Genomic DNA, 57,671 nt, shown 5'->3' with positions numbered 1-57,671 from the left:
CGTATAAGGATTATGGCAGTTTAAACAACGAAAATTACATCCTTGTAAAAATATAACTAGTCGATTACCAGGTCCATCTACACAAGAAAAGGGTAAAAGCTTATTAACGATTGCCCATGTCTTGCTCATGACTAATTACTCGTGGTTTTCGACATAAATAACTATTGTTTTTAACGTCATTAGCAGCTTCTGCTCCTAAAAACGTTGTATTAATTCGTGATCCTTCTTGTTTATACTTTTTGATGTCCGATAATCTAACCATATAACCAGTTACTCGAACAAGATCATTACCACTGATATTAGCAGTAAATTCGCGGAAACCAAATTTAAAAGCTGCTTTACAAATTTGTAGTAAGGCTAGAGGATTATTTTTGATTGTTTCATCAATTGTTAAAATATCGCTGATACCTGATGTGTAGTAATGATGGTGTTTAAATAGCGCCATAATATGGGTAACAGGATCAGGTTCATGACCATAAGGAATGCGTAAACCAGGGGTTGTGCCTCTATCTGAACTAATACCAGATTGCGAGTGCAACATAGCCTTTCCTTTCCAAGCATTTTTTATTGTGTGTGTATCAATAAATTTGGCAACGAGTTGGGTAATGGTTAATGCTAGCTCATTGGCTTGTTGGTCAAAACCATAACGCCCTGCTAAATTTGCTTTTTCTTGCAGGATATTGACCGCTTCAGCCATACTAAAGATACCAAACATGGGGGCAAATCGATTGGGATCGATTAATCCTTCTTGGACTAAAAAACTGCTATTAAAAAAGTTGGATTGATTATAAAGAAAGTTAGATCTTGCTTGAATAAGATTAAGCTGTAACTGACAATAGTAAGGTAAGGTATTTGTCAAAAAATCCTCACTATTTTTACTTCGTAATGCTACCTCTTTTAAATTAATTCGCGAAAGCGTGCTTCCTCCACCTGCAACTGGTAGTGAATTATAGCAACTTACAACACCATAACCTTTGTCATCAAAATCTTTTTCGATCATATTATTATTTGCAATATGAGGTTTGCTTGTTTCACAAATATTTTCAATTGCCTCTAATAATAATGATTCTGTTGTAATGCCTTCATCATAGATAAAGGTTAAATTAGGTGCAACTTGTTTAAGCTCTCTATCTACACGTAAAATTACACGGCAAATAATATTATCAGTTGGACCAATGTTTGCATGCATAAATGCGTCAGGTAAATTACGATCAAGCATGATCCAAAAGTTTTTTATGCGACGATACAACTGATCTTCAGTAAGTTCACCAACATATGGAAGAAGTACTTGATCTAAACATCCTAAATAAACAGGCATTCCAGTTACCGAAGGAACATGATGATAAGCAATAGTAAGCATATTTAGCGCATCATCAAAAGTTTTGGCAGGCTCAAGTTCAAGCCATTTTGAACCTTGTTGTAAGAATTTAGCATAATCAGGAAGCACATAGCGTGGTTTATATGGAGCGTGCCCCTCATACATGTCACAAATGACGCGTTCATCTAAAGCTTTTTTGGTTTCGCTATCAATATCAACATAAGGCAAATTGTTTTCTGCTGCTAATGCAAGTAAATTGGCTTTTTGTTTTGGTGACAAATTCGGGTCTGTCACAATATTATAACAACTTTGTTGAAATTCAGTCATACTCATAATTATCTCAATATTTATTTCTCAATAATAAATTGTTTTGGTTCATAATCAGACGCAGTAATTGGCGAATGAGTCTCAAAATATTGTTTTACTACATTGGCATCGCGATAGCCTGTATCAACATAAGTCGATGACGTATTGGTTATTGGATAGCCGTCTCCACCTGCGGCTAAAAAGTCGAGTGTGGCAATGCGATAATTTTTTTGTAAATTGATCGGTTGATCATTAATTTTTACATCTTCAATATTGTTCCCATTTCTTGTTAGGTCTATATTTTTCAAATGTGCATACCCACCCGAACCTTGTTTTTTACTTAATGCAACTTTTAGATAATCAATTAATTCACTGCCAGTTAATTCAAAATAAACTACACTATTACCAAAAGGTTCTACTTTTAAAATATCACGATAAGTAATATTACCTTCAATTAATGAATCACGAATCATCCCCCCAGACATAATGCCAACGTCTGCATTGGTTTTTTCAACAAAAGCACTGAGTAACAGTTGTCCCATATTGCTTTGTTGGTATCTAACAACATCTCGATTACCTTCTAATCGTCCTTTTAACTCGCCACTTTTCACTAACAACTGCTGTTTACCTAATTCTTGATAAGGTCTCAAATTTTCAAGTAAGGATTTATCTTGAGGAATTTCTTGCGTGTAATATTCAAGGCGTTTGGTACTGTTACCAGTATCAACCTCTTTTTTAAGGTTAATAGGAATTAATTGATAATTTTTTAACGTGATTTTACCATTTAAAAAGACAAAATCTGCACGTCCAACATATTTCCCCCATTCGTGGGCCTGCACAATCCATGTGCCATTTTGTTGATCTGGCGCGCAAGGTGTACCTGGTACATATTCGGTAATACGTTTATTAGGACTAGCCATACACACAGGGTTTTGTGAGTGTCCTCCCACTATCATATCTAAATCGCCGGTCTGTAAATTTCTGGCTAATTCAACATCACCCAGTGCCATTGAGCCATGTTCACCATTTTCATAATGCCCCATATGAGTGACAGCAATAATCATATCAGGGTGTTCATTATCTTTTAACTGTTTAATTATTTTTTGTGCTTCGGGTAAGGTTTGTCGAAATTCGACGCCTTCCGTATTTTTGGGTGAAGCAAGAAAAATGGTATCGTCAGTGGTTAAACCAAACACAGCAACTTTAATACCATTCAAATAAAACATTTTATAGGCATCAAATACACGTTTATCTGTGCCTTTAAAGTAAGTGTTTGCCGATAAAAAAGGAAATTTTGCCCATTTCTGTTGCTCACGAATAATAGTCAAAGGATGATCAAACTCATGATTACCAACAGCCATAGCATCGTAACCAACCGCATTCATGCCAATAAAATCAGGTTTGGCTTGCTGTACATCAGATTCAGGGACACCAGTATTAATATCACCACCTGATAGCAGCAGTAATTTCCCTCCTTTTGCCGTAACTTCTTTTCGAATTTCATCTACTACGGTTTTTTGAGCAGCAAGCCCATACTCACCAATATCATTTTGCCAAAAACGGCCGTGGTGGTCATTGGTATGCAAAATAGTAAATTGATAAGACTTGTCTTTTTCTAAAGTTGGAACTGATGAGCTTTTTGTGGAAACAGCGGCCATGCAAGAGGCTGAAAATAGCCCCATACAAACAAGTAATGATAGCTTTTTATTTAATTGATAATGCATGGTATCTCCTAAATCATTATATAACAGCTATTATCCTGTAATCACCTTGTAAATAAGTTGAGGCTCAGTTGCGTTATCGCTAATGGTAATATTGTCATATAATTTTTGCTTGATAGTATCAAGCTTATCAGTATTGGCGTGTATCGTTAATAAAGCTTCACCTTCAGTAACTTTGTCGCCTACTTTTTTATGTAACACGATTCCAACAGCTGGATCAATAATATCTTCTTTGGTTGCACGACCAGCACCTAATTGCATTGCAGCGATCCCGATTTGATCTGCGATAATTTTTGATACATAACCTGACTTAAGGGCTGGTAGGGCAATTTGGTAAGGTGCACTAGCCAATTTTTCAGGATGATCAACGACCGAACTATCACCACCTTGTGCTTCAATTAGGGTTTTAAACTTCTCGATAGCTTTACCATTTTTAATGACTTCTTGAAGTTTTATTCTGGCTTCTTCTAATGTTTTTGCTTTATCGGCAAGTACAACCATTTGACTACCTAATGTTAAAACCAGTTTGGTTAAATCAGCTGGACCATTCCCTTTCAACGTATCAATTGCTTCTTTTACTTCAAGAGCATTACCAATTGCAAAACCAAGAGGTTGAGACATATCCGAAATAATTGCCATGGTTCTACGGCCAATTTGATTACCAATATTTACCATTTCATGGGCTAATTTTTCTGAATCGGCCATATCTTTCATTAGCGCACCATCACCTGTTTTAACATCAAGAACGATGGCATCAGCACCCGCTGCCAATTTTTTACTCATAATTGAACTTGCAATAAGAGGAATAGAGTTAACAGTACCTGTTACATCACGTAACGAATAAAGTTTCTTGTCTGCTGGGGTTAAATTTCCTGATTGGCCAATAACGGCAAGGCCTTCACTATTAACTTGATTAATAAAATCTTGTTTACTTAACTCAATTTTAAAATCAGGAATCGATTCAAATTTATCTGTGGTGCCACCCGTGTGACCAAGCCCTCGTCCAGACATTTTAGCTACTGGAACATCTAAAGCTGCTACTAAAGGAGCTAGAACTAATGTTGTAGTGTCACCTACACCGCCAGTTGAATGTTTATCAACTTTAATGCCTTTGATTGAAGACAGATCAACAGTATCGCCAGAATACATCATCGCCGAGGTTAAATCTGCGCACTCTTTGGAAGTCATACCTTGATAATAAATTGCCATTAATAAAGCACTAACTTGATAATCGGGGATAGTTCCATTGGTATAATTAGTGATAAAAAATTGGATTTCATCAGTGGTTAATACATTGCCGTCACGTTTTTTTTCTATAATATCTACAAATCTCATTACTATTCTCTCTTACTATCAATAAATTAAATTAGTGTATTGCTTTGTTTATACAAAATAAATTTTGAGTCCTGATTATTATTTTTTATTGTTAAAAAATAATGCTAATCAAGATCACTTGGTGAAAAAGACCAAGGTAATAATTCTCCCACTGTTGTTTCCTGAATTTTACCGTTCATATTGGTCAAAATAACAGGCATATCTTTAGCACAAAACTCACTAATAACTTGACGGCAAGCTCCACATGGTGAAATAGGCCCATCAGTATCTCCAATTACCACCAATTTTTTAAATTTTGTTTTACCTTCAGAAACCGCTTTAAAAATTGCCGTTCTTTCGGCACAATTTGCTAGTCCATAAGATGCGTTTTCAATATTACAACCTAAAAATGCTTCATCATCTTCAGTAACTAGCACGGCACCAACCTGAAATTTAGAATAAGGTACATAAGCTTTGGAACGGGCAGTTTTAGCAAGTTCAATCAGTTTTTCAATTTTCATATGAATAATCCTTTGAGTCGTAATAATTTTAATTAATTTTTAGGTTGAGTATTAATTGGCGACTGCAAATCTATCCGATAAACACCCAAACCAGATGTATCTGTATCGATAAAATGGATAGGGTAAAGTGAATATTTTTCGATATAAGATTTAGCTTCATCTGATGGTGATGATTCAAAGCGAATATCTAATTTTGTATTGCTAGTAATTGGGGAAATTTGCCAATTATTATCGACGGTAACATTGGTTATACCATACTTTTGGGTTGTATTGGTAATGTAAGCGGAAAGGATGACTCTTAAATCATCGGGAGAATTAAATTTAATATTTTTTTCACCTGTGCCTGGGAATATACCACTATAAGCACGATAATTATTAGTGGCAATCAAGAATCCTTGATTAGGATCAATTGGTTTTTGTTGATAAGTAAGATTAATAATTCTTTCAGATGTAGAATTAATTAACTGACAATTTGCATCATAACGGGGTGGTTTGGTAACATCTATTTGATAATTCACTCCATCAATGATATCAAAATTATAGGTTCTGAATTTATCCCAATTAATTAAATATTGTGATTGTGATGAATTTATGTCAATTTGGTTATATATACCTGCTGAACATTCCAGCCACTCTTTAATTTCCTTACCAGTAATTTTTACAGCCGATAAAATATTAGGATAAAGGTAGATATCTGCTGCATTTCTAAACTTTAAATCCCCTTTTTTGACATCAACAAAAGCACTTGGATCGTTTTTTCTACCTCCAGCTTTGAATGGTGCAATAGCGGATAAAATGGGCAAACCATCAAGATCAGGATCTCCTTGAATAAACTGCTTAACGTAATCAATTTGCGCATCGCTAATGAGCTGTAAGGCAGAAGTATCTCCAACCAGTGCTAAATAGCTAGTAATATCTGTTGATACTTTACCTATTGGTATACTAACAAACTCACGTGTTCCTTGGTGATCTTTAGCCAGTATCTTGGTAATCTTTTTATCTTCTTTAACTAGTGCTTTTTTATTTATTACATCATAGATTGGTCTAGCTTCTGATTTACCTGAAATCACTTGCCATTTGGATTTATCATCATCAAGAACTAAGTCTACTACCCCCAAATGGCTACCCCATTGACCAGGCATCACAGCAGGAACATGATTAATATTGCCAGTATTAATATCTGTATTTGGTAATGATTTGAAATCTTCACTCGGAAATATGCCGTGAGAATGGCCAAACATAATTGCATTAATACCCTCTACTTGGCTCAAGTAGTACACTGAATTTTCAGCTAATGCTTTATAAGGTTCAGCTGAAACACCAGAATGAGGAATAGCAATAATAACATCAGCACCTTCTTTTTTCATTTTAGGTACTAATAATTTGGCCGTTTCTGTAATATCTTTAACGACAACTTTACCATCAAGATTAAGTTTATCCCATTGCATAATCTGTGGCGGTACAAAACCAATATAGCCAATTTTAATAGTATGTTTATTGCCGTTTCTATCAATAACAGGAGTATCTAAAATAATATATTGTGTAAAGAATGGCTTTTGGGTTTGGGCATCATAAACATTAGCGTTAATGTAAGGAAATTTTGCTCCGGAAAGGCTTTTTTGCAGAAATTCCAATCCAAAATTAAATTCGTGGTTACCAATATTACCCACAGTATAATTAAGTGTATTGAGTGCTTTATAAACAGGATGAATATCGCCATCATTAAAACCCTTCTTTACGGCATAATCAGCCATTGGGCTGCCTTGAATTAGATCACCATTATCAACAAGAACACTATTTTTTACTTCATTTCTTGCTTGATGAATTAAATTAGCAGTTTTTACTAATCCAAAAGAATCAACAGATTGATCTTTAAAATAATCATAATTCATCATGTTCCCATGCAAGTCGGTTGTTTCAATTATCCTTAAATCAATCGTTGCAGCATTAACAACGCCAGATATAAATAGGGTTAAAAGAAACAGGGTTAACTTATTTTTTTTCATGCAAATCTCCTATTATTCTGACAAATAAATTAGTTAACAGGTATGGTTAGTAACAGTTTTTGATACCCTAAAAATCGTTCAATGATTGCTGGATTGTATTCTTTTTCATTAATATTTTTTTTCAGTAATAGCTTATCATTAGAAGTAAAAAATGAAAGAACATGCTCAGTCAAACGGCTTTTAACCGAATCTTCGACAAATGCAGCTTGAACGCCACACAACGTTATATCAAGTAATTCTAATCTTGAAAAGCCAAATACTGTATGAGCAATGTGATACTCTTTTTCAATATCTGTACCAAAAATACCAGCATCATCTGTATTTAAGGTAATGCGAACGCCTTGGTCATAAAGTTGCCTTATTGGATGTTGATAAATATCGCCATGCAGTTCATTCACTAAAATTCGATTACTAGTTAAAGCAATTTCTAGAGTGATTTTTTTTTCGACCAGTTCACAAATAAGCGCTTTGTTTTCAATGGCACGAATACCATGACCAATTCTATTTGCACCGTGTTTAATAGCTTGAATAATGCTCTCATTTGAATCAATTTCGCCAGCATGATACGATTTTTTTAAATTCAGCTTTGCCGCCAACTCATGGGAATCTTTAAAATCATCAAAATGCCCAATCATTTCGTTACCAGCAATATTAAATCCCGTAATAAAGGGATGATAATTATTTTGAATAAAACGCAACGTATCATAAACAACATTAGCGCCTAAGTGCCTAACACCAATAACATGATATCTAACTATAATATCATAGTCGTTTTGTACCTTAATAATCGCTTTGTCCATGTAAGAAAGAGTTTGATTAAATCTTTCTTTATCCCAAATCAACTCTCCATTAACTTCGGTTGTACAAATATGATAGGGGGACAAAAATAGCTCGCAATAAATTAACCCTTGTTTAGCATTCCTATTAAGAAAATCGTAAGTAATAGAATAATAATCTTCAGGATCTTTTAGAAAGCTAGAAACGGTATCATATGTATTAATAAATTCTTCAAATTTGGATTCGTCATACAAATATCTACCATTTTTATATTCTTTGGCATTGTATTGACCTGATTTGTAACATAGTGTACTAGGAAAAGGAATATTATTTTTTTGTGCTAACTGATGAGCCATGACAGGGGTAATGCTGCCTTCAACATGTTCGTGCAATATAACTTTAGGTATCATTTGATCGTTCATTAGGTATTTAATCTATTTTTAAATGAGCTAAATTGGCTTTAGTAACATTGGTTTTACTAACAATGACATTAAACGCTTATTAAAAAATTTTTAATAACATGTATATCATTGTTAATTGGGTTATTTTAACTTGATAAGATACTTATCTGCTATATCTTTTGCATCACTTATTTATATTTTTGTGCGGTAAATCAAATTTTTACGATAATTAATTGTTAGTAAAAAGGCAACAAAATGTATTGTTGCCTACGTATTGATTGAGTGGGAAAAAGCTCCACCACACAAAGAATAATTAATTAATGATTTAAATAGTTTTTGGATTAGGCTTTTCGTTTTTAAAGATCAACATAAATACAATTGCTAGAACCAAAGCATAACCTGCAAAAATAAGCCAAACTGTTTGCCATTCTGTAACGTTTCCAACTGTATAATAATCGACTACATAACCACTGCCTACCGAACCTAAATAAGCACCGAACCCATTAGTCATGGTCATAAATAATCCTTGAGCACTATTACGAATGGTTGGCGATACCGATTTTTCAACATACATTGAGCCAGATATGTTGTAAAAGTCGAAAGCACAACCATAAACAATCATTGAAAGGAGAAGTAAAACAGAACCGAAAAGAGATGGATCGCCATAAGCAAATAAACCAAAACGAGCAACCCAAGCAAGCATACTAATTAGCATAACGTATTTAATACCTAAACGTTTCATGAAGAAAGGTACAAATAAGATAAATGCGACTTCTGACATTTGAGAAATAGACAACAGTATAGAAGGGTATTTAACCACTAAACTATCAGCATATTCAGGGAATCTTTCAAAATCATGTAAAAATGGATTACCAAAAGTATTGGTTATTTGTAAAATACCGCCTAATAAAACTGCAAATAGAAAAAATATAACCATTCGTGGCTGTTTGAATAAAACAACAGCATCTAACCCTAATGAGCTAATGATGTTTTTTTCTTCAATTTTATTTTGTGCTGTTGGAATCAATGGTAGCAAGAATGAATAAAGGCTGAGTAATAAAGCAGATGCAGCTGCAATATAAAGTTGCATGCTACTCAGTTCTAATTTTAGAAGACTCACAAGCCACATAGCAACAATAAATCCAATGGTGCCAAAAATTCTGATACAAGGGAACTCGGTAATAACATCAAGTCCACGTGATTCTAAGCAAGAATAAGCGATTGAATTTGAAATGGCGATGGTTGGCATGAAAGCTAAGCAATGGATCAATATCACAATCATCATCATGAAAGGGGATGTTACTGAAGCCGCAATAAATAGCGCTAAAGCACCGATTAAATGACAAAGCATATACAAACGGTTAGCAGGTATCCATCTATCTGCTACAATCCCAAGTAAGCCTGGCATAAACAAAGAAGCGATACCCATTGTTCCGTATATCGATCCTACTTCAAGACCAGTAAATTGTAATTTACGTATCATATAAGAACCGAGAGTTATTAACCAACTTCCCCAGATAAAATATTGTAAGAAAAATATAACCCTAAGTTTAAAATGAATATTCATTTATAATTCCTTAATAAACGAGATTTACTATAATCTAAATATCAATAAAATAATTATTTGATCAAAATAAAAAATGGCAGATTAACCTGCCATTTTTTTAGTTTTGATTTAATAAAACAGACTCCAGTGCAACAGTGATCATTTCTTTGAACCCTAATTGTCTTTGTTCTGCTGACATTGCTTCGCCTTTTCGGATATGATCCGAAACTGTACAAATAGCCAGTGCTTTTGCACCATATTCTGCCGCAACGCCATAAATGCCAGCTGCTTCCATTTCGACGCCTAAAATATTGTATTTTTCCATAACATCAAACATATCAGGTTCAACACTATAAAAAAGGTCAGCAGAAAAAAGGTTACCAACTTTAACATTCACACCCAATTTTTTAGCTGCATTAACGGCATTACAAGTTAAATCAAAGTCGGCGATAGCAGCAAAATCATGATCTTTAAAACGTAAACGGTTGACTTTTGAATCGGTACAAGCACCTAACCCAACAATAACATCCCCCAAGTTGACATTAGGGCTAATTGCACCACATGAACCAATACGAATGATGTTTTCAACACCATAAAATTTAACTAGCTCGGTTGCATAAATAGAGCAAGATGGAATACCCATTCCATGCCCCATAATTGAAACCTTTTTATCTTTGTAATAACCAGTGAAACCCAACATGGACCTTACATTAGTAACTTCTGTTGCATTTTCTAAAAAGGTTTCTGCAATAAATTTTGCTCGTAGCGGATCGCCGGGCATTAAAACGGTTTTTGCAAAGGCATTATCAACAGCATTAATATGCGGGGTAGACATTAACTTCTCCTGATATTTGTTTCGAAATCGATATTACTTAAACTTAAATTATTTATTTTTTATAAAAGATTTACCGTAATCCATTGGCGATAAATCAAAATAATCGGCAACACTCTGTCCTATATCGGCAAATGTTTCACGATGACCTAAAGAGCCAACAGGCACACTATCTCCGTAGACAATGACAGGTATATGTTCGCGAGTATGATCGGTACCTGACCAAGTTGGATCACAACCATGATCGGCGCTAATAATAAGCAGATCGCCAGGTTGGATAAGCGCTAACATCTCAGGAAGACGACTATCAAAATATTCTAAAGCAGCAGCATAACCTGAGACATCGCGACGATGCCCATAAGAAGAGTCAAAATCGACAAAATTGGTAAATACAATCGTATTATTTTTAGCCTGCTTAATTTCTTCTAGTGACGCATTAAATAAAGCTTCAAGACCGGTTGCTTTTACTTTTTTGGTAATTCCAACTTGTGCATAAATATCGGCAATTTTACCAATTGACACTACGGTACCTTGTTTTTCATCAACTAGTTTTTTAATCATTGTTGGTGCTGGTGGTTCAACAGCAAGATCGTGGCGGTTACCCGTACGCACAAATTCGCCCGCTTTTTTGCCAACAAAAGGTCTAGCAATAACGCGGCCAATGTTGTAATTACCTTTATTTAGCTCATCACGTGCAATTTCGCAGACTTCATAAAGTTTATCTAAACCGAAAGTCTCTTCATGACAGGCAATTTGGAATACAGAATCAGCAGAAGTATAAAAAATAGGCTTGCCAGATGCCATATGTTCTTCACCAAGTTCATCAAGAATAACTGTACCAGATGAGTGACAATTACCGAGGTAACCAGGAAGTTTTGCACGAGAGACAATTTTATCTAAAAGATCTTGAGGGAAGCTATTAGTGGTATTAGTAAAATAACCCCAGTCAAAAAGAACTGGCACGCCAGCTAATTCCCAATGTCCTGATGGAGTATCTTTACCTGAGGAAATCTCGCTAGCATAGCCATATGAACCAATAATTTCGCCTTCAGTTTGCATGCCTTTAGGGTAGTGACCAGTTGATTCATACGCCGCTTCGATTAAGCCTAGTTTGCCTAAATTAGGTAAATTTAATGCGCCACTACGACCATGCTCAGCTTTACCTAAAGCACAAGCTTCAGCAATATGCCCTAAAGTATCAGCGCCTTCATCGCCATATTTATTTGCATCTTCAGCGCCACCGATTCCAAACGAATCTAGGATCATAATAAAAACTCTTTTCATAATTTCCTCTATCTAATAAGCAAAACTTAACTTATGTACAATTAATAAAATCAATAGCAATCAATCTAATAAAAATGCCTGCTTTTTGTATTAAAATTCTAACTATAATTCATAAAACGCTACTTAGTTAGCTATAATACACGATAACAAAAAACAAAAAAGATTTAAGCGCTGCTTTAACTGAATATTTGTTTAAATAATGTGATGAATTTGATCTTAGTCATACTTTTGTAGCCCAAAATATATAAAACGTTTTTTGATGACCAGCTAATAGCAAAATTATAGAAAAACTTAAAATCACACACGACTAAATATTTAATCAAATAATGTTAACCAATGTGGTAATATAAACTCTAAATACGATAGATTGCAAACTATAGAAATAACCTAAAAAATTGATTGATTTTTGGATGTCTATTTTCACAAAAAAATAAAGGTAGTTATCAATGAAACAAAAAATTCCTAATACATTTGGTTTAACTGTTTTTGCGCAAAAAGTTGTTACTGTAACCAGTCCCGAACAATTACAACAAGTTTGGCAAGATAACTCCCAAAATTTACCAATTATGATTATTGGCGAAGGCAGTAACACACTTTTTACCTGTGATTTTGATGGTATGATTATTGTTAATCGCATCAAAGGTATTACCATTAGTGAAACAGAACAAGCATGGCATTTGAAAGTGGGTGCTGGCGAAACTTGGCATGATCTAGTATCAACAACCATCAAGGAAAATATACCTGGGCTTGAAAATCTAGCATTAATTCCTGGATGTGTAGGTTCGGCACCGATTCAAAACATTGGTGCTTATGGAGTTGAGTTTCAAAAAGTTGCTGATTATGTGGAGCTGCTTGAACTAGCTACAGGTAAAATCACCACTGTAACTGATGGCCAATATGGATATCGTGAAAGTATCTTCAAAAAAGCGTATTTGCAAGGTTATGCTGTTATCAATGTTGGTATAAAATTACCAAAACAGTGGCAGCCAGTTTTAACTTATGGGGAATTGCGAAACTTTGATCCCAAAATTGTTACTGCAAAAATGATATTTGATAAAGTGTGCGAAATTCGTTGTAGTAAATTGCCAGATCCAAAGGTTTTAGGCAATGGTGGAAGTTTTTTTAAAAACCCAGTGATCGATAAAATTGTGGCGGACAAGCTACTTGAAATTTATCCAAACATGCCAATATATCCACAAGCTAATCATCAAACAAAATTAGCTGCAGGTTGGCTTATTGATCAGTGTGGTCTTAAAGGCTATCAAATAGGCGGAGCGGCAGTGCATCAACAACAAGCATTGGTTTTAGTTAATAAAGACCAAGCAACAGCACAAGATGTGGTTGAATTAGCTCGACATATAAAAAAATGTGTATTACAAAAATTTTCGGTGAATTTATCACCAGAAATCCGATTTATCGGCAACTCGGGTGAAATTGATGCAGACAATTATTTATAATTAGCACCAAATTATAATTGCCCGCAAATTTTAACCCATAATTATACGCGATAACATTATGAAACATTCGTATTCATTCCCTATTTTATTAACGAGTTTGCTCTTTGTAACAATCTCTTTGTCAGCATTAAACACACAGGTACCATTGTGGTTAGTGCGTAGTGAGTTTTCGCTTGGGCAAATTGGTCTTGTCGGATCAAGTTATTTTACTGGCAACTTGCTAGGTACCATTTTCGCCAATTGGTTTATTAATAAATTCAATGCTCGGCACACATACACCTATAGTTGCATTATTTTTGCCATTGCAACCATTGGATTAAGTTTTTCAATGAATTTTTATAGCTGGATAATGTGGCGATTTTTTATAGGCATTGCTTGTGCGGTCACTTGGGTGGTTATAGAAAGTTGTATATTACTCACTGGTCCTGTAAGTACGCGAGGAAAAATGCTGGCAGTTTATTTAACCACTTATTACCTAGGTACGGTTTTAGGGCAAGCTTTGTTGCAGTATTTTCCGCAAAACATATTATATTTTGGATTAGTTATTATGTTACTGATGGGATTAGCAATTTTATTTATTTTGCTGACCCATTATAAATTACCGAAAAGAAAAAAAAGCAGCTTTAACATCATGCCAATGATATTAAATAAACCCTCTCGAATTGGGTTAACCGGTTGTGTGATTGCAGGGATGCTCATTGGATCGTTATATTCACTCTTACCAGCCTATTACTCACACTTAGGATATAGTGATATTCAAGTGGCTAATTGGATGATTTTAATGATTTTATCAGGAGTGATTGCACAAATGCCCGCCAATTGGTGTGCAGATAAATTTGGACGGCAACTTGTATTATTAATTGAATCGTTACTAATGTTAATTGCATGTATTATGCTGATATTCAATTGGTTTAATGCGTTGGCGATTATCTTATTAGGTGCAACCATTTACACCATTTATCCCATATCCATGGCTTGGGCTTGCTCGTGTGTTAGAAAGCAAGATATTGTGGCGATGAATCAAGCAATGCTATTAACCAACACATTAGGGAGTTTAGTTGCTCCTGCGGTGATAGCATTTATTATGGATAAAACAAGTAATACCTATTTATTTGTTAGTTTTGCTATAATTTCGTTATACTTCATTATATTATTAGCCCAAAAAAGAGGAACGGATGCGCAGCTACAAAAATCCGCTTAAATTAATTGAAATACTAGCCGATGGTCAATTCCATTCAGGGGAAGAATTGGCAACAATTTTTGGCATAACCCGTGCTGGTATTAATAAATACATCAAACAACTGCGTGAGTGGGGGATTGGGCTAAACTCAGTACATGGTAAAGGCTATTGCTTGGCAGCGCCTCTTAATTTGCTTAATAAAACCAAAATTAACCAGCATTACCAATCGAATAGTCGATGTGAAATATTACCGATTATTGATTCAACTAACCAATATCTACTGGATCGAATTGATCAACTAACATCGGGCGATTGCTGTGTGGCCGAATTTCAATCCAAAGCACGGGGAAGGCGAGGGCGAAAATGGTTTTCACCTTTTGGCACTAATCTATACTTTTCAATGTATTGGCGACTAGAACAAGGTGTAGCTGCGGCAATGGGATTGAGTTTAGTTGTTGGTATTGTTATTGCTGACACCTTACGTGCATTATCTGGCCAAGACATCAAAGTTAAATGGCCAAATGATCTATATATTAACGATCAAAAACTAGCTGGTATTTTAGTTGAGCTTGCAGGTAAGACTGGTGACTGTGCCCATGTTGTGATTGGTGTTGGCGTCAATTTAACCATGACAAACCCGGATACCAACATAGTTAACCAAAAATGGGCTAATTTAGGCAATGTTGATCGTAACTTATTAGTTGCGCAGGTTGCCAAAACCTTAAAAAGTCAATTAATAGAATTTGAAAAACATGGTTTAGTGCCATTTATTAATGATTGGAATAGACTAGATAACTTTGTTAACCGTCCTGTAAAACTATTAATTGGCGATAACATTATTCGCGGAATAGCAAAAGGTATAAATGACCAAGGAGCCTTATTGTTAGAACAAAATGGTAAAATTGAAGCTCATATTGGTGGCGAAATCTCATTAAGAAGTGATGAATAATAGCCTAATAATCATTTAAGAAACCTATTCCACTTGCTACAAGCGAAATAGGTTAATTAAACCAATTTTAACTTTTATTCTTAAATTTCAAAACTCGAAGCGCATTAGCTGTCACAATCGCAGTCGTACCTGAATCAGCTAACACAGCCAGCCACAGTCCAGTAAAGCCAAATAAGCTGGTAATTAAAAATACTAACTTAATTCCCAACGCAATTGTAACATTTTGTTTAATATTACGAGAGGCAAAACGAGTTAAACCAATTAGCTTAGGCAAACTTAACAAGCTATTTTTAGTTAATGCGGCATCAGCGGCTTCTAGCGCAACATCAGTACCACTACCCATAGCAATACTTGCGGTTGCCGCTTTCATGGCTGGAGAATCGTTAATTCCATCGCCCACCATAGCAATCGACGTTGAGATACGCATCTTTTCAATTTCTGCTAATTTATCGGCAGGTAACAACTCTGCACGGTAATCCATACCTAATTGCGAGGCAATGGCTTTGGCCGCTCGCGCATTATCGCCTGTCAGCATCAAAGTCTTAACGCCAAGCTTATTAAGCTCATTCATTGTAGTAATTGCATCAGCCCGCAACACATCTTGCAATGCAATAATGCCCATCAATTGTTGACTTGTTACTGCAACTACTACAGTTTTACCAGCGTTTTCAAGCTCCTCAATAATTTTGGTATGTTCATCTTTCAATGGTGATGAAACTGTCACAACCTTACTTGGTGACACAATATAAAAAGTCTGATTATCAATCTCGCCTTGAACGCCAACCCCTGCAATCGCTTTACGATTATCGGCCTCATTGATATTTAATTGATTCTGCAATGCATAATCAACAATAGCCTTAGCAATGGGGTGATGCGAACCACTTTCAATAGCGGCAACTAATGTCAATAATTGCTCTTTTGCAATATCTTGACTAATCACATCGGTGACTTGCGGTTTACCTTCGGTTAACGTACCAGTCTTATCAAATGCAACCAGTTTAACTGAACCAATATGCTCTAGCGAGGCACCACCTTTAATTAGCACGCCTTGTTTTGCCGCATTAGATAAGGCCGACGTTATTACAGCAGGCGTTGAAATAACCAATGCACAAGGGCAACCAATTAACAATAGAGTTAAACCTCGATAAAACCAAGTATACCAATCAGCATTGAACAACAAAGGTGGCGCAATAATTACTAACAGAGCAAATAAAGCAATTGCTGGCGTATAATAACGACTAAATTTATCAATAAATCGTTCAATAGGAGCTTTACGCTCCTCAGCATCTTCAATCAACTGTAAAATACGATCTACCGCATTTTGCCCAACTTCTGATACCACTTTTAATTGGATTGTATTATCAACCACGAGCGAACCAGCCAAAACCTTATCGCCTGAAAGATAATTAACTGGAATGGATTCACCGGTTAATGCGCTTTCATCAATATTGGCTTGCTCGCTTATTAAAATCACATCAGCAGGCAACCTTCCTCCAGATGAAATTTCAATAATATCATCGGGTTTCAATCTATGACTGGCAACGGTTTTTCGTACACCGTCAATGATAATAACGGTCTCTTCTGGCATAAGCTGAGCGAGCGAGGAGATGCCTTTTTTGGCTTTACTTGTTGCAACACCTTCTAACATCTCACCAATCATAAATAAAAATATAACCATAGTGGCTTCTTCGGCAGCTCTAATAAACAAAGCCCCAATAGCTGACACGCTCATTAACGACTCGATCGCAAATGGTGTACCACTGCGCGTTAAAACTACCGCTTCTTTCAAAATAGGTATTAACCCAACAATTGCTGTGACCATAAAGGCATATTCGCCAACGGTTTGATTAAATAACAACAGGATATAGCTCACCACAATTAAACCGCTTAATACCCCTAAAGGAATTAATGCTTTTTTATCAAAACTATGGGAATGATCATGATGATGAGAATGTTCTGGAGATGATTCAAAAATAGGCTTATAGCCTAGCTCGATAACTTTGTTTTCTATTAATTTAATGGTTTTTTCATTATATTGGGGAACAAATACCACTAACTTTTCGGTAGAAAAAACAATCTTAATTTGGTTAATATTGGGTAACGCTTTTAGGCTGTTTTCAATTTGTTGTGCACAGTGCGCACAATCCATGCCTTTTATTTTCCAAGTTAATTTAATTTTCTCGCTTAGCCTGTCGGGATCATCAGGGGGATCGTCAAACTCATTTTTAGAAGTAGTATGAGTATCGCCCCCACAGCTATGTATTGATTCTTGATGACAAGTTATATCGTGAGATAAATGAACATGATTATGTGCCATATTTAAACAATCATCATGACAACACTCATGGTGATGATGTTGATGATGCATGTATTTGTTATTATATAACATAACTTTACCTCTATTTATGGATGATTTTGATTGTACGCCAAAAAATAAAAAAGAAAATCATTTTTACCTTTAGTAATAAAAAAAGAACTAACGTTATACAACAATGAATATGATATTAAACGTTTGGTTAAGGACGAAGAGTTCATTGAAGATAAATTAAAATGACGAGTTAAATGCTATAATAAAACCTATTTTGGCGAATTGCTTCAATCCATCTTATTAAGCAAATTTTTACGAATCCCGTATACTCATAAACAAATGGGCAAAGTCAAAAAGTGTAATACGTACTTTAATACAGTTGTAGCATAATCAGCAAATATTTAACGATTCAAAAGATAGAAAATAAAAATTTAAGCAATTTATTAACTTTTTATAAATTTATTAATTTTTATAATACGATTAAAGTGCAAATAACACGTTGTTTTATTATAGGTTAATGGTTATTGGTTAGTTTTGGAAACGGTAATGTTTCAGACGTCTTGACCTTTAGGGGGGAAAGAAATAACATTAACTAACTACCTCTTATCCCATACCAGTAAGTAACAAAATAAAGCTAAAACTTAACGAAATTCAGTCTTAACAAAAATTTACAAAAATAATGGACCGAAAACTAGTCATGATTTTTTTTTACAGCTATACTTTTGAAGTTTAAAAAACGATCTTTTTTAAACTTCAAAAGTATAAAAAATAAAACAAATAACTTGACAGGTGAAATATAATGAATCATCAGCTTAACCACTATTATTGGCGGTTTTATTCGTTTGATTTATCAAGAAAACAAGCTGTACGAGTTTTCTCAGAAGCCTCTTTTTTATGTTTGAAGTTATCCTTCAAATTATCATTAAAATTATTTTCTAATGTTCCAATGGCATTAGCGCCGTTGTTATTATTGCCATATTCGTTGGATTCACAGGCATTATCAGCTCATACAAGCAATGTTATTTATGGTACTGGACCTTATTTAACATTTGATAATGGTGTAACTAAAGCTCGCTCAATAGAAAATTTACTAAGTATCAAATTATCAAATGGTCAAGAAATAACACCGCAGAACAATCTCTCAACTCCAACAAATCCAATTGAACTACCTAATGTTGGTGAGCGTTTTACTGATATAGGTATAATGATACCTTCATCAACCAATTCAGTGAGTTTAATTGATTTAGTGACAACGTATGGCTATTGGGGAGATGATGATGGTGATGATGAATTAACTGCAAGTGGAACTTTAACTGTCAGTATCACCGATAGAAATGGTAAAGTCATTAATAATCGAAGTGATGAGCTAGATGTTTGCAGTGCACCTTATAAGGTAGTCTTAACTAGTAATGGAGGAAGATTAACAACTCGATACGGAGAGCCTAAAGATAGTTATTTTGGCAGTGACGCAGCAACATATTACATCACCCCAAAATCTTCACCTGTAATCTGCTTTGTAAAGCCAAGTTTGAAATATGGTAAAGATTATTCATATATAGGGGGCTCAAACTATAAAGGTCCTGATAATATCTGGAATCCGGCTAATGGATTTATCCCGCAATCATCATACAAGAGTAATTTCCCTACTACAGGTGCTGATGGATTATATTTTGATTTAGAAGTAAGAGGAGGAGATGGTAAACTGGCATGGGCGCCAGTCACTCATGAAGGTATAACAGCTTCTATTTCTATACCGCCAACCCGTAGTAGTATTAATACCTACAGTGTAAGAGTCACTTTAACAGGTCCAGAGGCAAGATCTCAAATACACAATGTTAATCCTAGTCAAATTAGCCAGCCAGATTTACCTCAAACATTTGAGTTAATAGGTAGAGATAATAGTGGTAATGAGGTGAAATATGGATTTGTCCTGAATAATTGGTTCGTCAACCGAGGAAGAGTGACCGATAATCCTTCAAATCAAGCTGCTTGGTGTGATAATATTGGATATCGAATAATAGAAGTTAAAGATGTCACCAATGCAATTTGTCCAAGTTCTTCGTCAGGAAGTTGTCAAGGTATTGTTAGCGCAATGCCATCCTCAATTGGTAATTATTACCAGCGTCGAATAGGGGCAGGGTTATTTACTGAATGGGGTTACATGAAAAATTACAAGAATTCAAACTTCTTTGCTGATTATTATTGGACGGGAGACGCTACCGGACACAAACAGTTCAAAGTGCACTCGAACTCTGGTTACATATCCTACAGTTACACGAGTCCCAATAGACACGGACTTTGTGTCTATCCTTAGTTTTTTAGTTGTAGTTTAGATTATGGAGCTAAATAAGATTAAGCAACCAAGAAAAGATGCATTTTAGCAAAGAAGTCTACTGAGGTGACAAAGTTTGTGCTTTTGTCGCTGAAATTAAGATGTTTCCCTAAAATAAAAAAACAAAATCTTCCATAAAGTAAATAGAAAACACCTTAATGAGTATTTAATTTTAATTAAATACTCATTAAGGTAATAAATAAAAATTCAGATAAAATTTTAAACTTCACTAATCCTTTGTTGTTGAGTGTTATCGAAATAGCTATTTTCTGCTATGTTTTTGAAAGGACAAATGGGACATAAAATCAATCAGCAGAATAATGCTATTGAGATTGCTAAAATTGCACAAGCTAATTTGTATATTTTAAAGGCTATTCAATGGCGAGCATCACCGATTTATTTATCCTAACCGAGGTTTCGAAAGAAATCTTAAATTGCTACAATATCAAAACTTATTAAAAAGCGTTTAGTTAGTACAACTAAGCATGATTATTTGCATGCTATTTAATGTTTGTGTGAGTGGTAATGAGTGTTTAAAATAAAATATTATAGTTTGCAGTCCGCTTTTTAATCGTTTTAATGTGTGGTGTATACTAAGTTTTTGTATGCCTTTTTGACTGTGATGTGGCCTGCTATGCAAGATTATTTTTCAATAATTTGATTTTATTTATAATAATTAATATGACTTACACTTGAATTAATCTATTTAATCAAATTGTGTTTAATTATTAGGAATCTTCTTGAATAAATCTTTAAAATTTGATAGTTTACAGTAAATATTTCAACATTAAAAACACTAAAAGAAGGTAATTGCTATGACAATCAAAGTAGGTATTAATGGGTTTGGTCGTATTGGTCGTATTGTTTTCCGTGCTGCTCAAAAACGTTCAGACATTGAAATCGTTGCTATCAATGATTTATTAGATGTTGAATATATGGCTTATATGCTTAAATATGATTCGACTCATGGTCGTTTTGATGGCACGGTTGAAGTTAAAGATGGTAAATTAATCGTTAATGGTAAAGCAATTCGTGTTACTGCTGAACGTGATCCTGCAAACTTAAAATGGAACGAAGTTGGGGTAGATGTTGTTGCTGAAGCAACTGGTTTATTCTTAACTGATGAAACAGCTCGTAAACACATCCAAGCTGGTGCCAAAAAAGTTGTTTTAACTGGTCCTTCTAAAGACAGCACTCCAATGTTTGTTATTGGTGTTAATGATAAAGATTATGCTGGTCAAGATATCGTTTCTAACGCTTCTTGTACAACTAACTGTTTAGCACCTTTAGCTAAAGTTATTAATGACAACTTTGGCATTGTTGAAGCATTGATGACAACTGTTCATGCAACAACTGCAACTCAAAAAACTGTTGATGGTCCATCTCATAAAGATTGGCGTGGTGGTCGTGGTGCTGCTCAAAACATTATTCCTTCATCAACTGGAGCTGCTAAGGCGGTAGGTAAAGTCATTCCTGAATTAAATGGTAAATTAACTGGTATGGCTTTCCGTGTTCCTACTCCAGATGTTTCTGTTGTTGACTTAACTGCTCGTTTAGCAAAACCTGCTAAATATGAGGATATTTGTAAAGCAATTAAAGCAGCAGCTGAAGGTCCAATGAAAGGTGTTCTTGGTTATACAGAAGATGATGTTGTTTCTACGGATTTCTTAGGTGAAGTTTGCACATCAGTATTTGATGCTAAAGCAGGGATTCAATTAAGCGATAATTTTGTTAAACTTGTTTCTTGGTATGACAACGAAGTAGGTTATTCGAACAAAGTTCTAGATTTAATTGCTGTTATTTCTAAAAATAATTAATTTTTAACTTTATTCTAAAGGCGACCCTTGGGTCGTTTTTTATGCTTTGGATTTTTTTGCGTGATCTATTTCTAAATATAAAAAACGCTCACTTTGTGTGTGAGCGTTTATTCAAGTATGAAATTTTAAAAGGTCAACTAAATTACAACAACTTCGGCTGCTGCTGGTCCGCGAGGGCTATCTTGGATTGCAAATTCAACTTGTTGTCCTTCAGCTAAAGTTTTAAAACCATCACCTGAAATAGCAGAAAAATGAACAAATACATCTTTACTTCCATCCGCAGGGGTAATAAAACCAAAACCTTTACTTTCATTAAACCATTTTACTTGGCCTGTTTTCTTATTCATTTACTAGACATCCTAACAATAATTAATAATTAGCCTTTACGGCCGTAAGGGTTTTAACATTGTATTAATTATGTTACTCAACTCTGATAATGTGTTTAACATACATTATTAGAATTGATCGTTTTCATAATTTTTACTTTGTTGTTTAACCAGTGATATTACCGCATAAATTATAATCAAAAGCAAGCTGTTAATAACAATTTTTTTAACTTAGGATGAAGTTTTTCCTTGAATTTTTAGAAATTTAATCTTTAATTGATAAAAAGCAAATTATTTCATCTTTAAAATTTAAATTAACTTTCAAAGTTACTAAATTATGTAATTAAAAAAGCCATAAAACATTATTTATGGCTTTTGTATAGGTTTATTTTTTTGTCATTCAATTTTATTTATTTTTTGCTCGTTCAAAAGACTCAATAATTTCTTTACGAGCTGCATCAGCATTATCCCATCCGTCAACTTTAACCCATTTACCTTTTTCTAAAGCTTTATATTGTTCAAAGAAATGTTTAATTTGCGATTTTAGTAATTCTGGTAAATCATCAATATCTTTAATGTGATCATATTCTTTAGATAGTTTGCTATGAGGTACTGCAACTAGTTTTGCATCTTGACCTGCTTCGTCTGTCATTTTTAATACACCAACTGGGCGGCAGCGGATAACCGAGCCTGGCTGTAATGGGTATGGTGTTGGGACTAATACATCTACTGGATCGCCATCTAATGATAATGTGTGATTAATATAACCATAGTTACATGGATAAAACATTGCTGTTGCCATAAAACGATCAACAAATACAGCGCCAGTGTCTTTATCTACTTCATATTTAATTGGATCTGCATTAGCTGGAATTTCAATCACAACGTAAATATCATCTGGTAATTCTTTACCTGCTGGTACATTTAAAAGTCCCATTTTTGTATCCTCTATCTAAGTTTATATAGTGTTTGTGAATAATAATAAGCGCACATTATAATGATTATTCAGCGTCGCTCAATTCTTTTAAATACTGAAAAATTTGCCTTGCCGTTTTGGCTGGTTTGTTCGCTTCTTGCTCTTTTTTTGCTAAACGGGCTAAGGTTCGTAGTTGCTGGCGATCGGCTGTTGGGTACAAACCGATAATGGTTTCGGCATCGCTATTTGCAATTAATTCATCACGAAGTTTTTCAAGTTTGTGAAATAGGGCAATTTGCTGATTATGACGATTTTTAAGCTTATCAAGCGCCTGACTAATTGGGTCAATATCTCGATTACGCAGCAGTTTACCAATGTATTGGATTTGGCGGCGATATCCTTCTTTTTTTATTTTTTGTGCAAGTTCAATTGCATAAATAAGATCTTCATCAAGAGGAATTTTTTCAAGTTCATTTTTGCTTAGCTTGACAAGTTCAATCCCTAATTTTTTTAAAGCTTCGGCATCGCGTTTAATTTCACTTTTACTAACGTAGATGATTTCTTTATCTTCGGTGTCAATAGCAAAGTTGGGTTCTAAATTTGTTTCTTGATTGTAATTCATGTTATTTCTTTTATTAACTAATATCTAATTCTAGCTTATTATAACGTATCACTAGCAGAATTGTAGAAAATAATAAAATGGGTATTGAACAGATTAAAAAAGAAGCATTAAATCAAAAAGAAACTTTATCGACAATTGTTGCTGATGCTATTGAGCAAGCAAGATCACGTGTTGACGAAGTTGAGGTGTCGGTTAATAAGTCAACAGGTATTAATGTTAGCACTCGGATGGGGAAAGCCGATAATGTTGAATTTAATTGTGATGGTGCGCTATCCATCACTGTTTATCAAAATCAACGTAAAGGTAGTGCTTCAACTAATGACTTGTCCTCTCAGGCTATTTTGCAAACGGTAAATATGGCAATTGATATTATGCAATATACTTCGCCAGATCCTTGTTCAGGTCTGGGGGATGTGAGTCAAATGGCATTTAATCCCCCCGATTTAGATTTATTTTATCCTAGTGATTTAAACGTTGATAATGCCATTGAGCAGGCCAAACAAGCCGAATTAACTGCCTTAAATCATTCCAAATTGATTAATACTGATGGCGGTTATTTTAGTAGTCGCTATGGCGTTTATGTTTATGGTAATAGTTTGGGGATGTTGCAAGGTTATTGCGCAAGTTCACATTCACTTTCATGCTCAGTTATTGCTGAACAAGTAGGGCAGATGGAAAGTAATTATGCTTATACTTTATCACGTGATTTTAGTCAGCTCAAGTCAGCTGATTGGGTTGGTTTGCAGGCGGCTGATAGGGCGATCTCACATTTAGGTGCTAAACAGATTGCAACAATGCAAACTCCTGTGCTATTTAGTGCAGAAGTTGCCGTTGGACTCATTAGACATTTAGTGGGTGCCATAAGTGGGGGGGCCATTTATCGTAAATCTTCTTTTCTTTTAGATAGTATAGGGAAGGCGATTTTTCCTAATTGGTTAACTATTTATGAGGATCCTTTTATTTTAAAAGGCGTTGGATCATCGCCTTTTGATAGTGAAGGGACAAAAACAGTTAAGCGCAATATTGTTGAGCAAGGTGTATTGCAAACTTATTTGTTAGGCAATTATTCAGCACGTAAATTAGGCTTAACATCGACTGGACATGCTGGTGGGATTCATAATTGGTTTGTATCACCAAGTCAAGCAAATGCTAGTTTTAATGAGATGCTAAAAAAAATGGATAAAGGCGTGGTAGTAACTTCGTTAATGGGGCAAGGTGTTAATAGTGTGACTGGAGATTATTCGCGTGGAGCTACAGGATTTTGGGTTGAAAATGGAAAAATTCAATATCCAGTTAGTGAAATAACCATTGCAGGTAACCTTAAAGATATGTATAAAAACATTGTGGAAATTGGAAATGATATCGAAATAAGAACGAGTATTCAATGTGGCTCAATTTTGGTTGATAATATGAGTATAGCAGGAAAATAAGGATTAGCATGGGCGGTTTGTTACACGGTACTTTTTTTCAAAAACTAATTTCATTGATGCCGGGATTAGGTAGTTTATTGGAGTATAAACGAGAATATCTTAATTTTGATATTAAGGCTGGTTTATCAGTTGCTGCTGTTTCGTTACCTGTTTCAATTGCTTATGCTGAATTGACTGGTGTTGGCGCTATAGCTGGACTGTATTCGACTATTTTGCCTTTAATTGTGTATGCGCTTTTTGGTTCTTCTAAACAATTGATTGTAGGACCTGATACTGCAACTTGTGCTGTGGTTGCCGCAGTGGTGTTGCCTTTAGCAGCTAATGATCCAATATTGCGTTGGCAATTAGTTATTATATTAACAATAATGATTGGCATTTGGTGTATCATCGCTGGAAAGTTGCATCTTGGCGCCTTAGCCGATTTACTTAGTCAACCGATTCTAATTGGTTTACTTAATGGCATTTCAATTACCATTATGGTCGATCAGTTAGCCAAAACGTTAGGCTTTAGCTACGATTATTCTTATTTGATTGAACGAATTGTCTATTTCCCTTTTAAATTGTCGGAAATCCATATAGGCACAGCAATAGTTTCATTTCTTACTTTATCTATTTTAATTGCTTTAAAGCGATTAAGGCCCCTGTATCCGGCTCCTTTATTAGCAGTTATTGTGATGACGTTTTTTTCGTGGGCGTTTAATTTTGACCATTACAACATTTATATTATTGGTAATGTTAGCAATGATTTAATTCCTCTAGAATCATGGCTTGATTTTGATAAAGGATTAATGCGTGATTTAGTTGTTCCTTCACTTAATATTGCTATCATCTGTTTTGTTAGTATGATGATAACTGTGCGCAGTTTTGCATCGAAAAATAACTATGAAACCAACTCTGATGTTGAATTTAAAGCATTAGGTTTAGCCAATATTGTAGCAGGATTATCACAAGGCTTTGTTGTTAGTGGTACATCATCAAGAACTGCTGTAAATGATTCTAATGGAGGTAAAACACAACTAGTTTCGATTATTGCAGCAATACTAATTGGTATTGTGGTAGTTTTTTTTCTTTTACCTTTACAATATATTCCAACTTGCGTGTTAGGAGTGATTTTAATATATTCTTCAATTTCACTCATTAATTTCCAAACCATCGTTCGCTTTTTTAGATTTGATCGAGATGCTTTTTATTTAAGTTTGATAACACTTGTTTCTGTACTTGTTATAGGTATTATTCCTGGTATGGCATTAGCGGTATTACTTGGGTTATTTTTATTTTTAAGACGGGTATTTAGACCTAAAGATCAGTTATTAGGTGTTGATAAAAGTGGTCGAATTCATTCAATAAGCCAGAATGTGCAACCGATTAGTAATACAATGATTTATCGATTTAATTCTCCGCTAACTTATTTTAATATCGCTTATTTTAAACGAAGAATTATCAGTTATATTGATGAATCTAAAGAGCCAATAAACTATGTTATTGTCGATGCAATCCCGTGTTTTACTTATAAAGATGTGAGTGTGTTGTCAGGGATTGATGAATTAGTGAGGTCTTTAAAAGTAAGAAATACCATTCTAATTTTATCAGGTCGACGTAAAACACTTAAAAACTGGTTTAAACAAATGAATATAAAGCTTGATGATGAGTATATTGAGTTTGCTTATGATCTATATTTTGCCGTTAAGTTAATCCAAAGTAAGGAGCATATGGATAATTAGAATGATGATGAATTTGAATATTTATCATGACTGATCATCAAATTTGTGTGGGGGGGGGATATTTTTTATTTATTTTAGATCCCTTAATTCTGGTAGATAAAGTAATATTAATATAGACAATTACCTAGAAATTTAAGTACAATACTAGATCATTTCAAATGAAGCATTTTAAAAAAATTTAGAGGTAAAAATGGCACGTGTAACTGTTCAAGATGCAGTAGAAAAAATTGGTAATCGCTTTGATCTCGTTCTTGTAGCAGCGAGACGCGCTCGCCAACTACAAGTAGAAAATAAATCACCACATGTACCGGTAGAAAACGACAAAGAAACCGTTATTGCTCTACGTGAAATTGAAGATGGTCTTGTCAATAAACAGATTCTTGATATTGCTGATTTTCAAGCCCGTCAGAATGAAGAGGCAGAAACTCGCACAACACTTCATGAGTCGATTCTTCTCGAAAATACACCGTCGTACGAATAAGCTTTATAGGAATTGCCTATGCAATATTTTAATGGCTTAAAAGAGGTTGTAGCATCATATCTTCCGTCTAGACAAGTCGAATTGATACAAGTTGCTTATCTCTTTGCTAAAAATGCACATGAAGGGCAATTCCGATGTAGTGGTGAACCTTATATTACTCACCCAGTTGCGGTCGCAGCAAATTTAGCTGAAATGCGGCTTGATTATCAAACAATTATTGCCGCACTTTTACATGATACTATTGAAGATACTCCTGTCACCTTTCAAGATATTACAAACAAATTTGGTAAACATGTTGCCATTTTAGTCGAAGGTGTTTCTAAACTTGATAAATTAAAATTTCGTAACAGGCAAGAAGCACAAGCTGAAAATTTTCGGAAAATGGTTTTAGCAATGACTGAAGATGTGCGTGTGATTTTAATTAAACTTGCCGATCGTACTCACAACATGCGTACACTAGGCGCTTTAAGACCAGACAAACGCCGTCGCATTGCTAAAGAAACTCTGGAAATTTATGCGCCTCTAGCTCATCGTTTAGGAATTAATCATATTAAAACTGAGCTTGAGATTTTGAGTTTTACAGCAATGCATCCAAATCGAGCTAAAGTAATTAACAAAGTGGTTAAAATAGCGCGAAATACACGAAAAGAGCTTATTCAACAAATTTTGTCTGAAATACGTAGTCGATTACTAGAAGCTTATATTTATGCAGAAGTTACCGGTATCGAAAAGAATATCTATGCTATTTATCAGAAGATGAAACTACGTGAACAACATTTTCATTCTATCATGGATATTTATACTTTTAGGATTGTGGTAAAAGATGTAGATGCTTGTTATCGTACACTTGGATTGGTGCATAATTTGTATAAACCACGGCTTAATCGTTTTAAAGACTATATTGCTATTCCTAAAGCAAATGGCTATCAGTCGCTACATTCATCGTTAATTGGACCTCACGGTACGCCGGTTGAAGTTCAAATCCGTACCGAGGATATGGATCAAATGGCAGAAATGGGGGTTGCAGCCCATTGGGTATATAATGTAGCTGATGAACTGAACAATACTACCGCACAAATAAAAGCTCAGCGCTGGATGCAAAGTCTATTAGAATTACAACAAAGCGTGGGGAATTCTTTTGAATTTATCGAAAACGTTAAATCTGACTTATTTCCTAAGGAAATTTACGTTTTTACTCCCAAAGGACGTATTGTGGAGTTACCTGAAGGAGCAACTGCAGTTGATCTTGCTTATGCAGTCCATTCTGATATTGGTTATCAATGCATTGGCGCACTAGTTGATCGTAAACCTTATCCACTATCACAACCATTAAGTAGTGGGCAAACTGTCGAAATTATTACTTCACCAGAAGGGCATCCTAATGCTAGTTGGTTAAACTTTGTGGTTAGTGCTAGGGCAAAGTCTAGGATTCGTCAGGCGCTTAAAGCACTTAAACGTGAAGATGCAATTGAATTAGGTCGACGTTTACTTAATCTTTCGTTAATTAAATCTGGCGGTATTAGTGCGCTGTCAGAAAATCAAAAAGCTAGAGTGATTGAGCTAACCAAGTTGTCATGTTTTGATGATGTCTTGGTTGAAATTGGGCTAGGTAATATTATGAGTCATTTTATTGCCAAAGGTTTAGAACATAAAGCACTGTTACAAAATAACTCAGACTCAAATAAAACCCTTGTTATTACCGGTAGTGAAGGCGTTTCTGTGACGTTTTCAAAATGTTGTCATCCCATTCCTAATGATCCTATTGTTGGACATGTTAGTCCTGAGAAGGGGCTAATAGTGCATCATGAATCTTGTCGGAATATTTCTGGTTATCAAAACAATCCAGAAAAATATATTTCACTAAAATGGGCTGCAGATATTTCTCAATGTTTTGTTGCTGAAATTTGGATCGATATTTTAAATACTCAAGGTTCCTTGGCGCATATACTTTCAATTATTAATGATGAAAATACTCGCTTACAATGGTTAAATACCGAAGAAAAAGATAGGCAGATTTATACAGTTATTCTACAGATAGAAGTAAAGAATACTCAGCAACTTAATGAATTAATTCGTAAAATTTCACTACAACCAGATGTTGTAAGTGTTAAACGAAATATAAATTAGTCATTATGATAAATCGTCTTTTTGACCATTTACCGTTAATAAAACTAACGGGAATTGGTGATAGTCTAGAAAAAAAGTTCAATACACTAGGTATCTATACCACCAAAGATCTGTTATTGCACTTTCCTTTACGCTATGAAGATCGTACTTCATCTTGCGCTATTGCTGATGCCAATATTGGCGAATTTACGACCATTGAAGGTATTATTATTAAAAGCGAAATTGCTTTTGGTCGTAAACAAATGCTAGTTTGTTATGTTCAAGATGATTCTGGTATTGCAATATTACGATTTATGCATTTTACTGCCAGCATGAAGGCTTCGCTGATTAAAGGTAAGTGGATCAGTGCTTATGGTGAAATAAAACGTGGTAAAAATTATCTTGAAATAATTCATCCGCAATTTAAATTAAAAATAAGTCGAGACGAAAAATCTATCACATTAGGTGATGTTCAAGAAAGATACACACCCATTTATTCAACTACCCATGGGTTATCTCAGGCGGTGATTCGACGATCAATTATGACTGCGCTTCTCTTGCTGAAAAATAATCCTTCAGAGGAAGTTTTCTCCCCTCAGCTGGCTTGTCGGTTTTTGTCGGTTTTTGATTCTTTAAATATTATTCACAATCCACCAATTGATACTGAGATTGAACAGTTGGAGTCGGGTGATCACCCAGCTATTAAGCGGTTTATTTTTGAAGAATTGATTGCTTATCATTTAAGTATGTTAATGATAAAAAAGCATAATCAAAAACAGCAAGCGCACTTGTTTTCCCCAACTCAACACTTGATTAAACCGTTTTTATTATCATTACCTTTTACGCCAACCCATGCTCAAAAGCGAGTTGTACAAGAGATTTATCTCGATATGGCAAAATCAGTACCTATGATGCGATTAATTCAAGGTGATGTTGGTTCTGGTAAAACATTAGTAGCTGCTTTAGCAGCCTTGAATGCAATTGAAAATGGTTGCCAAGTGGTTTTAATGGCACCGACAGAAATATTAGCAGAGCAACACTATAACAATTTTAGTGCTTGGTTTGAGCCGTTGGGAATTAGTGTTGATTGGTTGTCAGGGAGATTAACTGCCAAAAATAAGCGACAGCGTTATGAGCGCATTAAAAAGGGTGAAATTACTATGTTAATTGGTACCCATGCAGTATTTGTTGATAAAGTAAAATTCACCTCGTTAGGTCTTGTAATCATTGATGAACAGCATCGATTTGGTGTTAATCAACGGCTAAGTCTTTGGGAAAAAGGAATTAAAGATCATTTTTATCCACATCAATTAATTATGACGGCAACTCCTATTCCAAGAACATTAGCCATGACTGTCTATGCTGATTTAGATGTTTCTGTTATTGATGAATTACCTCCAGGAAGAACACCAATTAACACAGTTGTAATACCTAATAATCGTCGAGATGAAATTATTGAACGTGTAAATCAAGCTTGCTTAGCAAACCGCCAAGTTTATTGGGTGTGTACTTTGGTTGAAGAGTCCGAAATACTTGACGCCCAAGCGGCTGAAATGTTGGTTGCAGAATTGCAAATGCGTTTGCCGCATTTAAATATTGCGTTGGTGCATGGTAAAATTAAATCTGATTTAAAACAATCAGTTATGCAAGAATTTAAAGCAGGGAAAATTCAACTTCTGGTCGCTACAACAGTTATTGAAGTTGGTGTTGACGTTCCTAATGCTAGTTTGATGATTATCGAAAATGCAGAACGTTTAGGTTTAGCTCAGTTACATCAGTTACGTGGACGAGTCGGACGTGGCACAGCTGTATCTCATTGTGTATTGATGTATCAAGCTCCTCTAAGTAAAGTTGCCCAAGCACGCATGAAGGTAATGCGTGAAAGTACTGACGGATTTGTTATTGCCCAAAAAGATCTTGAACTTCGTGGCGGTGGCGAAATCTTAGGAACTCGGCAAATGGGTATGGCTAATTTTAAAGTTGTTGATTTGATTCGCGATCAGCATTTGATTAGTGAAATTCAAAACATATCTTATGACATCCAAAAAAACCATCCCAAAAGTGCTGAACAATTAGTCGATTGTTGGTTGCCAAATCGTGAGAAATATATTAATGCTTAATTAAAAAGCTAGCGTCGACGTGTGGACGGTAGTGCTTGTTTTTTAAATCAGTCCACACGTTGAATTCAACTACGTTGACCGATTATAAGAATGAGCGATACGGCAATTCTGGCTCGTCGGTAAAGATATCTCTAAAGCCACGATAATGTTGATAATGCATTTTATGTTTATCTGTTGGATAAGTGTATCTACCTCCAACTTGCCAGAAAAAAGGTGTAAATTGATAGTTAAGACGATCTTTCTTCATTTGCCATAAAACTTCGATTTCACGAGGATCGCTTTGGAAGTTTGCCCAAATATCATGGTGGAAAGGGATCACTACATTAGTATTAAGAGATTCAGCTGCGCGCAAAATATCGGCTGATGTCATTTTGTCGGTCACGCCTCGAGGATTTTCACCATAAGAAAGCAGCGCTACATTAATTTCGTAGTTATTACCATGTTTTGCATAATAGTTAGAATAGTGGGAATCACCAGAATGGTATAGGGAACCGCCTGATGTTTCAAATAGGTAGTTGACCGCTCTATCATTCATACCATCTAAAATAGATTTATCGGTTGATGATACGCCTTGTGGCAGAGTTACCAACGATGTTCTATCAAAGGAGTCTAACACGCGAATTGTGATATCACCCACCTGAATAGTTTCGCCTACCTTGGCTACAATACAACGATCTTCTGGTACGCCCCAGCTTTTCCATAATTCTACACAAGCTTTCGGACCGATAAATTTTACTTTTGGTGAACAGTTTTGAATAACTGCAGCAGCAACATTCACATCAATATGATCAGCGTGATCGTGCGTTGCCATCACTGCATCAATTTCTTTTATTGCAAAAGGATCAAGAACAAATGGGCTAGTTCTTAAGTTAGGCTGTAATTCACGAACTCCTCCCATTCGCATCATCTGATGTTGTTTATTCATTAATGGGTTTGTATGGGTTTTTTTACCAGTGCCACACCAAAAATCAACGGAAATATTGGTATTACCAGCTGATTTTAACCAAATACCTGTACAAGCAAGCCACCACATAGTAAATGTATTGGGTTTAACCTCTGTAGTTTCGATCTCCTCATTAAGCCAAGTTCCCCACTCAGGAAATGTATTTAATATCCACGATTCACGGGTAATTTCATTTACTTTACTCATACTCTGTTCCTTTTACAATTTAATAGTTAAACTAAGATAACTTCAACGCCTTGATCCTTAATGCATCCAATTACTTCTTTATTGGCTTGTTTTCCAGTAATCAAAATATCAATTTTATTTACCGGGCAAAAAAGCATTCCTGAGTTGGCCTTGGTATCAATTTTTGAACTGTCTACTACCACAACTAATTTTTCGACTTGTTCAAGTATTTGCTGTTCTGCAACAGCGCCTAAAATTTCGTTTTTATATAAGCCTGTTGGTGTTAAAGTTTTGCCACTGGTAAACATCCATTTACCTGCATAAGAATTGGTAATATTTGCAACGGGGTTAAGAATAATATTTTGTGTTTTGTTGTATAATCCTCCCATAATGATGACATTTTCATGATCATGTTCAATTAAGTAACAAGCGAGGGGAAAATAGTTAGTAATAATTGAAACATTTTTACCACACAATTCGCGTCCAAGTAAAAATGCCGTTGAACCACAGTTGATTACAATATTTTCGTCACTCCTACACAGTTTTGCTGAACGAATCGCAATACGTGCTTTTTCATGGTAATGATCGGTATTATTACTGTCGATTGGAACCCAAATCGGTTTGATTCCCTCTAATCGTACAATACCATTGCGGACCTTTATAACGCGTCCTTCCTGATTTAGTTTAGTAATATCACGCCTTGCTGTTGCTGGTGATATAGAAAAGTTTGCGATTAACTCGGTCACTTTAACCATACCTTTTTCATTTACTAATGCCACAATTTCGTTATGTCGTGTGATTTCGTTCATTACCACCTCTTATTATGATTATTTTTTATTAAATATGATTATTTGTGATGATAATTTTCATTTGTACTATTGTCAATTGTTATAAGTTAATTACTATTAGTAATAAATTATTTAATATATTGATAATAATAATTTTAATTTTGTTTTTTGCTTGCGTTTTTTTATTAAATTGTGATGTTGGTCACATATGTCATGATGATTAAATAAGAAAAGTGATCTTGATCAAAATAATCATAAATAATCATTGAGTGATTTGTTTTGATTGTGGAATATAGCAAGTGTTATTAATAAGCGATGATGACTAACGCAAATTAAATGGAGTTTCCATTCATTCGCTTTACAGACTTTGAAAAACTTGATGAAAGACATTTAAATGAAACTTGTTTATTAGGGATATGTGTTGTTAGATCAAGGTAAATATTAATAACTGATGAGAGGAACATATGGAAGTAATCTACAACGTATTTTATATTTTTTATAGTCAAGTAATGACAAAAGCTCCTTTGTTACTTGGTCTAGTGACAATGCTTGGGTATTGTCTGTTACATAAAGATCTAACTACCGTGTTAAAAGGTACAATTAAGACTATTGTTGGTTTTATGCTATTGCAAGTTGGATCTGGTGTTTTGGTTTCAACGTTCAAACCTGTTATAGCCAAACTGGCAGAATACCATGGTATTAAAGGCTCAATTATTGATACTTATGCCTCTATGGTTGCTGTTGAAAATGGTATGGGTGAGCAATACTCATGGGTAGGTTATGCGGTTTTGCTCGCTTTAGCTATCAATATTGTATTAGTTATTTTTCGACGCCTAACAGGTATTCGAACTATTATGTTAACTGGCCATATTATGTTTCAACAGGTTGGTTTAATAGCACTATTTTACTTCCTTTTTGGCTACAGTATGTGGGAAACCATTATCTATTCGGCTATTATCACTGCTCTTTATTGGGGTATATTTTCTAATATGATGTACAAGCCAACAGAAGCGGTAACCGGTGGTGCAGGATTTTCAATTGGCCATCAACAACAACTCGGTTCATGGATTGCGGTGAAATTGGCGCCAAAATTGGGTGATAAAAACGATACAGTTGATAATCTAAAATTACCAAAATGGCTACATATTTTTCACGATAGTATTGCAGCAACCACGATTGTGATGACAATTTTCTTCGGTATTATTTTGCTTTCATTTGGGTTAGATAATTTACAAACAATGGCAGGAACCACTCATTGGACCATCTACATATTTGAAACAGGATTAAAATTTGCAGTTGCAATTCAGGTTATTGTTGGTGGTGTACGTATGTTTGTTGCCGAATTGTCTGAAGCTTTCAAAGGTATTTCAGAAAAACTGATTCCTAACGCAGTATTAGCCATTGACTGTGCGGCAATTTACGCTTTTTCTCCAAATGCAATGGTATTTGGTTTTATCTGGGGAGCATTAGGGCAATTCTTAGCGATTGGCTTGCTCCTTATCTTTAAATCGCCAATTATGATTATTCCGGGATTTATACCGATGTTCTTCTCGAATGCAACTATCGGGGTATTTGCTAACCATTTCGGTGGTTGGAAAGCGGTAATGAAAATATGCTTTGTCATGGGAATGATAGAGGTATTGGGTTCAGCATGGGTGATTAATATTTTTGCGCAAAACGGTACACCGATTGATTCATGGATGGGTATGGCAGATTGGGCGATTTTATTCCCACCTATTTTGCAAGGTCTGTCTTATTCTCTTTTATTTATTTATGTACTGATAGCACTTGCGTTAATTTACATGCTCTTTGCTGCTAAACAGCTGCGCCAAGAAGAAAACCTGCAACAAGTTCAACTAGAAATTAACGATAAACATCAAGATATTAACGAAGCTGTACTTGAAAAAATGGATGTGGTGGCAATTAGTGAAGGTCGCCCAATTCGAATTTTAGCAGTATGTGGTAGTGGGCAAGGTTCTTCTATGATGATGAAAATGAAGATTGCCAATTATCTAAATAAAAAAGGCATTCCAAATGAAATGGATTCCTGTGCTGTAACAGATTACAAATCACGTTTGCCAAATGTCGATATCATCGTCGCATCTAAACATCTTATTCATGAAATTGAGGTTAATGAAGGTCAACACGCATTAGGTGTACAAAATATGCTAAATCCACAAACATTTGGCAATGAACTTATAAAACTGATTGAGCAAGTGTTTTCTAAATAAATTTTAAATACTAAGGAGTGCCCCATGGTTTTAAAAGAATCATTAATTGAAAATAACTCTATTTTACTCAAAGCGAATGCTACAACTTGGCAGGAAGCTGTCAAGTTAGGTACAGATATGTTAGTTGCTTCTAAAGCGATAAAACCTTCTTATTACGATGCTATTATTCGTTGTGTCAAAAAAATGGGACCTTACATTATTATTGCACCAAATTTTGCCATGCCACATGCAAGGCCCGAAGATGGTGTAAATCGCACAGCTTTTGCTTTGGTTACTTTAAAAGATCCTGTTTATTTTGACGGCGAAGAAGATCCAGTCGATGTTTTAGTGACATTAGCGGGTAGTACGTCTGATCAGCATATGGAAGGGTTGATCGAAGTGACCCAAATCTTAGATGATGAAAATAGTGAAACTGGGATTGATCTAGATAAATTAAGACGTTGCAACACTAAAGAAGAAGTTTATTTAGTTATAGATCAAGCCTTAAATGGAGGTTGAATCATGTATCAAGTATTAAAAGAACGTGTATTGAAAGCCAATTTATTGCTACCCAAACATCATTTGGTGACTTTTACTTGGGGTAATGTATCTGAAATCGATCGTGATAAAAGCATTATTGCCATCAAACCTTCTGGTGTTGAATATAGTGATATGACGGTTGATGATATTGTGGTTGTTTCGCTAACTGGTGACATAGTTGAAGGTAAGTTAAACCCTTCAAGCGATACCGCAACGCATATTGAATTGTATAAAGCATTTCCACAAATTAGTGGTATTGTGCACACACATTCTCGTTATGCCACTATTTGGGCACAAGCGGAATTAGATATTCCTGCTCTAGGTACAACTCACGCTGATTATTTTTATGGCGATGTGCCTTGTACGCGAAAATTAACAGATAATGAAATTGCGTTCGATTATGAAAAAAATACTGGATTAGTAATAATAGAAGAATTTAAACGTCGAGGTTTAGATCCAGTTGCAATGCCGGGGATCGTTATATCTGGTCATGCACCATTTTGCTGGGGAAAAAATGCCCTAGAGGCTGTACATAATGCTGTTGTATTGGAAGAAGTAGCAATGATGGCAATTTCGACTCGACAACTTAATCAAACAATAAAAATCCAACAAACACTATCTGATAAACACTATTTTCGTAAACATGGAGCAAATGCTTACTATGGTCAGAAATAACAAATACGAGGACAACAATATGACAGCACCTAAATTACAAATAGCTTTAGATCAAGCCAAATTAGTGCCAGCCTTAGACGTTGCGAAAAATGTAGCTGATTTTGTTGATATCATTGAAATTGGCACTATTTTGGCCTTTGGCGCAGGAATGGAGAGCGTCAAAACCTTAAGAACGTTGTATCCAAGCCATATTTTGGTTTGCGATTTGAAAACTACTGACGGTGGTGCTATTTTGGCTAAAATGGCCTTTTCAGCTGGAGCAAATTGGTTAACCGTATCGGCTGCAGCACATATCGCAACTGTAGAAGCATGTAAAAAAGTAGCTGATGAATTTAATGGCGAAATTCAAATCGAATTATATGGCCATTGGACATTAGACGACGCTAAAGCATGGCGGAAATTAGGTATTAAACAGGCAATCTATCATCGTTCTCGTGATGCTGAGCTTTCCGGTATTGGTTGGAGCGAAGATGATATAACTAAAATGCGTCAGTTATCTGATTTAGGGCTTGAATTATCAATTACCGGTGGAATTGTGCCAGGAGATATTCATCTATTTGCGGGTATAAAAACCAAAGCCTTTATTGCTGGTCGTGCGCTGGCTAACGAAAACGGTCAAAAAACTGCGAAGGCATTAAGAGATCAGATCGCAAAATATTGGTAATGACAATATGTAGTCGAAAAAATCGGCTGCATGGTATCTTTTTATATAAAAAATGGATTATCACTATGTCGCAAAGTAAAGATATATCAAAAAAACTGTATCAACCCCAAAATACTCCTCGTATTGGTATTTATGAAAAAGCCCTACCTAACCAGCTATTATGGCAAGATAAATTAAAAGTAACTAAAGAGTTAGGATTTGATTTCATTGAAATTTCTATCGATGAATCGGATGAACGTCGCGCCAGGTTAGATTGGTCTGACGATGAGATTTATTCACTCAGACATCAATGTGAAAAAATCGGAATTCCTCTACATTCCATGTGTTTAAGTGCGCATCGTAAATATCCATTCGGTTCAGCCAATAATGACATACGCAATGAAGCTAAAATCATTATGGATAAAGCTATTACGTTAGCTTATAAGTTGGGGGTGAGAGTAATCCAGTTGGCTGGATATGATGTTTATTATGAAACTGCTGACTTACAAACGCATCAGCGTTTTATTCAAGGTATGCAGTGGGCAGTTAAGCAAGCTGAGCGAGCAGGGGTGATGTTAGCCGTTGAAATTATGGATACGCCGTATCTTAACAGTTTAAGCAAATTCGAAATCCTCAAAAAAAATATCGATTCGCCTTACTTTATGGCTTATCCTGATGTCGGTAATATTACCGGCTGGAATTATGATACTTGCACTGAGCTCATGTTAAGCTGTGATCATATCGTTCAAATTCATCTAAAAGATACCTTCAAAGTTAAAGCTGATTATTCGGGACAATTTAGGAATCTGGTTATTGGCGAAGGCGAGGTTGATTTTGATGCTATTTTCAATACACTTCGTGCTATGAATTATGTTGCACCATTGGTGATTGAAATGTGGGCAAAAGATGAAAAATGGCAAGACAACATAATTATTGCCCAAAACCGCTTAAAAAAGATAGGTGAAAATGCTAATTATCCTTTATTTTCAGCACTCAATAATTAATAAAAAATTTAATGATAATTCACCATCTGCAAATAAAAAACTTCAAGCTCCACCAAAATAATTTTGTAGTGGAGTATAACGTTAATTTTGATTGATACGATGGTTATCATTCTTTTTAATAAATAGATTTCGCTAATTCTCAATTAATTACCAAACGGTGTAGACTCCTGAATATTTTTAATAAAAGTTAATTTATTTTTGAACCAATAAAATAGATAGTAACCCTCATATAAATGAAAAATTCACTCAACTTGACTGCACTTAAACGAATGAGAAGGTTGATAGAATGTTTAAATTGGGGTGTGGCAGAATTAGCAAATATTTAGCGATTCAAAAGCGATAAAACAAAAGCTTAAACGCTTTATTAATTTTTATAATACCGTTAAACCGCATAAAGAGATTTTTGGAAAAACGCCTTATGAGTTTTTAGATGATTATTTTAACCATGAAGTGTAAACAACTCAGCGTTTTTTTACAAACAATGTTATAAATTATTAACTTAAATTTTATTTAAATTCCACCGGTGGAATGAATAACATTATTTAACCTTGCCTTGCAAATTCTCCTGCTTGCCTTACTAACTCATCGCTCGGGGTTACACCGGTATATAACACAAACTGTTCAAGCGCTTGTAAAACAGCAACATCAGAACCTAAAATAATGATTTTATTTAGCTTTTTTGCATATTTTATCATGGGAGTATCAACGGGAAGGGCAACTACATCAAACACAATATCGGCATTTTTTATCATAGTTGTGGGAAATGCAAGCGCCTCAGACTCAATACCACCAAGCATACCAATTGGGGTAACATTGATAATCAATTTGGCTTGATGTGGCAATATTTCTTGCTCATCTTTTACCCATTTATAGCCATATCGTTTGGATAATGTTTCGCCTTTTTGTTGGTTGCGTGCAGCAATAATACCATTTTTAAATCCCGCATCATAAAAAGCTCCGATCACCGCATTAGCCATGCCTCCGCTGCCTTTTAATACAAATGGTGTTGTGTTATCAATCTTATTTTCTACAATGAGTTTAGCAACAGCAATATAATCAGTGTTATAGGCTTTTAAATGATGGTTGGTATTAACAATGGTATTTACCGACTGAATAGATTTTACCGAGCCATCTAATTCATCAATAAACTCAATGCAAGCTTCTTTATAAGGCATTGAAATTGCGCAACCTCTAATAGCTAAAGCTTTAATGCCATATATTGCATCTTTCAAATTATTGGTAGTAAAGGCTTTATATAAGTAATTAAGATCGAGTTTTTCATACAAATAGTTATGAAAGCGGGTACCAAAATTGCTTGGTCTTGCCGAAAGGGACATGCAAACAGTTGTATCTTTATTGATAATTCTTGCCATTACAACAAATCCTTGTAATCATATTCGGTATTTTTATTTTATCACATTCTTAATTAACGTGTATGTAATTATGGTTGCAAACAATAACGGTCCTAAAATACAAAAAGAAAAAGCAACAGTTAGTGCGATGATCTATTTATATTGCCGTAAACAACATCATAGCCAACATCATCAGTTATGTGAGGAATGCAACGATTTATTGCAATATGCTATGCAACGCTTAACAATGTGTCGTTTTGGTGAAGAAAAAACGACGTGTGAACGTTGCCCTAAACATTGTTATCGTAAAGATTATAAACTAAAAATTAAACAGGTAATGCAATTTTCAGGCCCTAGAATGTTAGTTTATCATCCTACAATGGCATTAAGGCACCTTTATAAAAACTTGGTGAGTAGGTAAGTTATTACGATTATTAACGTCTACCATGACAAAACAAATGTTAACTCGTCATAAAGTTAACATTACGGTTTAGCATATTCTCTTGATTAAAAATACTAATTCTCAAAAATACCTAAAATTTATACCGATTTGTATGCTGTGAAAAATTTGTTATTATTAGAAACAGAATTTAAAATAATGGCTTGATAAGAGTCTGGAACAAAGAAATGTCTATTGTAGTTGTTGAAGTTAATCGTCAAGCAGTTATTCATAATGTTGAGTATCTCAAAAAAATGGCTCCAAATAGTCAACTAGTTGCAATTATAAAAGCCAATGCTTATTCACACGGTATTGAGGAGATTGCTCAATTACTACATGATAAAGTGAATTATTTTGGTGTATCGCGCTTTACCGAAGCCATGCAATTGCGAAACAATTGTATTAACACGCCGATTCTGGCTTTGGAAGGTTTTTTCCCGCATGATGATTTGGATTATTTTATTGATTTTAATGTTCAACCAGCTATTCATAGCAAATGGCAAATTGATATATTGCAAACATCCCTCCGTAAAGATCAAATTACCACATGGTTTAAGCTTGATACAGGGATGCATCGGTTAGGTTTTTGTCCTGATGAAGCAAAGGACGAATTTTATCGTTTGGCTAGTTGTTCAGTAGTTCGTAAACCAATTAACATTATGAGCCATTTCAGTTCGGCTGATGATCTCACTTCAAAACAAACGTTAAAGCAAATAGAACTATTTGATCGGTTTATTGATTCCATTGATGATAAATCACTTATTGGCAAGTGCTCAATTGCCGCATCGGGCGGTATATTAGCCTGGCCAGAAGCTCAGCGCGATGTTGTGCGTCAGGGTATTGCTTTATATGGTGTTTCACCTTTTGATGAACCGATTGCCGAGCTACAACCCGCGATGACGTTTAAATCTGAATTAATTGCTGTACGGAAACACAAAAAAGGTGAATCAGTTGGCTATGGTCAAATATGGTGTAGCCAGCAAGATACTGAATTGGGTGTGGTTGCAATGGGTTATGGTGATGGTTACCCACGAAATATTCCAGAAAATACCCCAGTATTGATTAATGGGCGAAAAGTACCAATTGTAGGTCGCGTCTCAATGGATATGATTGTGGTTGATTTAGGTATAAATTGCCTTGAAAAACCCGGTGACGAAGTCATATTTTGGGGACCTGGACTTCCCGTTGAAGAAATTGCAAAGCACACAGGAATTAGTGCTTACGAATTAATAACGCGCTTAACTTCACGCGCAAAAATTCATTATAGTAGATAGATAAATTAGGTTATGATTAAAAAAATATTTTTATACACTTTACTCACCCTTATATTAATTGTTGGTGGCTCGATCAGTATTGGTTATTACTTTTTACAACAGTTTTCTAAACAACAGATGCAAGTTACTGCCGAAAATCAAATGTTTGTTTTGAAAAAAGGCACATCCATGCATCAGTTAGTTGAGCAAGTTAAAGAAAGCCAATTACTCGAAAGGGCATATTTGCTCCCTTATTTGTGTAAATTAGAACCCTCATTAAGATCCATTAAAGCAGGAACTTATCAATTACACCCGCATATGACTGTTGAAGGGTTTTTGCAATTATTAGTGTCGGGCAAAGAAAGCAATTTTTCAATTCAGTTTGTGGAAGGTAAACGAGCTAAAGATTGGTTAAATGTTATTCAAAATACCCCTTACATTGGGCAAACTTTAGTTGGAAAAACAGATAAAGAAATTGCTAAGTTATTAGGCATTGAAGGATCGATTGAAGGCTGGTTATCGCCTGATACTTATCTTTATACCGCAGATACTTTAGATATTAATATCCTAAAACGTGCGTATATGACGATGAAAAGTAATCTGCAAAAAATTTGGGACAATCGCGATGAGGATCTTCCATATCAATCGCCTTATGAGCTCCTTATTATTGCATCAATTATTGAAAAAGAAACCGGCATTAGTTCTGAACGGGCAAATGTGGCTTCGGTATTTGTTAATCGTCTAAAAAGAAAAATGAAGTTACAAACTGATCCCACCATTATTTATGGTTTAGGTGATGACTATAAAGGTACTATTAGACGCGTTGATTTAACCGATACTGGAAATCCTTATAATACTTATGTTATTGAAGGATTACCGCCAACTCCAATTGCAATGCCAAGCCTTGCCTCGCTTGAAGCAGCTGCACATCCAGCTAAAACTAATTATCTGTTTTTTGTGGCGAATGGAACAGGGGGACACACATTCTCACATACTTACAGTAATCATCAGCAAGCGGTTAATCAGTATCGCCGAATGAATAATAGTGGAAATTAATCTAAAAAATTTCAATAAAATTAATATTCCGACGGAAGGCTTTTGGGCTGTGATTATCATAATTATTACCGCATATTAATGTGGTAATTTATCATGATTAAATTTCGCTAAATCATCAAGTTGCTTAATTAGATAAAGTAGATAATTAACATCTTGTTCTTGCTCTTTTAGCGCTTCTTCAAAATAAGGGTGTAGAGCAAATTTGGGTAAATTTGTTTTGGCGTCAATCATTGCTTGTATACGTGGAATAAAAATCCATTGTAACCACTCGTGTGCTTGCATGGTGTCAATAGCAAAAGGTTCTTGGCTTAAAAATGCATCGGGATTTGGCGGTATAGTTTGCCATAACTTGATTTTTTGTAATTCTTCAATAATTTGTTTAAGCTGATTTAGTAGCTTTTGTCCTTGCGATTTTTGTGTTAGTAAATTCTGATAATGTTGCCAATCAAAACAGGGGCCGGGATCTGTTTTTCGATCTGGGGCAATATCGCTATGGCCAGTAATACCTTTGATGGCATAAGTTTGTTGTAATAATAACGTCACATTTACTAATTGCTGATATTGTTGTTCGGTAAAGTTATCGTTATCGCATCCTTCCATTTCAATACCGATCGAAAAATCGTTACAATTTTCTTGCCCTTCAAATATTGATTTTCCTGCATGCCAGGCACGTTTATCAAATGGAACAAATTGAATAATTTCGCCATCACGTCGAATAAATAGATGGCTTGATACTTCAAGTTGATGAATCGAAGCAAAGTACGGGTGCTGGTTGGAATCGAGCCGACCAGTAAATAATTGCTCAACATAAGGACCACCATATTGGTTGGGCGGTAAGCTTATATTATGGATAACAAGTAGTGATATCGGTTTATTAACAGGCCGTTCATTATAAAAAGGCGAAACAACCTGCTTTATACCTTGTAACCAGCCATTAACAATTTTTAGGGACATATTGACTCCAAACTTATCTGATAAACCGATGTATGGATTGTTTGTTTTGCGATTTGTTTCGCAAAAATTGAACATACAACGTAATAATTAACAGCATTAAGGATTTTACTTTCCAATTTTGCTGTTTTGTTATTATTCCATTCTTTTGTTTTGTTATAAAGGTTCTTCCATTAAATCATTAAATAAAAAACGAGGTATTTATGTCTAATCAATCAGGCTTTACATTATTTGAACTTATGATTGCAATTATTGTTGTCGCTATCTTAGCCGCTATCGGCGTACCTACTTATCAAGGATATGTAAAAAAAGCTGCCTTAACCGATATGTTGCAAACAATGACATCGTATAAAACAGCTGTCGAAATTTGTGCAGTCGAGCAAGGCGGTTTAACCAATTGTAGTAATGGTATTAACGGTATTCCTGCGAGTCGAACCACAAATTATATTACTTCTATTACAGTCGATAATGGGGTCATTACATTAGTAGGGACCAGTGCCTTAACAGGGTTAACTACCACACTGACACCAACAATCAATGCTACTCATGGAAATTTAGATTGGAGTCGAGTTTGTACCACATCTCCAACAGATACTAATTTAACCAGTGCTTGTGAAGATATTTTTAAATTCTAATGTTCGTATTTTAAAATTGACGGATAAGGAAATGCCTTTATGCAAGAAGAACAGTTGATCGAAAGTATCGATAAATTGCTGCTTGGAGCATTAGATAAGCGCGCTTCGGATATTCATTTTGAACCTTATCAACATAGTTATCGTATACGCATGCGTATTGATGGTGTTTTACATGATATGTTGTCACCGTCCCTTGCATTAGCTAAGCAGATAACAGCAAGACTAAAAATCATGTCTCAATTAAATATAGCTGAACATCGATTGCCACAAGATGGCCAGCTCGTTATTGACAGTTATACCATGCGTATTGCTACTTTACCTGTAATGAATGGGGAAAAAATTGTTTTAAGAGTAATGGATAACCATGAATCTGAATTAACAATTAATGATTTGGGGTTAACCGACACTGATTTGTTAACATTTAAACAAATTTTAAACTATCCACAAGGATTGATTTTAGTTACAGGTCCAACAGGAAGCGGTAAGACGGTAACGTTATATAGTGGATTAAAGTGGCTAAATAAGATCGAACGCAACATCTGTAGCGTTGAGGATCCCATTGAAATTCCTTTAGAAGGCATTAATCAAACCGCTATTAATCTTAAGGCTGGGCTGACTTTTGCTATCGTATTACGTGCCTTATTGCGGCAAGATCCTGATGTGATGATGATAGGTGAAATTCGCGATCGTGAAACTGCTGAAATTGCTATACAAGCAGCTCAGACTGGACATCTAGTTCTATCTACTTTGCATACTAATTCAAGTGTAGAGGCAATAACACGTTTAAAGCAAATGGGCATTGAAAATTATCTGCTTGCATCAAGTCTAAAATTAATCATCGCTCAGCGGTTAGTTAGAAAATTGTGCCCACATTGCAAGATAATAGCGAATGAGCTGGTTATGTTTGGCAATGAATATGTACCACATAATTTGGCTTTAGGATGCTCTAATTGTATTGGAGGTTATAAAGGAAGAATTGGATTATACGAGCTGTTAGTCATCACCCCCGATATTCAACGACAAATGTTAGCTAATCAAACTATTTTATCCTCCAACATGATTTCGTTAAAAAAAGCAGGACAAAAATTAGTGATACAGGGTATGACAACGTTAGCTGAATTAAATCGGGTACTGGGAGATTTGGCATGAAAAGGCTTTATTATTGGTATGATTTAGATTTTAATCAAAACAAAATCATTGCTGAGTCATCAAAAGCGGTTAAACGGCAGTTATTGTTGCAAGGTAAAATAGCCATTAAGATTAAAGCTGGTAAAATTATTACCGCACGTAGTTTTAATCGTACAGATCTATTGTTGATTACCAAGCAATTAGCTACCATGTTAAAGGCGGGATTATCTATTATTGATACATTACAATTGCTTGCTCAAGAGCAAACCAAACCGCATTGGCAATATTTGTTGCTTGATATCAAACAACAAGTTACTAAAGGCGAATTTTTATCTCAAGTATTGCAGCAACATCACTTGGTGTTTTCCCCCTTGTATTGTGAAATTATTGCAACAGGCGAACTGACAGGACAGCTTGATGAAAGCTTTGAGCAGTTAGCATTATTGCTTGAAAAATCAATCAAACTACAAAAAAGTATAAAAAAAGCAATGCGTTATCCGTTGTTTTTATTATTGATTGCAATGATGGCAAGTTTGGTGATGTTATTATTTGTTTTACCAAAATTTTCAGATATTTATCAAAATTTCGATGCTGAACTACCAGCCTTTACACAAGGTGTTATTGATTTTTCGAGTTATTTGCAACAAAGCTGGTTAATTTGGTGTATCGTATTTTTTATTAGTTATTTTTGTTATCAGCGCTATTTAAAAGTGCGTTATCGACGTAAAATCGAAATGATAGTAATAAAATTTCCCTTTATTGGAAAAATTATTCAAACCACTTGCTTAACTCAGATTTTCCAAACAATTGGAATCACTCAAAAAGCAGGTATACCATTATTGACTGGTTTAACTGCGGCGGCTAATACTACTAATTATTTTCTTTATCGTGATAGTATTTCGCAAATTATTGTAGGTATTGAGCAAGGGCTTTCATTTAGCCATGTATTGCATGGGCAACGATATTTTCCTAATTTATGTTCACAGTTAATTCATGTGGGAGAGGAGTCAGGCACACTAGATTTAATGCTCGATAAATTAGCAACTTATTATCAAGAACAAAATCAAACCTTAACCGATAATTTATCGCAAGCATTTGAGCCATTATTAATGCTTGTTTTGTCTTTAATTATTGGCAGTTTAATTGTGGCTATGTATTTACCGATATTCCAAATGGGCGATGTAATTCACTAATGTTAGTATTTATTATTAACTATTTAGGTCTTTGTATCGGTAGCTTTGTTTATGTTGCTTATTATCGTTATTTGCCAACACTGACATCATACCAATATTTATGTCGAATTAGTTTTCATCGATCTGCTTGCCCACATTGTCATAGTAAGCTGAAAGCTTGGCAATTGATACCGATTATTTCTTGGTTAATATTAAAACGACGTTGTTATTACTGCGATACCAATATTTCATGCCAATATCTTATTGTTGAATTATTTGTCGCTGTTTTATTTACTTTTATCTATATTGATAAAAGCATCAATTATCAAAGCGGTATTTTAATGATTCTTGGTTGTTATTTTTTACTTTTAGCTTTAATCGATTTTAAATACTATTTATTGCCAGATTTGTTTATCCAACCATTAATGTGGACAGGTGTAATGCTTGCCTATTTTGATTTGGCAAACATCGTTTTAACCGATGCTTTGCTAGGTATCTTTTGGGGATATCTATTATTAAAAATACCTGCTACTTTATTTTATTTGGTATCTAAAAAACAGGGATTAGGGGGAGGCGATATTAAATTGCTTGCCGCTCTTGGCGCTTGGTTGCCTTATACATTATTACCAATGTTATTATTTTTTGCTTCCTTATTAGGGATTATATATTTTCTTTTTTTGCGATATGTGATCAATAAACCAAAATCAAAAGTTATTCCATTTGGTCCTTTCTTATTAATTTCTGGTTATGTGATTTATTATTTTTGTTAAAAAGTTTCAGGAAAACTTGTGTTTTAATCAATTTATTGTTAATCAAGAAAGTATTAAAATTTTATAAAGCTATTATTTTTTCAATAGATGTAATATATAACTAAAATTGATATCCATAGTAAAATTAGTTATTTTTATAAAAGTAAAAATTGCGTTATATTGTTAGCTAGCTTGTTGAACTGCAAGTTATTCAGTAAATAAGGAATTACTTATGATATCTAATAGCATTAATCAATTGAAAACCGATATGATAGCATGGCGTCATCATATTCACGCCCATCCAGAAACAGCCTTTGAAGAGGTTAAAACCACGCAATTTATTATCGAAAAGTTACAATCCTTTGGTATTACCGAGTTATATACTGATTTTGCTCCAACAGGAGTTGTTGGTATTATTAAAGGTAATCGTGATGGACGATGGATTGCTCTGCGAGCTGATATAGATGCATTAGATATTATTGAAGAAAATAATATTAATTATTGCTCAACCATTTCTGGCAAAATGCATGGGTGTGGTCATGATGGGCATACTGCTATGTTATTAGGAACGGCTAAATATCTTAGTGAACACCGTGATTTTGCTGGTACTGTTGTTTTTATTTTTCAACCGGCTGAAGAAAACGAAGGCGGAGCCAGAGTAATGGTTGAAAATGGCTTATTTGAACGATTTCCGATTGAAGCAGTATATGGCATGCATAATCAGCCTAATATGGAGTTAAATCACTTTTATATTAATCATGGTCCAATGATGGCATCATATGATGTGTTTGAGATCAAAATAACAGGTGTTGGTGCTCATGCCGCTGCACCTCATCTAGGCAAAGATACAATTTTGACAGCTACGCAAATCGTAAATGGGTTACAAAGTGTTGTGAGCCGTAATGCTGATCCTTTAAGTTCGTTGGTAGTTAGTGTAACGCAAATTCATAGTGGTGATACCTGGAATGTGTTACCTCAGGAAGCGGTTATTCGTGGTACTGTTAGGACATTTGGTGAACAAGTACAAGATATGGCTGAAAATCGTATTAAACAAATAGCAACGGGTATTGCCACAACATTTGGAGCCGAAGCCGAAGTTGATTATCAACGTCGTTACCCTGCCACAATCAATTATGCTAAACAAGCCGATATTGCTATTGCAGCTGCTAAAAAAGTTGTGGGACAAGATAGCTTAATTATTGATCCTCTTCCTTCAATGGGTTCAGAAGATTTTGCTTTTATGCTACAAAAAATTCCAGGTGTTTATGTATGGTTGGGCGCTGGTAAAGGGGCTAATTTACATAATCCAGCTTTTAACTTTAATGATGAAGTGTTAACAACTGGTGTAAGCTATTTTGTTGAAATTGTTAACCAAGAACTTGCTAACTAAGTTAAAACGAGATACCAACGACAGCTGGAGTAAACATTGTGTTATTCCAGCTTATTAGTTGAAAACAATTAAAATGTCATTCGGCTGTTGTCATTTCCATATACTCTAAATGGCGTATTTAAATCAATTCCATTATTAAGTACCACTTGGACACAAACACCGTCTTTTTCGTCTAGTTTTGCCGCAGCTAACACAAGCCCCCCTTCTCGCCAACCACCGGCAAGTTTATACTCAAGCGTACTACCTATTTTAGGTAGAACATCACTCGTACCCTTTATTACATACATCCCACGAGTATTTGCTCCACGGAATTGTGCTCTAGCTACCATTTCCTGACCACAGTAACAACCTTTTTCAAAGCTGATTGCGTCATAAGATTGCAAATTACAGGCTTGTGGTAATAATATTGCCATATTGTCATTATCAATGATAGGGTAACCAGCTTGCAAATCAAGTTTTAGCCAGTCGCTACATGGATGTAAATCTTCAGAAATAGGCTCCGGTGTTACCATAATAACACGCATTTGCGGTAAAGGTAGTTTGATATAGGTGATATTATTTTCAGTAAAACAGTTTTTATCGCTTAATTTTCCTACTATTTCAGTGGGAATCGCATCCCCAACCAAGCCGACCATATTTAAATCTTCGACTGGTGCAATAGTTACTTTAGAAAAAACAGCGTATTTTGCTAGTTCGGCAACCTGTTTTTTAACAACACTTTTACGCTCAATATAGTAAATATCGTTACCTCGTTGAAATAACAATAAAGTACTCCACATTCGGCCTTTACTGTCACAATGAGCAGCATAAAGCGTAGATTGTTCTGAAATTCGGTTAATATCGTTGGTTATTTGACCTTGCAGAAAAGCACGGTTATCCTCACCAGTAACTTTAACTAATTGCCAGTCAGCAAGAGAGGTTGGTTTAGAAGAAATATTGCTCATATTTGTACCTTTGGGTAATGAAGAATCCTAGTACCGTTATGGCTAGAAATACTTATCTTCTGAGTTTATATAAAAAATAAAAAAATAACAATAAAATCAATTAGCAATATTTAAATAAAATAGATAGATTATGGATAATATTCATAATATTTTAAAAATTAATTTTATTAGTGGACATTTTTTCTTTAAGAAACTTAGGCAATTGACTTTAATTGATTTTGTTTATAAGTTGATGCAAAATAAACCACTAAATGACTAATCAGTTACATTGGAGGCAACAACCATGGCAAAACTGTCAGGCGCGGAGATGGTTATTCAATCTTTGATTGACCAAGGAGTAAAACAGATATTTGGCTATCCCGGTGGTAGTGTTCTTGATATTTATGATGCCATTCACACGTTAGGAGGCATTGAACACATATTAGTTCGTCATGAACAAGCTGCGGTACATATGGCTGATGGTTACGCCAGAGCAACTGGGAATGTTGGTGTTGTTTTAGTGACATCAGGACCTGGGGCAACAAACACTATTACTGGTATTGCAACAGCTTACATGGATTCGGTTCCACTAGTTATATTGTCTGGACAAGTTGCCAGTAACCTAATTGGTAATGATGCATTCCAAGAATGTGATATGATCGGAATTTCGCGTCCGATTGTTAAACACAGCTTTTTAGTCAAAGATAGTAAAGATATTCCAGAAACCATCAAAAAAGCATTTTATATTGCATCGACAGGGAGGTCTGGCCCAGTCGTTATCGATCTACCGAAAGATATTGTTAATCCAGCTAACAAATACAATTATCACTATCCAAAATCAGTTTTAATGCGATCTTACAATCCAACTATTCAAGGCCATAAAAAACAGATCAAAAAAGCATTAACCACGTTATTATCGGCTAAAAAGCCAGTGCTATTTATTGGTGGAGGGGTTATTGCCGCCGATGCTAGTAATGAAATAAAGACACTTGCAGAAAAACTAAACTTACCTGTTGCTTCAACGTTAATGGGTATTAGTGCTTTTCCGGGAACTGATAAACATTACCTTGGTATGATAGGCATGCACGGTGTTTATGAAGCCAATATGGCCATGCATAATGCCGATGTAATTTTTGCAATCGGTGCCCGTTTTGATGATCGAACAACTAATAATGTTGAAAAATATTGTCCAAAAGCCAAAATTATTCATGTTGATATCGATCCGACTTCTATTTCAAAAACTATATCTGCTTCTATTCCTGTAGTTGGAGACGCAAAAGTTGTTCTTGAAACTTTGCTGTCTATGTTAGATGAGTCAAATACAGAACGTGATCTTGACGCATTAATTGATTGGTGGAAACAGATAGAACACTGGCGAACACGTCACTGCTTAGCTTATAACCATGAAGGGCAAAGCATAAAACCACAAGAAGCTATACAAGTGTTATACAAACTAACCAAAGGCGATGCATTTGTGACAACCGATGTTGGCCAACATCAAATGTTTACTGCGCTTTATTATCCATTTGACAAACCGCGTCACTTTATTACCTCGGGTGGCCTTGGCACGATGGGATTTGGTTTGCCAGCGGCGCTGGGAGTCAAATTGGCATATCCTAAAAAAACCGTTGTATGCGTAACAGGCGATGGTAGTATCCAAATGAATATTCAAGAATTATCAACCGCATTGCAATATGGCTTACCAATAGTGGTTTTAAATTTGAACAACCGTTTTTTAGGTATGGTTAAACAGTGGCAAGATATGATTTATGCTGGACGACATTCAAGTTCTTATATGGAATCTTTACCTGATTTTGCCAAAATTGCAGAAGCCTATGGTCATGTTGGGATGGTAATAACGAAACGTGAGGAACTGGAACCTAAACTGAAACAAGCATTGGCAATTAAAAACCGTTTGGTTTTTGTTGATGTAATGACCGATGCAACTGAACATGTATATCCAATGCAAGTTCGAGGTGGTGCAATGAACGAAATGTGGCTTAGTAAAACGGAGAGAACCTAATGCGTTATATATTATCAATCTTAACCGAAAACGAACCCGGCGCATTATCACGAATTATCGGCTTGTTTTCGCAACGTGGTTTTAATATCGAAACTATCACCACTGCGCAAACCGAAGATCCAACCATGCACCGCATGACAATCCAGACCTCGGGCGATGAGCATGTGATTGAACAGATCCAAAAACAATTACATAAGCTCGTCAACGTCTACCGTGTGCATGATTTGACCGAAGGACCACATGTAGAGCGTGAAATAATGCTAGTAAAAGTGGAAGCAAAAGGTTCACAGGCGCGTGATGAGGTTAAACGTTGTGCTGATATTTTTAGAGGATCGATCGTAGATGTCACTGCGACACATTATATCATACAATTATCGGGTACTAGCGAAAAACTAGACTCATTTTTAGCCTCAATCCGTGAAACATGCAATATTGTTGAAACCGTTCGCTCAGGAATTATAGGCTTATCGCGCAGTGAAAAAACAGTCAAATAGCTATATTTATTGTTAGCATATTTAATTAAGGTGCATAAGCGCCTTAATGGGGCTAAATATTAGCATAAGAAATAATAACTATTTGTTTTATTTATATTTATAAAAAATAGACAAATAAAAATAAAAACAAAGAACTACCTGTGTGTTTTTTATAGGGAAAACACTAATTTTGGGCAGATAAAAGTTAGTGCTTTTTTTATATATATTCATTACAGTAGTTTCTCCAATTACTGTAATCAACGCGAATCATTTCAACAAATTATTGATATTAAACAACGGTATTTATCAAAAAAGTTAAATTTTTTGATAAAATAGTTTATACTCTGTTTGCGTAATCGTTAGTGTTGCCATTATGCTTAAAATAGCAATAATAAACAATGGAATATTGATAAAAGAATCACATAATAAAAAATAAAATAAGTGAATTATAAGGAAATAAGGAGAACAATATGGAAAACAGACTTAATCACATAGTTGGTCAATTAGGTGAGGGACTCGCTGACAAATTACTTGGTGGTTTGAGTGATGTTAGCCATAATCGTTCTACCTTAACCGTAGATAAATTCGGCTTGCCGATGTCGGTTTTGCATGTTGAAAGAAAGGCATTGTTAAACCAGCCTTGATATTATACGATTTGTTTTACCAGTCCCGACAAAAGCTTATCGTCGTATGCTTTCCTTAACCAAAAAGCGCACTTTACCTTTAATCCTGTTATCAACAAACCATTAACTTTCGCTATTCAATCATTAAGTGACTTGCCCACGTTGAGTAATAAACGCACCTTGCATGGGGTGATTACCGAATTTAGTCAGTTTATCGGTCAATAAAGATGAAGCGCATTATCAGGTGGTATTATCTTTGTGCTTAGCGAGATTGGCAATGGAGCAAAATAGTGCAATATTTCAACATTAAAGTGTGGTCAGTGTGGTTGAAGAAGTACTACGCAGTCATAGTTTGACGGGGATTGATTATCGTTTAGCGCTAAAAGACCGCTATCCTGAGCGGGAGTTTATCACTCAGTGGCAAGAAAGTGACCTGGCCTTTATTCAACGCTTATTGGCCGATGTGGGGATTTGGTTTCGCTTTGAAACGCACGTTGAGCACCACTGTGATGTGATGGTGTTAAGTGATTATGAGCAATGTTATGCGCAGGTGGTTGATATCGACTATAAACAACCCAGTGGCATGGCAGATACTGGCGTTGAAAGTGCGTGGGATATCACCTTGCATAGCGAAGTGGTAGTCTCCTCAGTCAAGGTACAAGACTATAACTACCGTGATGCACAGGTGCTTATCCAGAACAAGATGAACACCCAACCCAAAGACCGCACCACCTATGGTACCGACTATCGTTATGCTGAGCACTACAAAGGCTTAAATAGCAACGGACAGCAAACCACAGCAACATTCAAAGCATATTAGATTTTGACCCTAACATAAACCGTGACCAGCTACCTTATGATGAAAATCGATACCTTAGTTTCAATAAAGACAACGAAAACGCCTAAGCATGGGTAAAATTTAATGAACAATTTAGTAAAGGTCGTGAACAACAATACCAATTTGACGCAAAAATGTTAGACAAAAACAGCACCTGTGAACCTTGGACTGATTTTACATCAAACTCAAGCAAACACTTAGCGCTCACCATGGAGCGTTACAGTCCAAGAAAAAAAACGATGATTATTGCGATTGGGTATTGCAACCGAATTAAATGGTTATTATAACGAATCCTATGTCCCTGTTTTACATTATCAGAAAGAACGAAAATTAGAATACGATGCCTTAGGCTACATTGAGCAAGCAAAATCTTTGGCAGTAATGAAAAAATATTACAAAGACTATTCCTTTCCGAACCATAATAACCAGTATGTTAAATAGGTAATGAAAAACGGCAAAATAGAACATCACCCCGACAAACTTATGTATTGCACTAGTCGCGGGCTGGAAACACTAATCCGTGAACAACTTTACAGTAAGCCTGATGGGTATGGCTACTATAACGATTTTTATAAGTTTAGTTTATATCAAAAAGCCGGTGGTGAAGTATTTAATATATCAATTTATGAAAATTTAGTTCAAAAATAGAAACTTAATTGCATAAGCCCGAGTGAAGCAATGTTAATTAAACCGCTTCAAAACGAGTTAGTACAACAGTATAACAAATCGGTTAAAGATTTTTTCAGCCAAGAATCGGTATTAAAAACGAAGTGTGAACAAGATATCAAAAAATATCTGCGAAAATATGAAGAGTTAGTTAATATTAAACCATTTGAAGACAAACACAACGAATTGATAAAGTTGGTTGAAGAAAAATATCAAAGCCGTGTTAAACAACTTATCACGTGGATACGTGACAGTAATTTTTACACAACTGTTTACAAAGACATTGACGGTAATGCGTTATATGATTTTGATAATGACAATTCCCCTGAACTTCAAAAATTGGAAGAAAAGTTCGAAAAAAAACTATAAGAATCCCTTAAATTGGGCTAAATCAATGAAGCAGATCTCGATGATTTACGGAAAATTAATATTGAAGGCATTTTATTTGCGTTTATTATCAACAAAGTAACCCAAGGGGTTGAACAGTGTGAAGAAGGCAACACCTTTTTACAACCCATGACCAGTTTAGACTACGCCAAACCCAAAATCGATAGTGTTAATGGCATGTTATGGCGTATGTTTGCTTACCATAATGATGAGTTACTTAGCATGATTGACCAAGTGGTAACTACAGTCAAGTCGAATCAAAATAAAACGCTTATCGAAAAATCGGTTGAGAAACTGATAACCAATTTAGATTCACTGTCTTACGCTAAAATATCGTTATCGTTTAAAAAAGTACAAGATGTCATTATGACCCTTGACGATTTAGAGCGTAACGATCCCAATAGGAATATAAAAGAAATTTTATTCAAGTCAAAAAAGTTTTACAATCCCTTTCAAATTAAAATTAAAGGATTCACATCTGGTGAAGAAACGATCGCTAAAATAACCAACGTATTACAACCGGTATTTAACCAACTTGCTAACGTGCTTTATTCTGTCAGTACTGCAATGTATAAAATGCTATCGTTAACCTCGGCAGGGGTATTAAAAGGAACGGCGATCTCCTATTTACATTTAGAATACCAAATGATCGCAGCCATAATTAACTTAGATCAAGGTCCTAACTTTGGCACCGCTAATGCGCCACGGTATCATCCTCGCTGGGAATTGCGCAAAAGGGCCCCAATCAGCAAAGCGAGCTCATTGCTAAACGATGCTATAGTTAAAACCTTGATCGGCGGCTTAACATTGTAGTTAACCGCACCTTATCACAAAATAAAGCTAATAAATTTTTACACTTTATTTTTAAAGCGAGCGATGCCGAACTCGGCATTTCCAAAAACTTTTCTACCACACTGAAATCCAAGTGTATGGCAGCGGTGGTTGCCATGCTTGAGCTGTATAATTTCAATAGTCTAAGCAAAACCCACCCTAATTTAAAATAAAATGAATATTTTTTAACCTTAAAAGCCTCTGTTGGTTTTGCTTTAGTCGCGGCTAGCGTCGAATTAATGGCAATGGTAACGGCGGCATTTAAAGGGATGAGGAATGTTGTATTTAGTATTGGTAAGGCATTATCGGGGGGGATTGCATCTTTTCTATTGATTTTAAATGAGATAAATCAACTTGGTGAAAGTGATAAAAAGCGTCATAGTACAACTTTAAAGGTGTTGCTGAGGGCTAAAATTGTTACATTATTTGTAATAGTAAGTGCTAATACCCTTATAGGATTTTCCTATCACTTTATCTGGTTTCGGCGGTTTTTAACTACTAGATTCACATTCTGGATGATTAAAATGTTAGGTAAAGGTGTAGGTGTGCAGAAAATTGCTTCTATTTCTGGACTACTGTTGGTCTTATGGATGTTTGGTGGCTTGGTAGGTTTAATCGCAATGGTATTAGATTTTGCGATTACTATGCTATCTGATGATAATCTTGAAACTTGGCTTAAACGTTGCGCGTTGCGTACCGATAAATATTTAATGCCTCATAATAAAAGTCATATTTATCAAACTCCACAACAGCAAACCACCGCGTTTGAAACTGAAGTATTAAAGGATATGTTTGATATTAACAAAAATGATTCACAAGCTAATAACAATACCAACTATATTATTGATATTGATGAAGCATTAGCATTAATTGAACAAGATGTGGATGAAAGAGGATTTTTAAATGGCTAGGCAGTAAAAAGGTACAAGGAAAATTAGAGTATATAAGTTTTAAAGACGGCGATTATGTAGAAATGGTGGTAGAGCAAATTGACCTAACCTATGAATCAATTTGTGTATTTGCTCATATTTAAAGTACTCTATTGAGTAAGAAAACTGAGAAGACCGAGCATCTTGAACGTGAAAAAATCAGAAGAAGCATGATAGAGAAAGCGATTTTGAGCTACAGTTCGTCAAAAAACATCGAACGCAAATCGATAAAATCAATCATCAAATCTTACTTTTGTATGCTAAAGGCATGGCCATAAGGGAAATTACGAACACTTTCAAAGCAATGTACTCTCTAACTCTCATTTCGAAAGTGACCGATTCAGTGAAAGAACAAGTGATTGAGTGGCAAAATCGTCCACTTGATAATCTGTATCCAATGTGATCCTCGCTAGAATATTAGACAGTGCCCGCCTCTATCATTTTTTCGTTTTGGTAATATTGTTGTTCATATTGTTCAGGTAATACCCAGCCATTGGCTGAATGACGGCGTATCCGATTATAATAGATTTCAATATATTCAAATAGTGCTTTATTAGCCAGTTTCCTCGTTTTGTAGTAACATTCATGAATAATATGTGTTTTGAGTGTATGGAAAAAACTTTCAACAATCGCATTATCAAAGCAGTTTCCTCTTCGACTCATGCTTTGTCTTAGCCCATATTGTAATAATAATTGTTTGAAATCAGCACTGCAATATTGGCTTCCTTGGTCACTATGAATGAGTACATTTTTAGGAAGGTGACGCCGAAATAAGGCTTGTTTTAATGTATTACACACTAAATGGCGGTCTATGTAGCGACTGGTTTGCCTTGCAATCACTTTTCGTCCATATAAATCAATAATCACCGACAAATATAACCAACCTTCCCCCGTTTTAATATAAGTAATATCGGTTACCCATGTTTTATTAGGCTTATCAGGGTTAAATTGCCTATCTAACGTGTTGGGCGCAATATTGCGATGAGCCATATCTGTTTTTATACTTGAATTTACGTGCGGCTTTACTATGCAATCTTAAACTAAGTAATCCCCATTGTTGCAAAACACGGCAA

General features: G+C 35.1%; 50 protein-coding genes and 4 pseudogenes (1 of these 54 running past the window's edge). 33 read left to right on the top strand and 21 right to left on the bottom strand.

Annotation, left to right across the window (positions count from 1 at the left end; all coding sequences use genetic code 11):
- From ACGH49_RS05605 to ACGH49_RS05560, 10 genes are all read right to left on the bottom strand, one after another.
- On the bottom strand, positions 1-129 hold the 5' end (the start) of the coding sequence (locus ACGH49_RS05605; RefSeq protein ID WP_065606817.1) for a YjjW family glycine radical enzyme activase. 747 nt of this gene lie to the left of the window's left edge; the window shows 129 of its 876 coding nt (coding positions 1-129); it begins with the start codon at positions 127-129; its stop codon lies beyond the left edge, outside the window.
- A complete protein-coding gene (locus ACGH49_RS05600; RefSeq protein WP_411588550.1) occupies positions 104-1,651 on the bottom strand; it encodes a YjjI family glycine radical enzyme in 1,548 nt (515 codons plus the stop codon). Before ACGH49_RS05600 ends, ACGH49_RS05605 begins: the two co-directional genes overlap by 26 nt.
- Positions 1,652-1,665: 14 nt before the next feature.
- A complete protein-coding gene (ushA, locus tag ACGH49_RS05595; RefSeq protein ID WP_411588548.1) occupies positions 1,666-3,348 on the bottom strand; it encodes a bifunctional UDP-sugar hydrolase/5'-nucleotidase UshA in 1,683 nt (560 codons plus the stop codon).
- Positions 3,349-3,378: 30 nt separating this feature from the next.
- A complete protein-coding gene (locus tag ACGH49_RS05590) occupies positions 3,379-4,680 on the bottom strand; it encodes a pyrimidine-nucleoside phosphorylase (protein WP_411588546.1) in 1,302 nt (433 codons plus the stop codon).
- A 104-nt stretch (positions 4,681-4,784) separates the two neighbouring features.
- Positions 4,785-5,186, bottom strand: a complete 402-nt coding sequence (locus ACGH49_RS05585; protein ID WP_411588595.1) for a cytidine deaminase — start codon at positions 5,184-5,186, stop codon at positions 4,785-4,787.
- Positions 5,187-5,212: 26 nt separating this feature from the next.
- Positions 5,213-7,186, bottom strand: coding sequence for a bifunctional 2',3'-cyclic-nucleotide 2'-phosphodiesterase/3'-nucleotidase (locus tag ACGH49_RS05580; RefSeq protein WP_411588544.1), 1,974 nt, complete (start codon positions 7,184-7,186; stop codon positions 5,213-5,215).
- Positions 7,187-7,215: 29 nt separating this feature from the next.
- Positions 7,216-8,385: an adenosine deaminase gene (gene add, locus ACGH49_RS05575; protein ID WP_411588542.1), complete on the bottom strand. Its 1,170-nt coding sequence runs from the start codon at positions 8,383-8,385 to the stop codon at positions 7,216-7,218.
- Between the two features lie 304 nt (positions 8,386-8,689).
- The gene (locus ACGH49_RS05570; RefSeq protein ID WP_411588541.1) at positions 8,690-9,931 is read right to left on the bottom strand and encodes a nucleoside permease; all 1,242 of its coding nucleotides are present in this window, start codon (positions 9,929-9,931) and stop codon (positions 8,690-8,692) included.
- Positions 9,932-10,028: 97 nt separating this feature from the next.
- Positions 10,029-10,745, bottom strand: coding sequence for a purine-nucleoside phosphorylase (deoD, locus tag ACGH49_RS05565; RefSeq protein WP_065560334.1), 717 nt, complete (start codon positions 10,743-10,745; stop codon positions 10,029-10,031).
- Positions 10,746-10,793: 48 nt separating this feature from the next.
- Positions 10,794-12,026, bottom strand: a complete 1,233-nt coding sequence (locus ACGH49_RS05560) for a phosphopentomutase (protein WP_411588539.1) — start codon at positions 12,024-12,026, stop codon at positions 10,794-10,796.
- 446 nt (positions 12,027-12,472) lie between these two features.
- Between ACGH49_RS05560 and murB the strand changes: the two genes are divergently transcribed.
- The 3 genes from murB to birA are packed head-to-tail and all read left to right on the top strand — an operon-like array spanning position 12,473 to position 15,612.
- Positions 12,473-13,483 carry a UDP-N-acetylmuramate dehydrogenase gene (murB, locus tag ACGH49_RS05555; RefSeq protein ID WP_065606833.1) on the top strand — a complete coding sequence of 337 codons (1,011 nt, stop codon included), beginning with the start codon at positions 12,473-12,475 and terminating at the stop codon, positions 13,481-13,483.
- 58 nt (positions 13,484-13,541) lie between these two features.
- The gene (locus ACGH49_RS05550) at positions 13,542-14,684 is read left to right on the top strand and encodes an MFS transporter (RefSeq protein ID WP_411588537.1); all 1,143 of its coding nucleotides are present in this window, start codon (positions 13,542-13,544) and stop codon (positions 14,682-14,684) included.
- The gene (gene birA / locus ACGH49_RS05545; protein ID WP_065606837.1) at positions 14,659-15,612 is read left to right on the top strand and encodes a bifunctional biotin--[acetyl-CoA-carboxylase] ligase/biotin operon repressor BirA; all 954 of its coding nucleotides are present in this window, start codon (positions 14,659-14,661) and stop codon (positions 15,610-15,612) included. The genes ACGH49_RS05550 and birA overlap by 26 nt, the downstream gene beginning before the upstream one ends.
- A 67-nt stretch (positions 15,613-15,679) precedes the next feature.
- Here birA and ACGH49_RS05540 read toward each other — a convergent pair whose 3' ends face one another.
- A complete protein-coding gene (locus ACGH49_RS05540; protein WP_411588536.1) occupies positions 15,680-18,001 on the bottom strand; it encodes a heavy metal translocating P-type ATPase in 2,322 nt (773 codons plus the stop codon).
- A gap of 718 nt (positions 18,002-18,719) precedes the next feature.
- Between ACGH49_RS05540 and ACGH49_RS05535 the strand changes: the two genes are divergently transcribed.
- On the top strand, positions 18,720-20,234 hold the full coding sequence (locus ACGH49_RS05535) for a hypothetical protein (RefSeq protein ID WP_411588535.1): 1,515 nt from the start codon (positions 18,720-18,722) through the stop codon (positions 20,232-20,234).
- 833 nt (positions 20,235-21,067) lie between these two features.
- Positions 21,068-22,069, top strand: coding sequence for a glyceraldehyde-3-phosphate dehydrogenase (gene gapA, locus ACGH49_RS05530; RefSeq protein ID WP_065606841.1), 1,002 nt, complete (start codon positions 21,068-21,070; stop codon positions 22,067-22,069).
- Positions 22,070-22,206: 137 nt separating this feature from the next.
- Here gapA and ACGH49_RS05525 read toward each other — a convergent pair whose 3' ends face one another.
- The 3 genes from ACGH49_RS05525 to yjgA all read right to left on the bottom strand — a co-directional run bounded on the left by ACGH49_RS05525 (position 22,207) and on the right by yjgA (position 23,933).
- Positions 22,207-22,416, bottom strand: coding sequence for a cold shock domain-containing protein (locus tag ACGH49_RS05525; RefSeq protein WP_025315032.1), 210 nt, complete (start codon positions 22,414-22,416; stop codon positions 22,207-22,209).
- 385 nt (positions 22,417-22,801) lie between these two features.
- On the bottom strand, positions 22,802-23,332 hold the full coding sequence (gene ppa / locus ACGH49_RS05520; protein ID WP_065606844.1) for an inorganic diphosphatase: 531 nt from the start codon (positions 23,330-23,332) through the stop codon (positions 22,802-22,804).
- A 64-nt stretch (positions 23,333-23,396) separates the two neighbouring features.
- Positions 23,397-23,933 (bottom strand): ribosome biogenesis factor YjgA, encoded by a 537-nt coding sequence (gene yjgA / locus ACGH49_RS05515; RefSeq protein WP_065606846.1) that lies wholly within the window; start codon positions 23,931-23,933, stop codon positions 23,397-23,399.
- Positions 23,934-24,010: 77 nt separating this feature from the next.
- On the opposite strand from yjgA, the gene pmbA reads away from it, so the two are divergent.
- The 5 genes from pmbA to recG all read left to right on the top strand — a co-directional run bounded on the left by pmbA (position 24,011) and on the right by recG (position 31,791).
- Positions 24,011-25,363: a metalloprotease PmbA gene (gene pmbA, locus ACGH49_RS05510; protein ID WP_065606848.1), complete on the top strand. Its 1,353-nt coding sequence runs from the start codon at positions 24,011-24,013 to the stop codon at positions 25,361-25,363.
- An 8-nt stretch (positions 25,364-25,371) separates the two neighbouring features.
- Complete coding sequence (locus tag ACGH49_RS05505) at positions 25,372-27,084, top strand: SulP family inorganic anion transporter (protein ID WP_411588533.1); 1,713 nt, start codon at positions 25,372-25,374, stop codon at positions 27,082-27,084.
- A 190-nt stretch (positions 27,085-27,274) separates the two neighbouring features.
- Complete coding sequence (rpoZ, locus tag ACGH49_RS05500; protein WP_065606850.1) at positions 27,275-27,565, top strand: DNA-directed RNA polymerase subunit omega; 291 nt, start codon at positions 27,275-27,277, stop codon at positions 27,563-27,565.
- A gap of 18 nt (positions 27,566-27,583) precedes the next feature.
- Positions 27,584-29,692, top strand: a complete 2,109-nt coding sequence (spoT, locus tag ACGH49_RS05495) for a bifunctional GTP diphosphokinase/guanosine-3',5'-bis pyrophosphate 3'-pyrophosphohydrolase (RefSeq protein WP_411588532.1) — start codon at positions 27,584-27,586, stop codon at positions 29,690-29,692.
- Between the two features lie 5 nt (positions 29,693-29,697).
- On the top strand, positions 29,698-31,791 hold the full coding sequence (gene recG, locus ACGH49_RS05490) for an ATP-dependent DNA helicase RecG (RefSeq protein WP_411588531.1): 2,094 nt from the start codon (positions 29,698-29,700) through the stop codon (positions 31,789-31,791).
- 82 nt (positions 31,792-31,873) lie between these two features.
- Here the strand turns inward: recG and ulaG are convergent, their stop codons facing one another.
- Positions 31,874-32,941: an L-ascorbate 6-phosphate lactonase gene (gene ulaG / locus ACGH49_RS05485; RefSeq protein WP_065606857.1), complete on the bottom strand. Its 1,068-nt coding sequence runs from the start codon at positions 32,939-32,941 to the stop codon at positions 31,874-31,876.
- 26 nt (positions 32,942-32,967) lie between these two features.
- Positions 32,968-33,729: an HTH-type transcriptional regulator UlaR gene (ulaR, locus tag ACGH49_RS05480; protein ID WP_411588530.1), complete on the bottom strand. Its 762-nt coding sequence runs from the start codon at positions 33,727-33,729 to the stop codon at positions 32,968-32,970.
- A 443-nt stretch (positions 33,730-34,172) separates the two neighbouring features.
- On the opposite strand from ulaR, the gene ACGH49_RS05475 reads away from it, so the two are divergent.
- From ACGH49_RS05475 to ACGH49_RS05455, 5 genes are all read left to right on the top strand, one after another.
- The gene (locus tag ACGH49_RS05475) at positions 34,173-35,939 is read left to right on the top strand and encodes a PTS ascorbate-specific subunit IIBC (RefSeq protein WP_411588529.1); all 1,767 of its coding nucleotides are present in this window, start codon (positions 34,173-34,175) and stop codon (positions 35,937-35,939) included.
- A gap of 24 nt (positions 35,940-35,963) precedes the next feature.
- Positions 35,964-36,437: a PTS sugar transporter subunit IIA gene (locus ACGH49_RS05470; protein WP_065606863.1), complete on the top strand. Its 474-nt coding sequence runs from the start codon at positions 35,964-35,966 to the stop codon at positions 36,435-36,437.
- 3 nt (positions 36,438-36,440) lie between these two features.
- Positions 36,441-37,133: an L-ribulose-5-phosphate 4-epimerase gene (locus tag ACGH49_RS05465; protein ID WP_065606865.1), complete on the top strand. Its 693-nt coding sequence runs from the start codon at positions 36,441-36,443 to the stop codon at positions 37,131-37,133.
- A 19-nt stretch (positions 37,134-37,152) separates the two neighbouring features.
- Positions 37,153-37,797: a 3-keto-L-gulonate-6-phosphate decarboxylase UlaD gene (locus ACGH49_RS05460; RefSeq protein WP_065606867.1), complete on the top strand. Its 645-nt coding sequence runs from the start codon at positions 37,153-37,155 to the stop codon at positions 37,795-37,797.
- A gap of 95 nt (positions 37,798-37,892) precedes the next feature.
- Positions 37,893-38,780, top strand: a complete 888-nt coding sequence (locus tag ACGH49_RS05455) for an L-ribulose-5-phosphate 3-epimerase (protein ID WP_411588594.1) — start codon at positions 37,893-37,895, stop codon at positions 38,778-38,780.
- Positions 38,781-39,322: 542 nt separating this feature from the next.
- Here the strand turns inward: ACGH49_RS05455 and ACGH49_RS05450 are convergent.
- Positions 39,323-40,153 (bottom strand): shikimate 5-dehydrogenase, encoded by an 831-nt coding sequence (locus tag ACGH49_RS05450; RefSeq protein ID WP_411588528.1) that lies wholly within the window; start codon positions 40,151-40,153, stop codon positions 39,323-39,325.
- Between the two features lie 70 nt (positions 40,154-40,223).
- On the opposite strand from ACGH49_RS05450, the gene ACGH49_RS05445 reads away from it, so the two are divergent.
- The 3 genes from ACGH49_RS05445 to mltG all read left to right on the top strand — a co-directional run bounded on the left by ACGH49_RS05445 (position 40,224) and on the right by mltG (position 42,880).
- Positions 40,224-40,553: a nitrous oxide-stimulated promoter family protein gene (locus ACGH49_RS05445; RefSeq protein ID WP_065606873.1), complete on the top strand. Its 330-nt coding sequence runs from the start codon at positions 40,224-40,226 to the stop codon at positions 40,551-40,553.
- Between the two features lie 206 nt (positions 40,554-40,759).
- A complete protein-coding gene (gene alr, locus ACGH49_RS05440) occupies positions 40,760-41,845 on the top strand; it encodes an alanine racemase (protein ID WP_065606875.1) in 1,086 nt (361 codons plus the stop codon).
- Positions 41,846-41,857: 12 nt separating this feature from the next.
- Entirely contained in the window at positions 41,858-42,880 is a 1,023-nt protein-coding gene (gene mltG / locus ACGH49_RS05435; protein WP_411588527.1) for an endolytic transglycosylase MltG, read from the top strand.
- Positions 42,881-42,955: 75 nt separating this feature from the next.
- On the opposite strand, the pseudogene ACGH49_RS05430 reads toward mltG, so the two are convergent.
- Both ACGH49_RS05430 and ampD read right to left on the bottom strand, forming a co-directional pair.
- Positions 42,956-43,264 (bottom strand): annotated as a pseudogene (locus tag ACGH49_RS05430) (YqcC family protein); the annotation flags it as partial.
- A gap of 21 nt (positions 43,265-43,285) precedes the next feature.
- Positions 43,286-43,834: pseudogene (gene ampD, locus ACGH49_RS05425) on the bottom strand (1,6-anhydro-N-acetylmuramyl-L-alanine amidase AmpD); the annotation flags it as partial.
- 200 nt (positions 43,835-44,034) lie between these two features.
- Here ampD and ppdD point away from each other — a divergent pair.
- The 5 genes from ppdD to ACGH49_RS05400 all read left to right on the top strand — a co-directional run bounded on the left by ppdD (position 44,035) and on the right by ACGH49_RS05400 (position 48,905).
- Positions 44,035-44,466, top strand: a complete 432-nt coding sequence (ppdD, locus tag ACGH49_RS05420) for a prepilin peptidase-dependent pilin (protein WP_065606881.1) — start codon at positions 44,035-44,037, stop codon at positions 44,464-44,466.
- Positions 44,467-44,505: 39 nt separating this feature from the next.
- On the top strand, positions 44,506-45,615 hold the full coding sequence (locus ACGH49_RS05415) for an ATPase, T2SS/T4P/T4SS family (protein ID WP_411588526.1): 1,110 nt from the start codon (positions 44,506-44,508) through the stop codon (positions 45,613-45,615).
- Positions 45,612-46,787 carry a protein transport protein HofC gene (gene hofC / locus ACGH49_RS05410; RefSeq protein ID WP_411588525.1) on the top strand — a complete coding sequence of 392 codons (1,176 nt, stop codon included), beginning with the start codon at positions 45,612-45,614 and terminating at the stop codon, positions 46,785-46,787. Before ACGH49_RS05415 ends, hofC begins: the two co-directional genes overlap by 4 nt.
- A complete protein-coding gene (locus ACGH49_RS05405; protein ID WP_411588524.1) occupies positions 46,787-47,536 on the top strand; it encodes a prepilin peptidase in 750 nt (249 codons plus the stop codon). Before hofC ends, ACGH49_RS05405 begins: the two co-directional genes overlap by 1 nt.
- 211 nt (positions 47,537-47,747) lie before the next feature.
- Complete coding sequence (locus tag ACGH49_RS05400) at positions 47,748-48,905, top strand: M20 aminoacylase family protein (protein WP_411588523.1); 1,158 nt, start codon at positions 47,748-47,750, stop codon at positions 48,903-48,905.
- Positions 48,906-48,973: 68 nt separating this feature from the next.
- Here ACGH49_RS05400 and ygfZ read toward each other — a convergent pair whose 3' ends face one another.
- A complete protein-coding gene (gene ygfZ, locus ACGH49_RS05395) occupies positions 48,974-49,849 on the bottom strand; it encodes a tRNA-modifying protein YgfZ (RefSeq protein WP_296209077.1) in 876 nt (291 codons plus the stop codon).
- Positions 49,850-50,132: 283 nt separating this feature from the next.
- Here ygfZ and ilvI point away from each other — a divergent pair, with 283 nt between their 5' ends.
- The 10 genes and pseudogenes from ilvI to ACGH49_RS05345 all read left to right on the top strand — a co-directional run.
- Complete coding sequence (ilvI, locus tag ACGH49_RS05390) at positions 50,133-51,851, top strand: acetolactate synthase 3 large subunit (protein ID WP_411588522.1); 1,719 nt, start codon at positions 50,133-50,135, stop codon at positions 51,849-51,851.
- Positions 51,851-52,345: an acetolactate synthase small subunit gene (gene ilvN, locus ACGH49_RS05385; protein ID WP_065606896.1), complete on the top strand. Its 495-nt coding sequence runs from the start codon at positions 51,851-51,853 to the stop codon at positions 52,343-52,345. Before ilvI ends, ilvN begins: the two co-directional genes overlap by 1 nt.
- A 449-nt stretch (positions 52,346-52,794) precedes the next feature.
- Entirely contained in the window at positions 52,795-52,968 is a 174-nt protein-coding gene (locus ACGH49_RS05380) for a hypothetical protein (protein WP_411588521.1), read from the top strand.
- Positions 52,969-53,269: 301 nt separating this feature from the next.
- Positions 53,270-53,767, top strand: coding sequence for a contractile injection system protein, VgrG/Pvc8 family (locus ACGH49_RS05375; RefSeq protein ID WP_411588520.1), 498 nt, complete (start codon positions 53,270-53,272; stop codon positions 53,765-53,767).
- Between the two features lie 152 nt (positions 53,768-53,919).
- Positions 53,920-54,072, top strand: a complete 153-nt coding sequence (locus ACGH49_RS05370; protein ID WP_411588519.1) for a hypothetical protein — start codon at positions 53,920-53,922, stop codon at positions 54,070-54,072.
- A 157-nt stretch (positions 54,073-54,229) separates the two neighbouring features.
- Positions 54,230-54,433, top strand: coding sequence for a hypothetical protein (locus tag ACGH49_RS05365; protein WP_065606902.1), 204 nt, complete (start codon positions 54,230-54,232; stop codon positions 54,431-54,433).
- A gap of 30 nt (positions 54,434-54,463) precedes the next feature.
- Positions 54,464-54,820, top strand: coding sequence for a hypothetical protein (locus tag ACGH49_RS05360; protein ID WP_065606904.1), 357 nt, complete (start codon positions 54,464-54,466; stop codon positions 54,818-54,820).
- A 147-nt stretch (positions 54,821-54,967) separates the two neighbouring features.
- A complete protein-coding gene (locus tag ACGH49_RS05355; protein WP_411588518.1) occupies positions 54,968-55,651 on the top strand; it encodes a hypothetical protein in 684 nt (227 codons plus the stop codon).
- 257 nt (positions 55,652-55,908) lie between these two features.
- Positions 55,909-56,580, top strand: a complete 672-nt coding sequence (locus ACGH49_RS05350; protein WP_411588517.1) for a hypothetical protein — start codon at positions 55,909-55,911, stop codon at positions 56,578-56,580.
- Positions 56,581-56,770: 190 nt separating this feature from the next.
- Positions 56,771-56,998, top strand: a pseudogene (locus tag ACGH49_RS05345) (transposase); the annotation flags it as partial.
- A gap of 17 nt (positions 56,999-57,015) precedes the next feature.
- On the opposite strand, the pseudogene ACGH49_RS05340 reads toward ACGH49_RS05345, so the two are convergent.
- Positions 57,016-57,671 (bottom strand): annotated as a pseudogene (locus ACGH49_RS05340) (IS3 family transposase); the annotation flags it as partial.

Source organism: Gilliamella sp. BG7 (genome assembly GCF_046635565.1).
Lineage (GTDB): Bacteria > Pseudomonadota > Gammaproteobacteria > Enterobacterales > Orbaceae > Gilliamella > Gilliamella apicola_P.
Note: the sequence above shows the minus strand (reverse complement) of the source record. Positions and strands in the feature narration are given on the sequence as shown.

Coding starts and splice junctions, on each gene's coding strand:
- ACGH49_RS05600 (WP_411588550.1), bottom strand. CDS start 1,651: ATGAGTATGACTGAATTTCAACAAAGTTGTTATAATATTGTGACAGAC.
- ushA (WP_411588548.1), bottom strand. CDS start 3,348: ATGCATTATCAATTAAATAAAAAGCTATCATTACTTGTTTGTATGGGG.
- ACGH49_RS05590 (WP_411588546.1), bottom strand. CDS start 4,680: ATGAGATTTGTAGATATTATAGAAAAAAAACGTGACGGCAATGTATTA.
- ACGH49_RS05580 (WP_411588544.1), bottom strand. CDS start 7,186: ATGAAAAAAAATAAGTTAACCCTGTTTCTTTTAACCCTATTTATATCT.
- add (WP_411588542.1), bottom strand. CDS start 8,385: ATGAACGATCAAATGATACCTAAAGTTATATTGCACGAACATGTTGAA.
- ACGH49_RS05570 (WP_411588541.1), bottom strand. CDS start 9,931: ATGAATATTCATTTTAAACTTAGGGTTATATTTTTCTTACAATATTTT.
- deoD (WP_065560334.1), bottom strand. CDS start 10,745: ATGTCTACCCCGCATATTAATGCTGTTGATAATGCCTTTGCAAAAACC.
- ACGH49_RS05560 (WP_411588539.1), bottom strand. CDS start 12,026: ATGAAAAGAGTTTTTATTATGATCCTAGATTCGTTTGGAATCGGTGGC.
- murB (WP_065606833.1), top strand. CDS start 12,473: ATGAAACAAAAAATTCCTAATACATTTGGTTTAACTGTTTTTGCGCAA.
- ACGH49_RS05550 (WP_411588537.1), top strand. CDS start 13,542: ATGAAACATTCGTATTCATTCCCTATTTTATTAACGAGTTTGCTCTTT.
- birA (WP_065606837.1), top strand. CDS start 14,659: ATGCGCAGCTACAAAAATCCGCTTAAATTAATTGAAATACTAGCCGAT.
- ACGH49_RS05540 (WP_411588536.1), bottom strand. CDS start 18,001: ATGTTATATAATAACAAATACATGCATCATCAACATCATCACCATGAG.
- ACGH49_RS05535 (WP_411588535.1), top strand. CDS start 18,720: ATGAATCATCAGCTTAACCACTATTATTGGCGGTTTTATTCGTTTGAT.
- gapA (WP_065606841.1), top strand. CDS start 21,068: ATGACAATCAAAGTAGGTATTAATGGGTTTGGTCGTATTGGTCGTATT.
- ACGH49_RS05525 (WP_025315032.1), bottom strand. CDS start 22,416: ATGAATAAGAAAACAGGCCAAGTAAAATGGTTTAATGAAAGTAAAGGT.
- ppa (WP_065606844.1), bottom strand. CDS start 23,332: ATGGGACTTTTAAATGTACCAGCAGGTAAAGAATTACCAGATGATATT.
- yjgA (WP_065606846.1), bottom strand. CDS start 23,933: ATGAATTACAATCAAGAAACAAATTTAGAACCCAACTTTGCTATTGAC.
- pmbA (WP_065606848.1), top strand. CDS start 24,011: ATGGGTATTGAACAGATTAAAAAAGAAGCATTAAATCAAAAAGAAACT.
- ACGH49_RS05505 (WP_411588533.1), top strand. CDS start 25,372: ATGGGCGGTTTGTTACACGGTACTTTTTTTCAAAAACTAATTTCATTG.
- rpoZ (WP_065606850.1), top strand. CDS start 27,275: ATGGCACGTGTAACTGTTCAAGATGCAGTAGAAAAAATTGGTAATCGC.
- spoT (WP_411588532.1), top strand. CDS start 27,584: ATGCAATATTTTAATGGCTTAAAAGAGGTTGTAGCATCATATCTTCCG.
- recG (WP_411588531.1), top strand. CDS start 29,698: ATGATAAATCGTCTTTTTGACCATTTACCGTTAATAAAACTAACGGGA.
- ulaG (WP_065606857.1), bottom strand. CDS start 32,941: ATGAGTAAAGTAAATGAAATTACCCGTGAATCGTGGATATTAAATACA.
- ulaR (WP_411588530.1), bottom strand. CDS start 33,729: ATGAACGAAATCACACGACATAACGAAATTGTGGCATTAGTAAATGAA.
- ACGH49_RS05475 (WP_411588529.1), top strand. CDS start 34,173: ATGGAAGTAATCTACAACGTATTTTATATTTTTTATAGTCAAGTAATG.
- ACGH49_RS05470 (WP_065606863.1), top strand. CDS start 35,964: ATGGTTTTAAAAGAATCATTAATTGAAAATAACTCTATTTTACTCAAA.
- ACGH49_RS05465 (WP_065606865.1), top strand. CDS start 36,441: ATGTATCAAGTATTAAAAGAACGTGTATTGAAAGCCAATTTATTGCTA.
- ACGH49_RS05460 (WP_065606867.1), top strand. CDS start 37,153: ATGACAGCACCTAAATTACAAATAGCTTTAGATCAAGCCAAATTAGTG.
- ACGH49_RS05450 (WP_411588528.1), bottom strand. CDS start 40,153: ATGGCAAGAATTATCAATAAAGATACAACTGTTTGCATGTCCCTTTCG.
- ACGH49_RS05445 (WP_065606873.1), top strand. CDS start 40,224: ATGGTTGCAAACAATAACGGTCCTAAAATACAAAAAGAAAAAGCAACA.
- alr (WP_065606875.1), top strand. CDS start 40,760: ATGTCTATTGTAGTTGTTGAAGTTAATCGTCAAGCAGTTATTCATAAT.
- mltG (WP_411588527.1), top strand. CDS start 41,858: ATGATTAAAAAAATATTTTTATACACTTTACTCACCCTTATATTAATT.
- ppdD (WP_065606881.1), top strand. CDS start 44,035: ATGTCTAATCAATCAGGCTTTACATTATTTGAACTTATGATTGCAATT.
- ACGH49_RS05415 (WP_411588526.1), top strand. CDS start 44,506: ATGCAAGAAGAACAGTTGATCGAAAGTATCGATAAATTGCTGCTTGGA.
- hofC (WP_411588525.1), top strand. CDS start 45,612: ATGAAAAGGCTTTATTATTGGTATGATTTAGATTTTAATCAAAACAAA.
- ACGH49_RS05405 (WP_411588524.1), top strand. CDS start 46,787: ATGTTAGTATTTATTATTAACTATTTAGGTCTTTGTATCGGTAGCTTT.
- ACGH49_RS05400 (WP_411588523.1), top strand. CDS start 47,748: ATGATATCTAATAGCATTAATCAATTGAAAACCGATATGATAGCATGG.
- ygfZ (WP_296209077.1), bottom strand. CDS start 49,849: ATGAGCAATATTTCTTCTAAACCAACCTCTCTTGCTGACTGGCAATTA.
- ilvI (WP_411588522.1), top strand. CDS start 50,133: ATGGCAAAACTGTCAGGCGCGGAGATGGTTATTCAATCTTTGATTGAC.
- ilvN (WP_065606896.1), top strand. CDS start 51,851: ATGCGTTATATATTATCAATCTTAACCGAAAACGAACCCGGCGCATTA.
- ACGH49_RS05380 (WP_411588521.1), top strand. CDS start 52,795: ATGGAAAACAGACTTAATCACATAGTTGGTCAATTAGGTGAGGGACTC.
- ACGH49_RS05370 (WP_411588519.1), top strand. CDS start 53,920: ATGTTAGACAAAAACAGCACCTGTGAACCTTGGACTGATTTTACATCA.
- ACGH49_RS05365 (WP_065606902.1), top strand. CDS start 54,230: ATGAAAAACGGCAAAATAGAACATCACCCCGACAAACTTATGTATTGC.
- ACGH49_RS05360 (WP_065606904.1), top strand. CDS start 54,464: ATGTTAATTAAACCGCTTCAAAACGAGTTAGTACAACAGTATAACAAA.
- ACGH49_RS05355 (WP_411588518.1), top strand. CDS start 54,968: ATGACCAGTTTAGACTACGCCAAACCCAAAATCGATAGTGTTAATGGC.
- ACGH49_RS05350 (WP_411588517.1), top strand. CDS start 55,909: ATGGCAATGGTAACGGCGGCATTTAAAGGGATGAGGAATGTTGTATTT.